Annotated in this window: 45 protein-coding genes (2 of these 45 only partly in view); 26 read left to right on the plus strand and 19 right to left on the minus strand. The window is 65.1% G+C overall.

The features are described from left to right. Positions 1-29 carry the 3' portion of an Hsp20 family protein gene (locus tag CCOS191_RS07920; protein WP_046854716.1) on the plus strand. It extends 415 nt beyond the left edge of the window, so 29 of the gene's 444 nt are visible here — the last part of the coding sequence; its start codon lies beyond the left edge, outside the window; the stop codon is at positions 27-29. Between the two features lie 240 nt (positions 30-269). On the opposite strand, the gene CCOS191_RS07925 is transcribed toward CCOS191_RS07920, so the two are convergent. Together CCOS191_RS07925 and CCOS191_RS07930 are read right to left on the minus strand one after the other, a co-directional pair. Further along, positions 270-3,566, minus strand: a complete 3,297-nt coding sequence (locus CCOS191_RS07925) for a PAS domain S-box protein (protein WP_046854717.1) — start codon at positions 3,564-3,566, stop codon at positions 270-272. A gap of 62 nt (positions 3,567-3,628) precedes the next feature. Beyond that, positions 3,629-4,507 carry a LysR family transcriptional regulator gene (locus tag CCOS191_RS07930; protein WP_046854718.1) on the minus strand — a complete coding sequence of 293 codons (879 nt, stop codon included), beginning with the start codon at positions 4,505-4,507 and terminating at the stop codon, positions 3,629-3,631. 132 nt (positions 4,508-4,639) lie between these two features. Here CCOS191_RS07930 and leuC point away from each other — a divergent pair, with 132 nt between their 5' ends. From leuC to CCOS191_RS07955, 5 genes are all read left to right on the plus strand, one after another. Next, on the plus strand, positions 4,640-6,073 hold the full coding sequence (leuC, locus tag CCOS191_RS07935) for a 3-isopropylmalate dehydratase large subunit (protein WP_046854719.1): 1,434 nt from the start codon (positions 4,640-4,642) through the stop codon (positions 6,071-6,073). Beyond that, positions 6,070-6,711: a 3-isopropylmalate dehydratase small subunit gene (gene leuD, locus CCOS191_RS07940; protein ID WP_046854720.1), complete on the plus strand. Its 642-nt coding sequence runs from the start codon at positions 6,070-6,072 to the stop codon at positions 6,709-6,711. The genes leuC and leuD overlap by 4 nt, the downstream gene beginning before the upstream one ends. A 114-nt stretch (positions 6,712-6,825) precedes the next feature. After that, entirely contained in the window at positions 6,826-7,908 is a 1,083-nt protein-coding gene (leuB, locus tag CCOS191_RS07945; protein WP_046854721.1) for a 3-isopropylmalate dehydrogenase, read from the plus strand. Positions 7,909-7,971: 63 nt separating this feature from the next. Further along, the gene (gene asd, locus CCOS191_RS07950; protein WP_023630514.1) at positions 7,972-9,084 is read left to right on the plus strand and encodes an aspartate-semialdehyde dehydrogenase; all 1,113 of its coding nucleotides are present in this window, start codon (positions 7,972-7,974) and stop codon (positions 9,082-9,084) included. 533 nt (positions 9,085-9,617) lie between these two features. Then, positions 9,618-10,511, plus strand: coding sequence for a 1-aminocyclopropane-1-carboxylate deaminase/D-cysteine desulfhydrase (locus CCOS191_RS07955; protein ID WP_046854722.1), 894 nt, complete (start codon positions 9,618-9,620; stop codon positions 10,509-10,511). Here CCOS191_RS07955 and CCOS191_RS07960 read toward each other — a convergent pair. Both CCOS191_RS07960 and CCOS191_RS07965 read right to left on the minus strand, forming a co-directional pair. Next, positions 10,502-11,047, minus strand: a complete 546-nt coding sequence (locus CCOS191_RS07960) for a cytochrome b (RefSeq protein WP_046854723.1) — start codon at positions 11,045-11,047, stop codon at positions 10,502-10,504. The genes CCOS191_RS07955 and CCOS191_RS07960 overlap by 10 nt on opposite strands. 128 nt (positions 11,048-11,175) lie before the next feature. Continuing rightward, entirely contained in the window at positions 11,176-12,168 is a 993-nt protein-coding gene (locus CCOS191_RS07965) for a DUF1853 family protein (protein ID WP_046854724.1), read from the minus strand. A 44-nt stretch (positions 12,169-12,212) separates the two neighbouring features. Between CCOS191_RS07965 and CCOS191_RS07970 the strand changes: the two genes are divergently transcribed. The 11 genes from CCOS191_RS07970 (at position 12,213) to CCOS191_RS28120 (ending at position 24,344) form a co-directional block, all read left to right on the plus strand. Beyond that, positions 12,213-13,103 carry an NAD(+) kinase gene (locus tag CCOS191_RS07970; protein WP_011532967.1) on the plus strand — a complete coding sequence of 297 codons (891 nt, stop codon included), beginning with the start codon at positions 12,213-12,215 and terminating at the stop codon, positions 13,101-13,103. Further along, the gene (locus CCOS191_RS07975; protein ID WP_046854725.1) at positions 13,103-14,074 is read left to right on the plus strand and encodes a metallophosphoesterase; all 972 of its coding nucleotides are present in this window, start codon (positions 13,103-13,105) and stop codon (positions 14,072-14,074) included. Before CCOS191_RS07970 ends, CCOS191_RS07975 begins: the two co-directional genes overlap by 1 nt. Continuing rightward, positions 14,071-14,955: a rhomboid family intramembrane serine protease gene (locus CCOS191_RS07980; protein WP_046854726.1), complete on the plus strand. Its 885-nt coding sequence runs from the start codon at positions 14,071-14,073 to the stop codon at positions 14,953-14,955. The genes CCOS191_RS07975 and CCOS191_RS07980 overlap by 4 nt, the downstream gene beginning before the upstream one ends. A 13-nt stretch (positions 14,956-14,968) precedes the next feature. After that, positions 14,969-15,229, plus strand: a complete 261-nt coding sequence (locus CCOS191_RS07985) for a YeaC family protein (protein WP_023630887.1) — start codon at positions 14,969-14,971, stop codon at positions 15,227-15,229. After that, positions 15,226-16,056, plus strand: coding sequence for a DUF2797 domain-containing protein (locus tag CCOS191_RS07990; protein ID WP_046854727.1), 831 nt, complete (start codon positions 15,226-15,228; stop codon positions 16,054-16,056). The genes CCOS191_RS07985 and CCOS191_RS07990 overlap by 4 nt, the downstream gene beginning before the upstream one ends. 13 nt (positions 16,057-16,069) lie before the next feature. Further along, positions 16,070-18,727, plus strand: coding sequence for an aminopeptidase N (pepN, locus tag CCOS191_RS07995; RefSeq protein ID WP_046854728.1), 2,658 nt, complete (start codon positions 16,070-16,072; stop codon positions 18,725-18,727). Positions 18,728-18,978: 251 nt separating this feature from the next. Beyond that, positions 18,979-19,995 (plus strand): WD40/YVTN/BNR-like repeat-containing protein, encoded by a 1,017-nt coding sequence (locus tag CCOS191_RS08000; RefSeq protein WP_046854729.1) that lies wholly within the window; start codon positions 18,979-18,981, stop codon positions 19,993-19,995. Then, a complete protein-coding gene (locus CCOS191_RS08005; protein ID WP_046854730.1) occupies positions 19,992-22,385 on the plus strand; it encodes an efflux RND transporter permease subunit in 2,394 nt (797 codons plus the stop codon). Before CCOS191_RS08000 ends, CCOS191_RS08005 begins: the two co-directional genes overlap by 4 nt. 166 nt (positions 22,386-22,551) lie before the next feature. Then, positions 22,552-22,839: a DUF5629 family protein gene (locus tag CCOS191_RS08010; protein WP_046854731.1), complete on the plus strand. Its 288-nt coding sequence runs from the start codon at positions 22,552-22,554 to the stop codon at positions 22,837-22,839. After that, the gene (locus CCOS191_RS08015; protein ID WP_172670878.1) at positions 22,805-23,935 is read left to right on the plus strand and encodes a lactonase family protein; all 1,131 of its coding nucleotides are present in this window, start codon (positions 22,805-22,807) and stop codon (positions 23,933-23,935) included. Before CCOS191_RS08010 ends, CCOS191_RS08015 begins: the two co-directional genes overlap by 35 nt. 232 nt (positions 23,936-24,167) lie before the next feature. Beyond that, positions 24,168-24,344: a hypothetical protein gene (locus CCOS191_RS28120; protein ID WP_172670879.1), complete on the plus strand. Its 177-nt coding sequence runs from the start codon at positions 24,168-24,170 to the stop codon at positions 24,342-24,344. A gap of 217 nt (positions 24,345-24,561) precedes the next feature. On the opposite strand, the gene CCOS191_RS08020 is transcribed toward CCOS191_RS28120, so the two are convergent. From CCOS191_RS08020 to CCOS191_RS08085, 13 genes are all read right to left on the minus strand, one after another. Continuing rightward, complete coding sequence (locus CCOS191_RS08020; protein WP_046854733.1) at positions 24,562-25,158, minus strand: glutathione S-transferase; 597 nt, start codon at positions 25,156-25,158, stop codon at positions 24,562-24,564. Then, entirely contained in the window at positions 25,155-28,799 is a 3,645-nt protein-coding gene (locus tag CCOS191_RS08025; RefSeq protein ID WP_046854734.1) for an AAA family ATPase, read from the minus strand. The genes CCOS191_RS08020 and CCOS191_RS08025 overlap by 4 nt, the downstream gene beginning before the upstream one ends. Continuing rightward, a complete protein-coding gene (locus tag CCOS191_RS08030; RefSeq protein ID WP_046854735.1) occupies positions 28,796-30,034 on the minus strand; it encodes an exonuclease SbcCD subunit D C-terminal domain-containing protein in 1,239 nt (412 codons plus the stop codon). Before CCOS191_RS08030 ends, CCOS191_RS08025 begins: the two co-directional genes overlap by 4 nt. A gap of 403 nt (positions 30,035-30,437) precedes the next feature. After that, the gene (locus tag CCOS191_RS08035; protein ID WP_046854736.1) at positions 30,438-32,063 is read right to left on the minus strand and encodes a BatD family protein; all 1,626 of its coding nucleotides are present in this window, start codon (positions 32,061-32,063) and stop codon (positions 30,438-30,440) included. After that, complete coding sequence (locus CCOS191_RS08040; RefSeq protein ID WP_046854737.1) at positions 32,060-33,778, minus strand: vWA domain-containing protein; 1,719 nt, start codon at positions 33,776-33,778, stop codon at positions 32,060-32,062. The genes CCOS191_RS08035 and CCOS191_RS08040 overlap by 4 nt, the downstream gene beginning before the upstream one ends. Continuing rightward, positions 33,775-34,851: a vWA domain-containing protein gene (locus CCOS191_RS08045; RefSeq protein WP_046854738.1), complete on the minus strand. Its 1,077-nt coding sequence runs from the start codon at positions 34,849-34,851 to the stop codon at positions 33,775-33,777. The genes CCOS191_RS08040 and CCOS191_RS08045 overlap by 4 nt, the downstream gene beginning before the upstream one ends. Then, entirely contained in the window at positions 34,844-35,338 is a 495-nt protein-coding gene (locus tag CCOS191_RS08050; protein ID WP_046854739.1) for a DUF4381 domain-containing protein, read from the minus strand. The genes CCOS191_RS08045 and CCOS191_RS08050 overlap by 8 nt, the downstream gene beginning before the upstream one ends. After that, positions 35,335-36,279 (minus strand): DUF58 domain-containing protein, encoded by a 945-nt coding sequence (locus tag CCOS191_RS08055; protein ID WP_046854740.1) that lies wholly within the window; start codon positions 36,277-36,279, stop codon positions 35,335-35,337. Before CCOS191_RS08055 ends, CCOS191_RS08050 begins: the two co-directional genes overlap by 4 nt. Positions 36,280-36,283: 4 nt before the next feature. After that, a complete protein-coding gene (locus CCOS191_RS08060) occupies positions 36,284-37,243 on the minus strand; it encodes an AAA family ATPase (RefSeq protein WP_011532987.1) in 960 nt (319 codons plus the stop codon). 1,017 nt (positions 37,244-38,260) lie between these two features. After that, on the minus strand, positions 38,261-39,589 hold the full coding sequence (locus CCOS191_RS08070) for an MFS transporter (RefSeq protein ID WP_046854741.1): 1,329 nt from the start codon (positions 39,587-39,589) through the stop codon (positions 38,261-38,263). 46 nt (positions 39,590-39,635) lie between these two features. Beyond that, the gene (gene lhgO, locus CCOS191_RS08075) at positions 39,636-40,829 is read right to left on the minus strand and encodes an L-2-hydroxyglutarate oxidase (RefSeq protein ID WP_046854742.1); all 1,194 of its coding nucleotides are present in this window, start codon (positions 40,827-40,829) and stop codon (positions 39,636-39,638) included. Positions 40,830-40,931: 102 nt separating this feature from the next. Beyond that, positions 40,932-41,642 carry a FadR/GntR family transcriptional regulator gene (locus CCOS191_RS08080; RefSeq protein ID WP_046854743.1) on the minus strand — a complete coding sequence of 237 codons (711 nt, stop codon included), beginning with the start codon at positions 41,640-41,642 and terminating at the stop codon, positions 40,932-40,934. Positions 41,643-41,765: 123 nt separating this feature from the next. After that, a complete protein-coding gene (locus CCOS191_RS08085; protein WP_046854744.1) occupies positions 41,766-42,119 on the minus strand; it encodes a hypothetical protein in 354 nt (117 codons plus the stop codon). Positions 42,120-42,409: 290 nt separating this feature from the next. On the opposite strand from CCOS191_RS08085, the gene CCOS191_RS08090 reads away from it, so the two are divergent. Continuing rightward, positions 42,410-47,275: an NAD-glutamate dehydrogenase gene (locus CCOS191_RS08090; protein ID WP_046854745.1), complete on the plus strand. Its 4,866-nt coding sequence runs from the start codon at positions 42,410-42,412 to the stop codon at positions 47,273-47,275. A gap of 371 nt (positions 47,276-47,646) precedes the next feature. Here CCOS191_RS08090 and ppsR read toward each other — a convergent pair whose 3' ends face one another. Then, a complete protein-coding gene (gene ppsR, locus CCOS191_RS08095) occupies positions 47,647-48,465 on the minus strand; it encodes a posphoenolpyruvate synthetase regulatory kinase/phosphorylase PpsR (protein ID WP_046854746.1) in 819 nt (272 codons plus the stop codon). A gap of 178 nt (positions 48,466-48,643) precedes the next feature. Between ppsR and ppsA the strand changes: the two genes are divergently transcribed. The 8 genes from ppsA to CCOS191_RS08135 all read left to right on the plus strand — a co-directional run bounded on the left by ppsA (position 48,644) and on the right by CCOS191_RS08135 (position 56,868). Then, a complete protein-coding gene (gene ppsA / locus CCOS191_RS08100; protein WP_046854747.1) occupies positions 48,644-51,019 on the plus strand; it encodes a phosphoenolpyruvate synthase in 2,376 nt (791 codons plus the stop codon). Between the two features lie 136 nt (positions 51,020-51,155). After that, positions 51,156-52,148 (plus strand): alpha/beta fold hydrolase, encoded by a 993-nt coding sequence (locus CCOS191_RS08105; RefSeq protein WP_046854748.1) that lies wholly within the window; start codon positions 51,156-51,158, stop codon positions 52,146-52,148. Between the two features lie 117 nt (positions 52,149-52,265). Then, the gene (gene rraA / locus CCOS191_RS08110; protein ID WP_023630330.1) at positions 52,266-52,757 is read left to right on the plus strand and encodes a ribonuclease E activity regulator RraA; all 492 of its coding nucleotides are present in this window, start codon (positions 52,266-52,268) and stop codon (positions 52,755-52,757) included. A 25-nt stretch (positions 52,758-52,782) separates the two neighbouring features. Further along, positions 52,783-53,778 carry a zinc transporter ZntB gene (locus tag CCOS191_RS08115; protein WP_046854749.1) on the plus strand — a complete coding sequence of 332 codons (996 nt, stop codon included), beginning with the start codon at positions 52,783-52,785 and terminating at the stop codon, positions 53,776-53,778. A 168-nt stretch (positions 53,779-53,946) separates the two neighbouring features. Further along, positions 53,947-54,210 carry a hypothetical protein gene (locus CCOS191_RS08120; RefSeq protein WP_038706516.1) on the plus strand — a complete coding sequence of 88 codons (264 nt, stop codon included), beginning with the start codon at positions 53,947-53,949 and terminating at the stop codon, positions 54,208-54,210. 2 nt (positions 54,211-54,212) lie between these two features. Further along, the gene (locus CCOS191_RS08125) at positions 54,213-55,037 is read left to right on the plus strand and encodes a mechanosensitive ion channel family protein (RefSeq protein WP_023632140.1); all 825 of its coding nucleotides are present in this window, start codon (positions 54,213-54,215) and stop codon (positions 55,035-55,037) included. Positions 55,038-55,150: 113 nt separating this feature from the next. After that, positions 55,151-55,717 (plus strand): RNA polymerase sigma factor SigX, encoded by a 567-nt coding sequence (sigX, locus tag CCOS191_RS08130; RefSeq protein WP_046854750.1) that lies wholly within the window; start codon positions 55,151-55,153, stop codon positions 55,715-55,717. 110 nt (positions 55,718-55,827) lie between these two features. Further along, a complete protein-coding gene (locus tag CCOS191_RS08135; RefSeq protein WP_046854751.1) occupies positions 55,828-56,868 on the plus strand; it encodes an OmpA family protein in 1,041 nt (346 codons plus the stop codon). Between the two features lie 92 nt (positions 56,869-56,960). On the opposite strand, the gene CCOS191_RS08140 is transcribed toward CCOS191_RS08135, so the two are convergent. After that, on the minus strand, positions 56,961-57,671 hold the 3' end of the coding sequence (locus CCOS191_RS08140) for a bifunctional protein-serine/threonine kinase/phosphatase (protein WP_046854752.1). The gene runs 960 nt beyond the window's last position; the window shows 711 of its 1,671 coding nt (coding positions 961-1,671); its start codon lies beyond the right edge, outside the window; its stop codon occupies positions 56,961-56,963.

Below are 57,671 nucleotides of genomic sequence, written 5' to 3' on the forward strand. Positions count from 1 at the left end.
TCAACGGCGACAAGCCGGCGCTGAACTGATTTCAGCGCAGTGAAGAAAGGGCACCTTCGGGTTAATGCCAGTCAGTTAAGCGATAGGGGCCGCTTTGCGGCCCATCGCCGGCAAGCCGGCTCCCACAAATACAGCGCAGGCCTCACTAATTGCGCGGTCCCTGTGGGAGCCGGCTTGCCGGCGATGGGCTGCGTAGCAGCCCCAGTGACGCCAACTGACTGGCATTAACCTTCGGGTGCCCTTTTTGCGTTCTGCGGCGCATCCAGCCCTCAGTAATCCGCCGGTGCCTCCAGCAGGATCTGACGAAACTCCGGCAGCGGCAGTGGTCGGCTGTGCAGGTAGCCCTGGTACAGATGGCAGCCCTGGCGCTCGAGGAATTCAAGCTGCTCGGTCAGTTCCACGCCCTCGGCAATCACCGCGAGCTCCAGGCTGCGAGCCATGGCGACGATTGCGCGGACGATCTCGGCGTCGTTGGGGTCGACCGGCGCGTCGCGTACGAAGGTCTGGTCGATCTTCAAGGCATCCACTGGCAGACGCTTGAGGTAGGTAAGCGACGAATAGCCCGTGCCAAAGTCGTCCATGGCGAAGCTCACGCCATGGTGCTTGAGTTCGCGCATCTTGCTGATGGTGTCCTCCAGGTTCTGGATGACGATGCCTTCGGTGATCTCCAGCGTGAGCATGCGCCGGGGCAGGCGGTAGTCGTCGAGGCTGCGCAGCACCCGCTCGACGAAATCGTTCTGGCGGAACTGCCGTGGGCTGATGTTGACGCACAGGCTGAAGTCGTCAGCGTCGATCAGGCCATCGGCGAGCATGCGTGCGCAGGCGTCGCAGGCTTCGTCAAGGATCCAGCTGCCAACCTCGAGGATCAAGCCGCTTTCTTCGAGAACCTGGATGAACTGCGCCGGAGGCTGCTGGCCCAGTTGCGGGTGGTGCCAGCGCAGCAGCACTTCGGCACCGACAATACGGTTGTCGCGGGCATCGACCTGGGGCTGGAAGTGCAGGGCCAGTTCACCCCGGGCCAGGGCCAGGCGCAGGTCGCTCTCCATGCGCAGGCGCTCGCTGGCGGCCTTCTGCATGGTGGTGTGGAACAACTGCGTGGTGTTGCGCCCGGAGTCCTTGGCGCGGTACAGGGCGATGTCGGCGCGCTTGAGCAGGTCGGCGGGGGTGGCGCCATGGTCGGGGATCAGCGCCACGCCGATGCTCGGCGTGACCTGCAGGCGCTGGCCGTCCAGCGACATCGGTTCGGCCAGCAGTTCGCGCAGGGTGTCGGCCAGTTCGCGCACCTTGTTTTCCACCTGCTCGCGGCTGCCTTCCAGGCCGCTGAGCAGCACCACGAATTCGTCGCCGCCCAGGCGCGCCACGGTGTCCTCCAGGCGTACGCTGGCCTCGAGGCGGGCGGTGATGATCTTCAGTACCGTGTCGCCCACCGGATGGCCGAGGGAGTCGTTGATGTGCTTGAAGTGGTCCAGGTCGAGGAACAGCAGGGCGCCACGCAGGTTGTGGCGCTTGAGCAGGGCGATCTGCTGGCTCAGGCGGTCCATCAGCAGGGCGCGGTTGGGCAGGTTGGTCAGCGGGTCGTGGTAGGCCAGGTGGCGGATCTGCGCCTGGGCGTTCTTCAGCAGGCTGACGTCGCGGGCGTTGATCAGCAGGCAATCGGTCTCGTTGAGGCTGATCGGCTCCACCGACACTTCCACGGTGAGGATGTCGCCGCGCTTGTTGCGCCCGAGCATCTCCCGGTGATGCACCCGGCCGCGCTCGCGCAGCTCGTTGAGCAGGGCGGCGCGCTGCTTTTCGTCGGCCCAGATGCCGATTTCGTAGACCGTGCGGCCCACCACCTCCTCGGGGCTGTAGCCGGTCAGCCGGCTGAAACCGTCGTTGACCTCCACATAGCGCCCGCTGTGGCGCTCGGTGATGGTGATGGCATCGGGGCTGGAGTGAAATGCCTTGGCGAACTTCTCCTCGCTGGCCTTGAGCGCCGCCTCGGCGCGCTGCTGCTGGGTGATGTCGCGCAGGGTGGTGACGCTGCACGGCTGGCTGTCGACGCTGATCAGGCGGCTGGAGATGACGCAGGTCAGCGGCGTGCCGTTGCGGTGATTGACCACCACCGCCACATTGCTCAGGGCCTGGTCGCGGATCACCCGTTCGATGCGCTGGGCGCGTTCGGCCGACTCGGCCCACAGGCCGATTTCCTCGGCGGTGTGGCCGAGGATCTGCTCCGGGGCCCAGCCGAAGGTCTGGCTGAAGGCCGGGTTGATCTCGATGAACTGGCCACTGTCCTGGCGGGTCACGCAGATCGGGTCGGGGCTGACCTGGAACAGGCTGGCGAATTTTTCCTCCGAGGCCGTCAGGCGCTGTTCACGTTCCACCTGGTCGGTGATGTCGAGCAGGGTGCCGGCCATGCGCAGCGGGTTGCCCTGGTCGTCGCGGTACAGGCGGGCACGGCTTTCGATATAGCGCGAGCTACCGTTGTCGAGCTGTACGCGGTAGGTGATCTGGTAATTGCCCGCCGGCCCTTCGCGCAGGCTGCGGTAGGCCTGGCGCATGACGCTGCGTTCGTGCTCGGGGACGCCTTCGAAGAAGGCCTCGAATGATTCGTGAAAGGGCACCGGGTCCAGCCCGTGCAGTTGTGCGGCGCGGGCCGAGCCGTAGAGCATGCCGCTGGGGATGTGCCAGTCCCAGGTACCCAGCTGGGCCGAGTCCAGGGCCAGGTCGAGCCGCTCCTGGCTGTCCTTGAGCGCCTGTTCGGCGCGTTTGCGCTCGGTGGTGTCGACGAAGGTGCTGATCAGGTAGGTGACACCTTCGAGTTCGATGCCCTGGGTGCAGAGAATGCCATCGTGAATCTTGCCGTTGGTGGCGCGGAACTGCACTTCGAGGGTCAACGGACCGCTGCCGGCGCGGGTGGCCTCCAACACCTGGTGGCGTTGCTCGGGGTTGACCCACAGGCCCAGTTCCACGCTGGTCTTGCCGACCACCTGGGCGCCCGGCCAGCCGAACATGTGCTCGAAATGCTGGTTGACCTCGATGATCAGGCCGTCGTGGCGGCGAGTCAGGAGAATGGCGTTGGGGCTGAGGTGGAACAGGGTGGCGAAGCGCTTCTCCGAATTGATCAGTGCGGTTTCGCGCTCGCGCTGGCGGCTGATCTCGCGGATCACCCCGATCATCTGCGGGCGACCATGGGGGTCGTGGGTTAGGCTGCCGTTGATCTCCAGCCAGTGCACGCTGCCATCGGGCCAGCGGATGCGATGGCGCATGGCCTGCTCGACCGGTTCGCCGTTGACCACGGCCTGGAACGCCTGGCGGGTACGGGCGCGGTCCTCCTCGGGCAGCAGGTCGAGGTAGTCGACGTCGTTGGGCAGCGGGCGTTGCGGGTCGAAGCCGAACAGCGCCTGGGTCCCCCGCGACCAGCTTACCCGGCCACTCTCGATGTCCCACAGCCAGGCGCCCAGGCGCGCGCCATTGAGCGCGGCCAGCAACTGGGGAGCGTTCTGCCAGGCCTGTTCCGACTCCTGGGGGTCGGCCGCGGGAATACGGGGCAGGCGCGGAAAGCGGTTTGCTGATTTGGGCATCGATACCAGACCTTTGGCGGAAAACGCGTCCTTGTGGAGAGAAATGCCTTGCCTGCGACCGGTCAGGCAACCCCGGCGTGGCTGTCGAGCAGTGCCATGAAGGCCCTGGCCGCATTCGATAGCGTGCGCTCCGTGTGCAATATGTAGCCTAGCTGGCGTGACAGCTGTATGCCGGGCAGGGCGATGGGCGCAACCTGCTCATCGAGCATAGTACGTGGCAGCACACTCCAGGCCAGGCCGATCGACACCATCATCTTGATGGTTTCCAGGTAGTTGGTGCTCATGGCGATGTTCGGCACCAGGCCCTGGCTTTCGAACAGGCGCTGGACGATGTGGTGGGTGAAGGTGTTGCCGCCGGGGAACACCGCCGGGTGGCGCGCCACGTCGGCCAGGCTGACCACGCCGTTGCTGGCCAGCGGGTGCTCGGGCGAGGCGACGAAGTCCAGGGCGTCGTTCCACACCGGCACCGCCCGCACCAGGTGGTGCGGTTCGGGCGCCAGGGTGATCACGGCGATTTCGGCACGACCATGCAGGACCTCGTCGTAGGCCGCCTCCGAGTCGAGGAACTGGATATCCAGGGCAACCGCGGGGTACTGGCGGGTGAAGGCGCGCAGCAGCGGCGGCAGGCGGTGCAGGCCGATGTGATGACTGGTGGCCAGGGTCAGGCGACCGCTCACCGCCCCGGTGAGGTTGGTCAGCGCGCGGCGGGTATCATCCAGTACATTGAGGATCTGGTAGGCACGAGGCAGCAGGGCGCGGCCGGCCTCGGTCAGGGTGACCTCGCGGCCCAGACGGTCGAACAGGCGCACGTCCAGTTGCTGCTCCAGGCCGGCGATGCGCTTGCTGATGGCCGGCTGGGTCAGGTGCAGGCGTTCGCCGGCCCCGGAAAAACTGCCGGTTTCGGCGATGGCGATGAAGGCGCTGAGATTGGCGAGGTCCATTCAGTTCGAATTCCTGATGGTTATGCAAAGCATGAAAATTATGAATTTGAGTTATTCAATCTATCGCCATAGCATCGTCCGTACAAGCCAAGGGGTCTTTGGCATAGAAAGACGCTGATGAGGAACAGTCTGATGGCTGGCAAAACGCTCTACGACAAACTCTGGGAAGCTCATGAGGTCAAGCGCCGCGATGACGGCTCGTCCTTGATCTACATCGATCGCCATATCATCCACGAAGTGACCTCGCCCCAGGCTTTCGAAGGCCTGCGCCTGGCCAGCCGCAAGCCGTGGCGCATCGATGCCAACATTGCCACCCCTGACCACAACGTACCGACCACGCCGGAGCGCAAGGGCGGTATCGAGGCCATTGCCGACCAGGTGTCGCGCCTTCAGGTGCAGACCCTCGATGAGAACTGTGACGAATATGGCATCGTCGAATTCAAGATGAATGACGAGCGTCAGGGTATCGTCCATGTCATCAGCCCGGAGCAGGGCGCGACCTTGCCGGGCATGACCGTGGTCTGCGGCGACTCGCACACCTCCACCCATGGCGCATTTGGCGCCCTGGCCCATGGCATCGGCACTTCCGAGGTCGAGCACGTGCTCGCCACCCAGTGCCTGGTGGCCAAGAAGATGAAGAACATGCTGGTACGCGTCGAAGGCCAATTGCCCGCCGGCGTCACTGCCAAGGACATCGTCCTCGCCGTGATCGGCAAGATCGGCACCGCCGGCGGTAACGGCCACGCCATGGAGTTCGCCGGCAGCGCCATCCGCGAGCTGTCGATGGAAGGCCGCATGACCATCTGCAACATGTCCATCGAAGCCGGTGCCCGTGTGGGGCTGGTGGCTGTCGACGGCACTACCGTCGCCTATGTCGAAGGCCGTCCGTACGCGCCGAAGGGCGAGCAGTGGACGCAGGCCGTCGAGGCCTGGAAAGGCCTGGTGTCGGACGCCGACGCCGTGTTCGACACCGTGGTCGAGCTCGATGCCGCGCAGATCAAACCGCAGGTCAGCTGGGGCACTTCGCCGGAGATGGTCCTGGCCGTCGACCAGCGCGTGCCGGACCCGGCCGCCGAGCCCGACCTGATCAAGCGCGGCTCGATCGAGCGCGCCCTCAAGTACATGGGCCTGGCCGCCAACCAGGCGATCACCGATATCCAGCTCGACCGCGTGTTCATCGGCTCGTGCACCAACTCGCGCATCGAAGACCTGCGCGCCGCCGCCGAGATCGCCAAGGGTCGCAAGGTCGCCGCCAACGTCAAGCAGGCGCTGGTGGTGCCGGGCTCGGGCCTGGTCAAGGCCCAGGCCGAGCGCGAAGGGCTGGACAAGATTTTCCTCGAGGCCGGCTTCGAGTGGCGTGAACCGGGCTGCTCGATGTGCCTGGCGATGAACCCGGACCGCCTGGAAAGTGGCGAGCACTGCGCGTCCACCTCCAACCGCAACTTCGAAGGTCGTCAGGGCGCCGGTGGCCGTACCCACCTGGTCAGCCCGGCCATGGCCGCCGCCGCCGCGGTGACCGGCCACTTCATCGATGTCCGCGAGTTGATCCAAGGGAGCGCAGCATGAAAGCCTTTACCCAACACACTGGCCTCGTCGCGCCATTGGATCGTGCCAACGTCGACACCGACCAGATCATCCCCAAGCAGTTCCTCAAGTCGATCAAGCGCACCGGCTTCGGCCCCAACCTGTTCGATGAATGGCGCTACCTGGACGTCGGCCAGCCTTACCAGGACAACAGCAAGCGCCCGTTGAACCAGGACTTCGTGCTCAACCACGCGCGCTACCAAGGTGCCAGCGTGCTGCTGGCGCGGGAGAACTTCGGTTGCGGCTCGAGCCGCGAGCATGCCCCGTGGGCACTCGACGAGTACGGTTTCCGCAGCGTGATCGCGCCGAGCTTCGCTGACATCTTCTTCAACAACAGCTTCAAGAATGGCCTGTTGCCGATCATTCTCGACGCCGTCGAGGTCGACGAGCTGTTCAAACAGGTCGAGGCCAACCCGGGCTACCAGTTGACCATCGACCTCGACGCCCAGGCCGTGACCCGTCCGGACGGCAAAGTGCTGAAGTTCGAGATCGACGCGTTCCGCAAGCACTGCCTGCTCAACGGCCTGGACGATATCGGCCTGACCCTGCAGGACAGCGATGCGATCAAGGTGTTCGAGGGCAAGCACCGCGCCAGCCAGCCGTGGTTGTTCCGCGATTGATCGAAGGCCTCATCACCACGCGTGGAAGCGGGCTTGCCCCGCGATGAGGCCCGTTGGACACTGAGTTTATCGGCGCGCCGACAGGGCGCGCCGCTTGATTGGATAGAGGAAAGCATGAGCAAGCAGATTCTGATTCTCCCAGGTGATGGCATCGGTCCGGAAATCATGGCCGAGGCGGTCAAGGTGCTGGAACTGGCCAACGACAAGTTCCAGCTCGGCTTCAGCCTCACCCACGACGTGATCGGTGGCGCGGCCATCGACAAGCACGGCGTGCCGCTGGCCGACGAGACCCTGGAGCGTGCCCGCCAGGCTGACGCCGTGCTGCTGGGCGCCGTGGGTGGCCCGAAGTGGGACAAGATCGAGCGTGACATCCGCCCGGAGCGCGGCTTGCTGAAGATCCGCTCGCAACTGGGCCTGTTCGCCAACCTGCGTCCGGCCATCCTCTATCCGCAACTGGCCGACGCTTCGTCGCTCAAGCCAGAGATCGTCGCTGGCCTGGACATCCTCATCGTCCGCGAGCTGACCGGCGGCATCTACTTCGGCGCGCCACGCGGCCAGCGCGAGCTGGAAGGCGGCGAGCGCCAGGCGTACGACACCCTGCCGTACAGCGAAAGCGAAGTGCGCCGCATCGCCCGCGTCGGCTTCGACATGGCCCGTGTACGCGGCAAGAAACTGTGCTCGGTGGACAAGGCCAATGTCCTGGCTTCCAGCCAGCTGTGGCGCGAAGTGGTCGAGGAAGTGGCCAAGGACTACCCGGACGTCGAGCTGAGCCACATGTACGTCGACAACGCCGCCATGCAGCTGGTGCGCGCGCCCAAGCAGTTCGATGTGGTGGTGACCGACAACATGTTCGGCGACATCCTGTCGGATGAAGCTTCCATGCTCACCGGTTCCATCGGCATGCTGCCGTCGGCGTCGCTGGATGCCGACAACAAGGGCATGTACGAGCCGTGCCACGGTTCGGCGCCGGACATCGCCGGGCAGGGCATCGCCAACCCGCTGGCGACCATTCTCTCGGTGTCGATGATGCTGCGCTACAGCTTCAACCAGACGGCCGCCGCCGAGGCGATCGAGCAGGCGGTGAGCCTGGTGCTGGACCAGGGCTTGCGCACCGGTGACATCTTCTCCGAAGGTTGCCGCAAGGTCGGTACGCAGGAAATGGGCGACGCAGTAGTCGCAGCGCTGCGGAATCTGTAATCTCTCTGGCCCGCCATCCAAAACTCCCGGTGGCGGCCCACTTTTAGCAAAGGTGTAGTTGCGATGAAACGTGTAGGTCTGATCGGTTGGCGTGGAATGGTCGGTTCCGTGCTCATGCAGCGGATGCTCGAAGAGCAGGACTTCGACCTGATCGAGCCGGTGTTCTTCACCACCTCCAATGTCGGTGGCCAAGGCCCGGCGGTGGGCAAGGACATTGCGCCGCTCAAGGATGCCTACAACATCGAAGAGCTCAAGACCCTCGACGTCATCCTGACCTGCCAGGGCGGCGACTACACCAACGAAGTGTTCCCCAAGCTGCGCGAAGCCGGCTGGCAGGGTTACTGGATCGACGCGGCCTCGTCCCTGCGCATGCAGGACGACGCGGTGATCATCCTTGATCCGGTCAACCGCAAGGTCATCGACCAGCAGCTGGATGCGGGCACCAAGAACTACATCGGCGGCAACTGCACCGTCAGCCTGATGCTGATGGGCCTGGGCGGCCTGTTCGAAGCCGGCCTGGTCGAGTGGATGAGTGCCATGACCTATCAGGCGGCTTCTGGTGCCGGCGCGCAGAACATGCGTGAGCTGATCAAGCAGATGGGCGGTATTCACGCGGCGGTCGCCGACGACCTGGCCAACCCGGCCAGCGCCATCCTCGACATCGACCGCAAGGTGGCCGAGGCCATGCGTGGCGAAGGCTTCCCGACCGACAACTTCGGCGTGCCGCTGGCCGGCAGCCTGATCCCGTGGATCGACAAGGAACTGCCGAACGGCCAGAGCCGTGAAGAGTGGAAGGCCCAGGCCGAGACCAACAAGATCCTCGGGCGCTTCAAGAGCCCGATTCCGGTCGACGGTATCTGCGTGCGGATTGGCGCCATGCGTTGCCACAGCCAGGCGCTGACCATCAAGCTGAACAAGGATGTGCCTTTGGCGGATATCGAAGGCATGATCAGCCAGCACAACCCTTGGGTGAAGCTGGTGCCGAATCAGCGTGAGATCAGCATGCAGGAGCTGAGCCCTACCCAGGTGACCGGGACCCTGAACGTGCCGGTCGGGCGTTTGCGCAAGCTGAACATGGGGTCGCAGTATCTCGGGGCATTTACCGTTGGTGACCAGTTGCTGTGGGGGGCTGCGGAGCCGCTGCGGCGGATGTTGCGGATTCTGCTGGAGCGGTGATCTGGGTGGTTTGAGTTTGGATTTTGAAGGACCCGTGTTGCGAGAGTGATGCGGGTTTTTTTATTGGTGCTAGATTGGTTGTTGGTTGTTGGTTGTTGGTTGTTGGTTGTTTTGATTTTTTTATGCGCATTCATTTGCGATGTCGACGCTTATTCACCTTTCCGCCCTTACGGCGGGTCCCTTTTTGAAGGATCAAAAAGGAACCAAAAAATCCTCGCTCCATTCATCCGGCCCTCCGCTTCGCTCCGGGTTCCCTCACTCCGGCCTTGCTCCCGGAAGGACCGCGCTGAACGCCCCATCCTGGGGCGCAGCGCTTGACGGGCATCCATGCCCGTCACCTCCCTCCGCAAGACCTGCGTTCGGCCTCCTGAAGTCGCGAAGTTACGGGCGGCGCCTGGGATGACGCAGCTGTCGCTAGTGGAACTTGGGATAAACTCTCGATCGGCAACGGCAACGGCAACGGCAACGGCAACGGCAACGGCAACGGCAACGAGCAGCACGTCTGCATCTGCGTGATCAGATAAACTGCCTCCATGTCTGATTTTTCTCTCCCCCAAGCCCCCCTGCAACGCCTTGACCTGCCTTGGTTACACGATGCGGGCGTAAATGCCGCGGTCCTGCGCCTGGACCTGATCGACCCGCTGATCAGCGGCAACAAATGGTTCAAGCTGCGTCATCACCTGCTCCAGGCCCGCAAGGCCGATGCACCGGGCCTGATCAGCCTGGGTGGCAACCATTCCAACCATCTCCACGCCCTGGCGGCCGCCGGCAAGCGCTTCGGCTTTGCCACCGCTGGGCTATTGCGTGGCCACCCCCAGGAAACACCGACGGTACAGGACCTGCGAGCCCTGGGCATGGAACTGCACTGGCTCGGTTTCGGCGGCTACCGCGCCCGCCATGAGCCCGGCTTCTGGGAGCCCTGGCAGGCCCGCTACCCGGGTTGGCACTGCATCCCTGAAGGCGGTGGCGGACAAGCTGGCGCGCAGGGCTGCGGTTTGATCGTCGCGCAATGCCGAGCGCAATTGGCAACGCTCGGCTGGACGGACTACGACGCCTGGTGGCTGGCGGCAGGCACCGGCACGACCTTGGCCGGAATGGTGCTGGAAGAGGCGGGCAGGCATGTGGTCCATGGCGCCCTGGCCGTGCCCCTCGACCACGGTGTACCGGAAACCGTCGCGGCGCTGGCGGGTGCGCACGGCTATCAGTTGCACGACGCCAGCCGTGGCGGCTTTGCCCGTATCGATGACGCGCTGCTGGCGTTTATCGCCGACACCGAACGGCAAGCCGGCATGCCGCTGGAGGCGCTCTATACCGGCAAGGCCCTGCTGGCCCTGCGCGACCGGGTCGAGGCCGGGCGTTTTGCCTCCGGCACCCGCCTGGTGTTCCTGCACACCGGAGGCCTGCAGGGACGACGCGGTTACTTGTAGGGCAGCATGCGCAACAGCGTGTTGTCGCGTCGCACATAGTGGTGATAGAGCCCGGCCAGCGCGTGCAGGCCGATCAGCCAGTACCCCCAGCTGCCGATGCGTTCATGCCAGCCCTTGATGAACTTGCTCAGGTCCGGATCCGCGCCGACGATGGCCGGCAGCTCCAGGCCATAGAACGGGATCGGCTTGTCGGCGGCACTGAGAATTGCCCAGCCGGCCAGCGGCAGGCCGATCATCATCAGGTACAGCAGCAGGTGTACCAGGTGCGACAGCCCCGTCTGCCAGGCCGGTGGCCTGGGCACGATCGGCGGAGTGGGGCGCGACAGGCGCATGGCCAGGCGCAGCCAGACCAGCACGAACACCGTCAGCCCGAGCATGAAGTGCAGGTCTTTCATCAGGTCACGCTCGGCGCTGCCCTTGGGGAACAGGCCGCGCAGTTCGATGCAGGCGTAGACGGCGGCCAGCAGCACCAGCATCAGCCAGTGCAGGGCAATCGACAGCCGCGCGTAATGGGTCGCGGGAGTGGATGAAACCATGGTGGGTCCTCGTCATCAGGTCGGAAAGGGCGCTCTTGTCGGCGCCTGGCTGTCATCGTACGGGGGCGGTGTAAAAATTGTGTTGATATGGGCAGGCAAGAATGTCTCGTGCAGGCTGGTCTGCTCCGTCACCCCTGCGGAAGATGTGGCCACCTGTCTGCCACCAGAAACACCCGCTCGGCTTCCTGCCAGGCGCCGTCTTCATCCTCTTCAAGCCTGACCAGCAACTGCGCCGGGGCCACCTCATCCAATGCTTGCAACCAGCGGTCGAACTGCTCGGCTGCCCAGCAACTGCCTGCTTCGACCCGCGCCGGCGCCAGCCACCCATGCCGGGGCAGCGGCTGCCAACGTCCGGGAGGGCAGTGCGCGAGGTAGTTCGCCCAGTCCCGACGATGCAGCCAGTGCCCGCGCAAATGCGCCGGATGGGCGCCAGCAGGCGCTTCGGCATGTCCGGGCCAGGGGTAGAACAGATAGCCGCCGAGCCATAGCTGGGCCTCGACCTCGGCGATTCCCAGGTCGGCCAGCGCGGTGCGACTATGAGGCTGGCCGGAGATGGTCAACTGATGCCCGGTCAGGTGCGCCAGCTTGGTCCCGAGGCGGTCATGGCAGCCGGGGCCTAGCCAGTTTGCCGGGTCCTGCCCGTCGTCGGCAGGCGGTCCCAGGTAGAGCTTGATGGCCAGCTCCAGATGATGATCGCCCTCGCGGTCGCGCAGCAGAATGTCCAGCTCGCCCAGAGTATGCCCGCCGTCACGGATCGCCAGGTTGGCCGCCAGCAGTTCGATGCCCGGTGCCTGGTGCAGGGCGAACTGCCACAGGCTTTCGTAGTACAGACCGAGCCGCCGGCTGTTCAGGCGTGCCAGCCAGGCCAGCAGCGGCCCGGGGGCCTGGTCGAGGCTGACCAGCCAGCTGCCCAGGGCCTGCGGATCGTCAGCCCAGGCGCTGCCCTTGAGCGGGTGACGCTGGGCGCAGGCGGCGTCCTCCAGCAGCGGCGGTGACAGCAGCGCCCAGGCCAGGTCGCGCACCGCGGGGTGACGCAGTTGGCGGGGCAGGGGTTCGAGGTCGGCGAAGGGCGTCATCCTGCGAGCATAGCCGGTTTGCCGCTGGCCGGTCCTTTCGCCCATAATCCCGGCATTGTCACCCCGCCGCAGAGCCTTGCAGGAGCACCATGGAGCAATTTCGCAATATCGGTATCATCGGACGCCTTGGCAGCTCCCAGGTGCTCGACACCATTCGCCGACTGAAAAAATTCCTCCTCGAGCGCCACCTGCACGTGATCCTCGAGGACACCATCGCCGAAGTCCTGCCGGGCCACGGCCTGCAGACCTCGACGCGCAAACTGCTGGGCGAGGTCTGCGACCTGGTCATCGTGGTTGGTGGCGACGGCAGCCTGCTTGGCGCCGCCCGCGCCCTGGCCCGCCACAACATCCCGGTGCTGGGGATCAACCGCGGCAACCTGGGTTTCCTCACCGATATCCGCCCTGACGAGCTGGAGGAGAAGGTCGCCGAGGTGCTCGACGGCCATTACCTGGTGGAGAACCGCTTCCTGCTGCAGGCCGAGGTGCGCCGTCACAACGAGGCCATCGGTCAGGGCGATGCGCTCAACGACGTGGTGCTGCACCCGGGCAAGTCGACGCGGATGATCGAGTTCGAGATCTACATCGACGGCCAGTTCGTCTGCAGCCAGAAGGCCGACGGCCTGATCGTCGCCACTCCGACCGGCTCCACCGCCTACGCGCTGTCCGCCGGCGGCCCGATCATGCACCCCAAGCTGGACGCCATCGTCATCGTGCCGATGTATCCACATACCTTGTCCGGCCGGCCGATCGTGGTAGACGGCAACAGCGAGCTGAAGATCGTCGTGTCCAAGGACCTGCAGATCTACCCGCAGGTCTCCTGCGACGGCCAGAACCACTTCACCTGTGCCCCCGGCGACACCATCACGGTGAGTAAGAAACCGCAGAAACTGCGCCTGATCCATCCGCTGGATCATAACTACTACGAGGTCTGCCGCACCAAGCTCGGCTGGGGCAGCCGCCTGGGCGGCAGGGACGACTGATGCTCGATCCGGCGCGCAGTTTCGACATCATCGGTGACGTGCACGGTTGCGCGCTCACCCTCGAACGCTTGCTCGACGCCCTCGGCTACAAGCGCATCGGTGGGGTGTGGCGGCATCCGCGGCGCCAGGCGTTGTTCCTGGGCGACATCGTCGACCGCGGTCCGCGCATCCGCGAGGCGCTGCACATCGTTCATGACATGGTCGAGGCCGGCCAGGCGTTCTGCATCATGGGCAACCATGAGTACAACGCCCTGGGCTGGGTCACCCCGGCGTTGCCGGGCAGTGGCAAGGCCCATGTGCGCGAGCACACCCCACGCCATGCCCGGCTGATCGACGAGACCCTCACCCAGTTCGCCCAGCACCCCGGCGACTGGCACGATTTCATCCAGTGGTTCTACCAGCTGCCGCTGTTCATCGACGCCGGGCGCTTCCGCCTGGTGCATGCCTGCTGGGACCCACGGCTGATCGAGCCGTTGCGCCTGCAGTACCCCACGGGGTGCATCGACGAGCACTTCGTGCAAGCCTCGGCAGTGTCCGGCAGCTTCGCCTCGACAGTGTGTAACCGCTTGCTGCGCGGCACCGACATGCGCCTGCCGGACGGCCTGACCCTGACCGGCGGCGACGGTCTGACCCGCGCCTTCTTCCGCACCAAGTTCTGGGAAGAGGACCCGCAGACCTACGGCGACATCGTCTTCCAGCCCGACGCGCTGCCCGACGAAGTGGCCCGCACGCCGCTCAGTCACAGCCAGAAGAACGCCCTGCTGCGCTATGCCGAGGACGAGCCGCTGCTGTTCGTCGGCCATTACTGGCGCAGTGGCCGGCCGGCGCCGATCCGCGACAACCTGGCCTGCCTGGACTACAGCGCCGTGCTCTACGGCAAGCTCGCAGCCTACCGCCTGGACGACGAGACCCGCATCGATCCGCACAAGTTCGTCTGGGTCGATGTCGACCGCCCGCAGGCCAGCCAATGAATGTGATCGAAGTGCTGCGCCTGCCGCTGGCGGTCGATCTCAGCGGTTTCGTCGCCCTGCTGCGCCGTCTGCAGGTGCCGCACCGGGTAGTGGAGGAGGGCGAGGAGCAGGTGCTGTGGGCGCCGCCGGCCATGGCCCACGACGTACTGGAACTCTATCGGCGCTTCCCTGAGGGCAATGCCGACCTTGAAGCCATGCCCGAACCTGTGGACGCTGGCATGCCGACCGCACCGGCCGCGCCTTCGTTGAAGGAGCAGGCCCTGGCCTGCAAGGTCACCACTGCGGTACTGATCCTGAGCCTGGTGGTCGCCGGGGTGACCGGCCTGGGTGACAACCTCTCGACCATCGGCTGGTTCACCTTCCTGTCGTTCAAGGTGCAGGGCGACTACCTGTACTTCACCCCCTTGCTCCAGGGCCTCGCCGAAGGCCAGTGGTGGCGCCTGGTGTCACCGATGCTGCTGCACTTCGGCGTGCTGCACCTGGCCATGAACGGCCTGTGGTATTGGGAGCTGGGCAAGCGCATTGAGCTGCGCCAGGGCCCGTGGATGTTGCTGGGGCTGACGCTGCTGTTCAGCCTGGTATCCAACCTGGCCCAGCATTTTACCAGCGGGCCGAGCCTGTTCGGCGGGTTGTCCGGCGTGCTCTACGGCTTGCTCGGGCATGTCTGGCTGTACCAGTGGCTGGCGCCGAACCCGCAGTTCAACCTGCCCAAGGGCGTGCTGGTGATGATGCTGATCTGGCTGGTGATCTGCCTGAGCGGCGTGGTCGGCCAGCTCGGCTTCGGCCAGATAGCCAACGCCGCCCATGTCGGTGGGTTGCTCATCGGATGCCTGACGGGGCTCTTGGGTGGCGCGCTGGCGAGGCGTAAACTGACGGCCTGACTGAGGAGACAGCATGTCCACATTCGCGCAAATGATCGAAAACATCACCCCCGAGATCTACGAGAGCCTGAAGACGGCCGTTGAAATCGGCAAATGGTCCGACGGCCGCAAGCTGACCGCCGAACAGAAGGAGCTGTCGCTGCAGGCGGTGATCGCCTGGGAGATCAAGAACCTCCCCGAAGAGCAGCGCACCGGCTACATGGGGCCGCAGGAATGCGCCTCGAAGTCGGCGCCGATCGCCAACATCCTGTTCAAGTCGGACTCGGTACATTGATCGAACTCGCTCGTGGCTCTCTGAGCAAGATGGCGGTGCGCCTGGACGCACCGGTCGTTCAATACAGTTTCCGCCTGGATGACACCGAGGTGCCGGTCAACCCGCTGATCGGCCAGTCGATCCGCCTGGAGTACCTCGGCGCGATTCACTGCAGCCATTGCGGCAAGCGCACCAAGACCAGCTTCAGCCAGGGCTATTGCTACCCGTGCATGACCAAGCTGGCCCAGTGCGACGTGTGCATCATGGCCCCCGAACGCTGCCACTACGACGCCGGCACCTGCCGCGAGCCGTCGTGGGGCGAGCAGTTCTGCATGACCGACCACGTGGTGTACCTGGCCAACTCGTCGGGCATCAAGGTCGGCATCACCCGCGCCACGCAGCTGCCCACCCGCTGGCTCGACCAGGGCGCCAGCCAGGCGCTGCCGATCATGCGCGTGGCCACCCGCCAGCAATCCGGGCTGGTCGAGGACGTGCTGCGCAGCCAGGTACCGGACCGCACCAACTGGCGCGCGCTGCTCAAGGGCGACGCCGAGGTACTCGACCTGCCGGCTATCCGCGAACAGATCTTCGACGCCTGCGCCGACGGCATCCGCGCTTTGCAGGAGCGCTTCGGCCTGCAGGCCATCCAGCCGCTGCCTGACGCCGAGGTGGTGCAGATGCGCTACCCGGTCGAGGCCTACCCGAAAAAGATCGTCAGCTTCAACCTCGACAAGGATCCCGTCGTGGAAGGCACGCTGCTGGGCATCAAGGGCCAGTACCTGATCTTCGACACAGGCGTGATCAACATTCGCAAGTACACGGCCTACCAGCTGGCCGTGCTCCAGTAAAAGGATCGTCACCATGCGTACCGAACAACCGCAAGTGATCTACCTCAAGGACTATCAGGCCCCCGAGTACCTGATCGACGAGACCCACCTGACCTTCGAACTGTTCGAGGACCACAGCCTGGTCCATGCGCAGCTGGTCATGCGCCGCAACCCCGAGCGCGGCGCCGGCCTGCCGCCGCTGGTGCTCGATGGCCAGCACCTGGAGCTGTTGAGCGTGCAACTGGACGACCAGGCGCTTGCTGCCGGCGACTACCAGCTCGATGACGACAGCCTCACCGTGCATCCCAAGGCCGAACGCTTCACCCTGGATACCAGCGTGAAGATCCACCCGGAAAGCAACACCGCACTGGAAGGCCTGTACAAGTCCGGCAAGATGTTCTGCACCCAGTGCGAGGCCGAGGGCTTCCGCAAGATCACCTACTACCTCGACCGCCCGGACGTGATGAGCACCTTCACCACCACGGTGATCGCCGAGCAGCACCGCTATCCGGTGCTGCTGTCCAACGGCAACCCCACGGGCAGTGGCCCGGCGGATGACGGCCGGCACTGGGCGACCTGGGAAGACCCGTTCAAGAAGCCGGCCTACCTGTTTGCCCTGGTAGCCGGTGACTTGTGGTGCATCGAGAGCGAGTTCACCCGCCAGTCCGGCCGCGACGTGACCCTGCGTATCTATGTCGAGGAAGAAAACCTCGACAAGTGCGACCACGCCATGGTCAGCCTGAAGAAGTCCATGCGCTGGGACGAGGAAGTCTACGGCCGTGAATATGACCTGGACATCTTCATGATCGTCGCGGTCAACGACTTCAACATGGGCGCCATGGAAAACAAGGGCCTGAACATCTTCAACTCGAGCTGCGTGCTGGCCCGCGCCGAGACCGCCACCGACGCCGCCCACCAGCGGGTCGAGGGCGTGGTGGCCCACGAGTACTTCCACAACTGGTCGGGTAACCGCGTGACCTGCCGCGACTGGTTCCAGCTGTCGCTCAAGGAGGGCTTCACGGTGTTCCGCGATGCCGAGTTCAGCGCCGACATGAACTCGCGCACGGTCAAGCGCATCGAGGATGTCGCCTACCTGCGTACCCATCAGTTCGCCGAAGACGCCGGCCCCATGGCCCACCCGATCCGCCCGGACAGCTTCATCGAGATCTCCAACTTCTACACCCTGACGGTGTACGAGAAGGGCGCCGAGGTGGTCGGCATGGTCCACACCCTGCTGGGGGCCGAGGGCTTCCGCAAGGGTAGCGACCTGTACTTCGAGCGCCATGATGGCCAGGCGGTTACCACCGACGACTTCATCAAGGCCATGGAAGACGCCAACGGCGTCGACCTGACCCAGTTCAAGCGCTGGTACACCCAGGCCGGCACCCCGCGCCTGGAGGTCAGCGAGGCCTATGACGCTGCCGCGCAGCGCTACAGCCTGACCTTCCGCCAGAGCTGCCCGCCGACACCGGGGCAGGTCGAGAAACTGCCATTCGTGATCCCGGTGGCGCTGGGCCTGCTGGATGCCCAAGGCAACGACCTGCCGTTGCGCCTGGCCGGCGAAAGCGCCGCCGCTGGCACCAGCCGCGTGCTGTCGGTGACCGAAGCCGAGCAGACCTTCACCTTCGAAGGTATTGCCAGCCAGCCGCTGCCGTCGCTGCTGCGCGGCTTCAGCGCACCGGTCAAGCTGAGCTTCCCCTACGACCGCGACCAGTTGATGTTCCTCATGCAACACGACAGCGACGGCTTCAACCGCTGGGAAGCGGGGCAGCAGTTGGCCGTGCAGGTGCTCCAGGAACTGATCGGCCAGTACCAGCGTGGCGAAGCGCTGTCCCTCGACCAGCGCCTGATCACCGCACTGGGCACTGTGGTTGGCAATGAGTCGCTGGACCCGGCCATGGTCGCCGAGATGCTCTCGCTGCCGGGCGAGGCCTACCTCACCGAGATCAGCCAGGTGGCCGATGTGGATGCCATCCACGCCGCCCGCGAGTTCGCCCGCCGGCAGATCGCCGAGCAGTTGTTCGATGCCCTGTGGGCGCGCTACCAGGCCAACCGCGAGGTCTCGCGCAAGACCGCCTATGTGGCCTCGGCCGAGCACTTCGCCCGCCGCAGCCTGCAGAACATCGCCCTGTCGTACCTGATGCTCAGCGGCAAGCCGCAGGTGCTTGAGGCGACCCTGGAGCAGTACGAGCACTGCGACAACATGACCGAGCGTCTCACCGCCTTGGCGGTGCTGGTCAACTCGCCGTTCGAGGCCGAGCGCGCCAAGGCCCTGGATGCCTTCGCCGAGCACTTCAAGGACAACCCGCTGGTCATGGACCAGTGGTTCAGCGTGCAGGCGGCCAGCACCCTGCCGGGCGGCCTGGCGCGGGTCAAGGCATTGATGCAGCACCCGGCCTTCACCCTGAAGAACCCGAACAAGGTGCGCGCGCTGATCGGTGGTTTCGCCGGGCAGAACCTGGTCAACTTCCACGCCGCTGACGGTTCGGGGTATCGCTTCCTGGCGGACCTGGTGATCGAGCTCAATGCGCTGAACCCGCAGATCGCTTCGCGCCAACTCGCCCCGCTGACCCGCTGGCGCAAGTATGACGACCAGCGTCAGGCGCTGATGAAAGGCGAGCTGGAGCGAATTCTCGCGTCCGGTGCGCTGTCCAGCGATGTGTACGAGGTGGTGAGCAAGAGCCTGGCGTAAGCCTGTTCGACACCAATCGCGGGGCAAGTCGGGTCGCCGCATCGCCGCTCCCACGCCAGTTGAGGATGGCGTGGGAGCGGGCTTGCCCCGCGATGCTTTTGGCGGTTAACAAAACATAACGTCCCGCTCGTTGTTTTCTGTCGGACAAGCCCGATACGATGGCCAGAAGCTATTCCAGGCCTCTGGACCAGGGGTTTCGGCAGTGCCTGGCAATAGATTGACCCACCACAAGAACACAACAGGGGGCAGTCATGAGAGAGCGGATTACGCCACGCCGCAGGCTGGCGGCAGGCGCGATGCTGGCACTGGTGCTGGGCATCGGCGCCGGCAATGCCGAGGCGGCGGTGGCCGCCGAGGAATACTCGGTGGAGTCGGCCAAGGCCAGCCAGAGCCTGTTGATCGGCGCCACCCACGCCGGCCAGCGCCTGGTGGTGGTCGGCGATCGCGGCCATATCCTCTTCTCCGACGACCAGGGCAAGACCTGGACCCAGGCCCGGGTGCCCACCCGGCAACTGCTCACCGCAGTGTTCTTCCTCGACGACAAGCGCGGCTGGGCGGTCGGCCATGACGCCCAGATCCTCGCCAGCAACGACGGCGGCGCGACCTGGAGCAAGCAGTTCGAAGACCTGTCCCGCGAAGCGCCCTTGCTCGACGTGCGTTTCGTCGATGCTCAACATGGCTTTGCCGTCGGCGCCTATGGCGCGCTGCTGGAGACCACCGATGGCGGCCAGCACTGGCAGGACGTCGCCGAGCGCCTGGACAACCCCGACCAGCTCCACCTCAACGCCATCACCCAGGTGAAGGACGCCGGTCTGTTCATCGTCGGCGAGCAGGGCAGCATGTTCCGCTCCAGCGATGCCGGTCAGAGCTGGACGACGGTGCAAGGCCCTTACGAGGGCTCACTGTTCGGTGTGATCGGCACCGCCCAGCCCAACACCCTGTTGGCCTACGGCCTGCGCGGCAACCTGTTCCGCTCCACCGATTTCGGCGATAGCTGGCAGCCGATCGAACTCAAGGCCGAACGCGGGCCGCTCGAATTCGGCCTGGCAAGCGCTACGCTTCTCGAGGACGGCAGCCTGGTGCTGGTCGGCAATGGCGGCAGCGTGCTGCGCAGCCATGACGACGGCCAGACCTTCAGCGTGCGCAACCGCGCCGACCGTATCGCCCTGTCGGGTGTCAGCGGCCTGGGCGGTGGCGGCCTGTTGCTGGTCGGGCAAGGGGGCGTGCACCTGGCCTCGGCCGACGGTACCCAGGAGGCGCGTCCATGACCAGCCGGGAGAGCTTCGACATGCAGCACAAGGACAAGGCCACCCTGCTGGAACGCCTGATCTTCAACAACCGCCCCGTGGTCATCGGCATCTGCCTGCTGGTGAGCGTGTTCCTGTTCTGGCAGGCAACGCAGATCCGCCCGTCCACCAGCTTCGAGAAGATGATCCCGCTGCAGCATCCGTTCATCGAGCAGATGATGGAGCACCGCAACGACCTGGCCAACCTCGGCAACACCGTGCGCGTCTCGGTGGAGGCGGTCAACGGCGACATCTTCGACAAGGACTACATGGAGACCCTGCGCCAGATCCATGACGAGGTGTTCTACATCCCCGGTGTCGACCGCGCCGGGCTGAAGTCGCTGTGGAGCCCGAGCGTGCGCTGGAGCGAGGTCACCGAAGAGGGCTTCTCCGGCGGCGAAGTGATCCCCAATACCTACAATGGCTCCCAGGACAGCCTCGACACCCTGCGCGACTACGTGCTCAAGTCGGGCCAGGTGGGGCGCCTGGTGGCCAACAACTTCAAGTCCAGCATCATCGATATCCCGCTGCTGGAGAACCATCCCGACCCGCAGGATCCGGGGCGCCAGGTCAAGCTCGACTACCAGCAGTTCTCCCACCAGCTGGAAGAGAAGATCCGCGACAAGTTCCAGGCGCAGAACCCGAACGTGAAGATTCACATCGTCGGTTTCGCCAAGAAGGTCGGTGACCTGATCGATGGCCTGGTGATGGTGGCGATGTTCTTCGGCGTGGCGCTGGTGATCACCTGGGCGCTGCTGTACTGGTTCACCTGGTGCATCCGCAGCACCATCGCCGTGCTCATCACCACCCTGGTGGCGGTGGTCTGGCAGTTGGGGCTGATGCATGCGGTGGGCTTCGGCCTGGACCCGTACTCGATGCTGGTGCCGTTCCTGATCTTCGCCATCGGCATTTCCCACGGGGTGCAGAAGATCAACGGCATCGCCCTGCAATCCAGTGACGCCGACAACGCCCTGACCGCGGCCCGGCGCACCTTCCGCCAGCTGTTCCTGCCGGGGATGATCGCCATCCTCGCCGATGCCGTGGGCTTCATCACCCTGCTGATCATCGACATCGGCGTAATCCGCGAGCTGGCCATCGGCGCCTCGATCGGCGTGGCGGTGATCGTGTTCACCAACCTGATCCTGCTGCCGGTGGCGATCAGCTACGTCGGCATCAGCCAGAAGGCCATTGCCCGCAGCAAGAAGGATGCGACCCGCGAGCATCCGTTCTGGCGCCTGCTGTCCAACTTCGCCAGCCCCAAGGTGGCGCCGGTATCGGTGGTGCTGGCGCTGCTGGCCTTCGGTGGAGGCCTCTGGTACAGCCAGAACCTGAAGATCGGGGACCTCGACCAGGGCGCGCCGGAGCTGCGCCCGGACTCGCGCTACAACCAGGACAACAGCTTCATCATCAGCAACTACTCGACCAGTTCCGATGTGCTGGTGATCATGGTCAAGACCCCGGCCGAGAGCTGCTCGATCCACTCGACCATGGCGCCGATCGACGAGCTGATGTGGACCATGGACAACACCCCCGGGGTGCAGTCGACCATCTCCCTGGTGACCGTGTCCAAGCAGGTCATCAAGGGCATGAACGAGGGCAGCCTGAAATGGGAAACCCTGTCGCGCAACCCGGACATCCTCAACAACTCCATCGCCCGTGCCGACGGCCTGTACAACGCCGACTGTTCGCTGGCGCCAGTGCTGGTGTTCCTCAACGATCACAAGGCCGAGACCCTGGAGCGGGTCACCGCCGCGGCCAAGGCCTTCGCCGACAGCCACAGCAAGGAAGGCCTGCAGTTCCTCCTGGCGGCGGGTAATGCCGGCATCGAGGCGGCCACCAACGAAGTGATCAAGTCGGCCGAGCTGACCATCCTGATCCTCGTGTACATCTGCGTGGCGGTGATGTGCATGATCACCTTCCGTTCGTTCGCCGCGACCCTGTGCATTGTCCTGCCGCTGGTGCTGACCTCGGTACTGGGCAACGCGCTGATGGCCTTCATGGGCATTGGCGTGAAGGTCGCCACGCTGCCAGTGGTGGCGCTGGGCGTGGGCATCGGCGTGGACTACGGCATCTACATCTACAGCCGCCTGGAGAGCTTCCTGCGCGCCGGCCTGCCGTTGCAGGAGGCCTACTACGAGACCCTGCGCTCCACCGGCAAGGCGGTGCTGTTCACCGGCCTGTGCCTGGCCATCGGCGTGTGCACCTGGATCTTCTCGGCGATCAAGTTCCAGGCCGACATGGGCCTGATGCTGACCTTCATGCTGCTGTGGAACATGTTCGGTGCCCTGTGGCTGCTGCCGGCGCTGGCGCGGTTCCTGATCAAGCCAGAGAAATTGGCGGGCAAGGAGGGCGGGTCGATCTTCGCCCATTGATCCTCAGCAAGGGGCCGCTGCGCGGCCCAATCGCCGGCAAGCCGGCTCCCACAGGTATGCGCTGGCCTTGAAGATGGCGCGATCTCTGTGGGAGCCGGCTTGCCGGCGATTGGGCTGCGAAGCAGCCCCATGGCTATAATGACTGCCCAATTTCCCGGATGTCCCCATGACCCTCGCCACCGCCCTCGCAGCCTGCGACATGCTCCTGATCGACGGCCTGCACGCCTTCGACTTCACCCTAGACGAATCCGGTCTCACCATCGAATGCATGGATGGCCGCCAACTGCGCCGCTGGACATTCACCCCCGAGCAGATCGCTGCCGCCAATGGTGCGGGCGACGACTGGAGCCTGGCCACTGATGAAGGCGAGCATCGTCTAGTCTGTATGAGTGCTTTTCGTGCCCCGGATGAAGAAGACGATGAACAGGAAATGGACACGCCTGCTGACCGCTAGCCTCATGGCTTTGTCAGTCAACGCCCAGGCCGCCACGTTGCTGGTGGGCAGCTACACCGACAACGGCAGCGAAGGGATCTACCGCTACGACTTCAACGCTCGCACTGGCCAGATCGACGCCAAGCCTCGGCAGGTGGTCAAGAGTGTCAGCCCCTCATGGCTGGTGCTGTCTGCCGACCAGCGCCAGCTGTTCGCGGTCAATGAAACGCCCAAGGGCAACGTCAGCAGCTTCTCGCTGGGCAGCAAGGGCGAGATCAAGCTGCTGAACCAGGTGCCCAGCCAGGGCGACGAGCCGACCCACGCCAGCCTGAGCCATGACCAGCGCTACCTGTTCGTCGCCAACTACGCCGTCGCTCCCGACCCCGGTGGTAGCCTGGTGGTGATTCCGGTGGCCCGGGACGGCAAGCTCAAGCCGGTGGTGCAGCAGGCCAGGCACACGCCAAGCAAGGTCAACCCCGAGCGCCAGGCCGGTGCCCATGTGCATTCGCTGGTGCTGTCGCCCGATGGTCGCCACCTGTATGCCAGCGACCTGGGCGCGGACAAGGTGTTCATCTACCGCTATGACGGTGCCAGCCCCGAGCATCCGCTGAGCCCGGCGATTCCGCCGTCAGTGGCGTTGCCACCGGGCAGTGGCCCGCGTCATCTGCTGTTCGACGCCAAGGGCCGGCACGTCTACCTGACGCTGGAGATGAGCGCCGAGGTGGTGGTATTCGATGTGCAGGACGGTGCTCTGACCGAGCGCCAGCGCGTGCCGCTGACCGACAGCAAGGATGCGGCGGCCAGGGCCGCGGGTGGGCTGCACCTGTCGGCCGATGGCCGCTTCCTCTATGTCAGCAATCGCGGCACCGCCAACGAGATCGTGGTGTATGCGGTAGGCAAGGATGATGGCCGACTGGGACTGCTGCAGCGCCGCTCGGTCGAGGGCGACCATCCCCGCGAGTTTGCCCTAGACCCCAGTGGCAACTACCTGCTGGTGGCGAACCAGAAGAGCAACCAGATCGTGGTCATGCGCCGCGATCCGCGCAGCGGCAAGCTGGAGGACACCGTGCAGAAGTTGACGCAGCAGGCGCCTTCGGACCTCAAGTTCCTCGAATAATGGCAGGGGCTGAAAACCTCTGGCTTGGGGGCGGGCTTGCCCCGCGATGAGGCCGGCCCTGCGATCGCGGGGCAAGCCCGCTCCCACGTGGTTGCCTCCACGCCTTAATTATCAATGGCCATGATAATGGCTACTGCCGCAATGAATTTTTACAGGCGGACCCATCGGCGTAAGTTTTGACCCAAGGCCCACGACGGGCCAACGTCAACCACCGAAGTCGAGGTCTGCCAGCATGAACTTCAATCTCTTCCCACTCATCGCCGCCTCCGCCATCTCTGCCTCCGTCGTTCTGCCAGCCCATGCCCAGGTGGAGCAGGGTGCCAAGGCCTCGGGTACCCACAGCTACACCCAGAAATACCTGCAACAGAGCGCGCATTTCCATGCCGCCTTGAGCAAGCACTCCAATTGAGTGTGTAAAGCCATTGGTAATAGCACAAAGCCATGTGATTTAATTTGACGCTAAATTTTTGACTCGCCAAAGGGGCAGAGCATGATGTGGCGTATCACGGCGGTAGTGCTGTTGCTGATGTCCGCGCCGATTCTGGCGTTGTGAGTAGCGGACCGCAGGAAAAAACGCAGGACGAACGACGCTTTTTCCTGCGGTCTGCAGTGTGTCGCGTGGGGCACTATGGCTTTGCCATGATGGCCTTGAACAGAGATGACCCCAGCCAGCCCTGAAGCCAGCTCCGCAGCCGCGGATAAGCAGCCTCGGCGAACCATTGCGGTTCGACCCCGGCAAACTGGCGCATCAAGGGCAGCAAGGCGGCGTCGACCAGGCTCGGGTGCTCGGCGAGTAGCCAGGGCCTGCCTTCGAGCAGGCTTTCCAGCTCGGCCAGCCAGGGCTCGGCCTGGGCGCGGTAGTGGGCCTGGGAATACTCCGGATAGCGCTCGGCATACTTGTACAGGTTCACCTGCGTCTTGAACGCGCTGTCGTTGCGGGCGATCAGCGCGTCGGCCTGGCGCGCCGCCGCGGGGTCGGCCAGCAGGCGCCAGTCTTCGGGGTCGTGCCGGTCGAGCGCCCAGCGCATGATGTCGAGGCTTTCCTCCAGCACGCCATTCCCGGTATCGAGCACCGGCACCGTGCCCTTGGGCGACAGTGCCAGCAGTTCGGCGGGCTTTTCTTTCATCTTTACCTCGACCACCTGCACGTCGCACCCGGCGTAGCGCAGCGCCAGGCGTGCGCGCATGGCCCAGGGGCAGCGGCGGAACGAGTAGAGAATCACCCGCACACCTCGACATCGCTCAGGCCATTGCCCTGACGACGCACCTGGATCTGCACCGGGATGCGTTCGTGCATCTCCTGCACGTGGGAGATCACCGCCACCTTGCGGCCCTGGGCCTGCAGGCCGTCGAGAGCGTCCATGGCCAGTTGCAGCGACTCGGGGTCGAGGCTGCCGAAGCCTTCGTCGATGAACAGCGATTCGATGCGCAGGGTGCTGGAGGCCATCGACGCCAGGCCCAGGGCCAGCGCCAGGGAGACCAGGAAGGTTTCGCCGCCCGACAGCGAGTGCACCGAGCGCAGCTCGTCGCCCATCTCGGTGTCCAGCACCAGCAGGCCCAGCGCGCTGCCGCCACGCTTGAGGCGGTAGCGTTTGGCCAACTGGCGCAGCTGGCTGTTGGCGTGGTGCAGCAGCAGGTCGAGGTTGTAGCCCTGGGCGATCTTGCGGAATACATCGCCCGAGGCCGAGCCGATCAGCGCATTCAGGCGTGCCCAGCGCTGCCATTGCTGATAGGCCTGCTCGATCTGCTCGGCCAGGGCCTGGCTGGCCTGCTGACGGCGCTGGTCGTCGGCCTGGCGCGCGCGTAGTTCGGCGCAGCCTTGTTCTTGAGCGGCCAGCTGCTGCTGGAGCTCGCTGAGTGCTTGTTCCAGTTCTTCCACCGGCAACTCGCCGTGGGCCTGGCTGGCATGTTGCTGCAGGCGTTGTTCACGTTCCTGAAGCAGCACGCGGCCCTGTTCGATGGCCTTCTCCGCGCTTTGCAGGCGCTGACGCAATTCACCGAGCTGGGCATCGTCGATGGCCAGCAGGCGGTCAAGGCCGGCATCGTCCAGCTCAGGGTGCGCGCTGCGCCAGTGGGCGATCTCGCCCTGCAACTGCTGATGCTCCTGTTCCAGGGCCTGTTGGCGCTGCTGGTTAGCCTTGAGGTCGCTGGCCAACTGCACGCTTTGGGTGTGCAGCGCTTGCAGTTTCTGGGCGCAGTCGGCCTCGGCGCTGCGCGCCTGTTCCAGCTGAGTGTCCATGTGCTGTTGCCAGGCTTCGGCGCTGTGCTGTTCACCGAGCAGCTCGCCCAGGGTGGCGCGGGCCTGCTGGTGTTGCTCGTCGAGCGCGGCGAGTTTCTGTTGCAGTTGCTGCTGCCCTTGCAGGCGTGTCTGTTGCTGGTCGCGCAGCTTGTCGAGCTGGACTTGACGGGCCTGTTGCTCTTCCTGCTCGTCCTTGCGCAGGTCGAGTTGTTGGCGGCGCTGGGCGATCTGCTGGTCGAGGCCGAGGAAGGCGTTGGCCGGGTCGTCGCGCAGGGCCTGGAGAATGTCCTGGGGCAGCACGCTGCCCAGGTCGTCGAGGCTTTGTTCCAGTTGCTGGGCGTCGGCGGCCAGGGCCTGGTGCTGCTGGTCGAGGTGACGCTGCGCCTGTTGCTGGGCTTCGCCTGCGGCCTGCAATTGCTGGGTAAGGCGAGCGGCATCCTTCTGCAGGGTGAGCAGGGTGCCTTGACGCTTCTCGTCGCGGTCGATCTCCTCGCCGAGGCGGCGTAACTGGCCGTCGAGCCACTTGCCGCGGGCCGCGTCGTCCTGCGGGGCAAGCGCCGGCCACAGGGCATGGGCCTGGAGCTGTTCGGTCACAGGCTGCAACTGCTCGCCGAGCTGCTGCTGTTGTTGCTGGTAATCCTTGAGCTGGGCATTGACCACGCCCAGTTCGGTGCGCAGCTCTACCAGCTTGCCATTGAGCTGCTCGACTTGCTTGTGCGCCGCCTCTTCCTCGGCCTGGTCGTGCCGACCAAGGCTGTGCAGCAGCGCTTCGGGCTGGTGGAACGGGTGTTCGGCGCTACCGCAGACCGGGCAAGGCTCGCCGTCGCGCAGTTGCGCGCGCAGCTCCTCGACGCTGGTGTTGCGCGCCAGGCGCTGGCGCTCGAGCAATTGACGGGTGAGGGTCAGCGCTTGCTCGGCGCTTTCCAGCTCGGCCTTGGCCGCGGTGCCTTCGCCGATCAGTTGCTGGCGCCGCTGCATGGCTTGCTGCTGGCGTTCACGCAGGGCGGCGAGGGCTTGGCGCAGTTCCTGCTCGCGACCATGCAGGCGGCTCAGCTCTTCGACGGCGCGCTGTTGCTTGCGGTTGTCCTGAAGCATGGCGCCGAGCAGATCGACCTGCTCGGCCAACGCATGGGGTTCGGCACCGGCTTCGCGGAACAGCAGGTCGAAATGCTCGCGTTGCGCTTGCAGTTGGGCGTTGGCCTGGCTGGCCTGGGCCTGCAGCCCGGGCAGCTCTTCGCGTCCCTTGGCCAGGCGGCCGCCGATCAGCATGACCTGCTTGAGTTGTGGCAGATAGGCCTGCCAGGCATCGGCGAGGCCGCCCAGGTGCTGGCTTTCGGCCAGGGCGGCATCGATCTGCGACAGCTGCTGCTGGCTGCGTTGTTGATGGTCTTCCAGCTGTTGCAGCTGCTGCTGGCCCGCGCTGGCCTCCTGCTCGGCCTGGTTACAGGCTTCGCGTTGTTCGGCCAGGTCCTTGTCCAGGCGTGCGATGTCGCCTTGAGCGGCGAAGGCCTGGCGCAGGCGTGGAGCGTTTTCGCCTTGCAGGGCTTGCTGCTGGACCAGGTGCTGGCGGGCCGCTTCAAGGGACTGCTGCAGTGCGTCGATATGTTGCTGCAGATCGCTTTGCTGGCGTTGTTGCTGGTCGATATCCGCCTGCACCGGGGCCAGTTGCGCGGCCAGGTGCTGTTGGCGATGGAACTGGTGGCGCTGGGGCGCCAGGCGCTCCAGGCGTTGCAGGTCGACGCGCTGCTCGGCCAGGTGCTGCCACGCCTGCTCGGCGGCTTGCAGGGCAGTGCCGGCCTCATGGTGCTGGGCCTGCAGGCGCTGCTGTTCTTCGAACCAGGTGCGCTGTTGCTCGAGCAGGCGCTGGCGCGACTGGTCGGCCTTGAACTGTTGCTGGGCCAGTTCCAGTTCCTGGTCAAGGGCAGCGCGGGCTTCGGCGTCCATTGGCAGCAGGTGCTCGGCCTGTTTCTTCAGGTCGTTGTGAACCTCGCCGGTTTCCCGAGCCTTGCTGAAGGCGCGCTGGCCGAGGCGGGTGTAGATCGCTGTGTTGGTGAGCTTTTCCAGCAACTCGCTGCGCTCACGGTCGTCGGCCTTGAGGAAGGCGCCGAACTCGCTCTGGGCCAGCATCACCGCGCGGGTGAACTGCTCGAAATTCAGGCCCAGTCGGGCCTCGACCAGCTGCTTGTATTCGTTCTTGCCGCTACCCAGCAACTGCTCGCTGTCCAGGTCGTAGAGGCTTTGGCGGCTGTTCTGCAGCTTGCCGGTGGCTTTCTCGCGGGCGCGATTGGCTTCCCAGCGGGCGCGGTAGCGGCAGCCGTCGATGCCGATGAAATCCACCTCGGCAAAGCCGCTGCCGGTGCCACGGCGCAGCAGGTTGCGTGGGTCGGAGGTGGGGATCTCGCCGTCGGCATCCGGCACCTTGGCTTCCCGGGCGATATCGTTCAGGCGTGGCACGCTGCCGAACAGGGCCAGGCACAGGGCGTCGAGCAGTGTGCTCTTGCCGGCCCCGGTCGGCCCGGTGATGGCGAACAGGCCGGCGCTGGCCAGGGGCTCGGCGGTGAAGTCGATGTCGATGGGGCCGGCAAGGGAGGCCAGGTTCTTCAGGCGGATGGCGAGAATCTTCATGGTCGTTCCTCTTCCTGCAGCACGTCCTGCAGCAGCTCGGCAAAGTCGGCCAGGGCCTGCTCGTCGGCGGGGTTGCCGTACTGTTGCTGCCAGGCACGGCCGAACAGGTCCTGCGGGGTCAGCTGCGCCAGTTCGACAAAGGCTTGTTCATCCTCCTCCTGGCGCCCGGCGCCGGCATACTCGGCGCTGATGCGCACCAGGCGCACAGCCTTGCCTTGCAGGGCGGTCTCGATCTGCTGGCGCAGGTCGGGCTGCGGCTCGTCCAGGCGTACCCGCACCTCCAGCCAGGGTTGGCGGTTGGGGTCTTCGAGCAGGTCGATCACTGGCAACTGGCCCAGTTGTTCGAGCAACTCGCCCAGCGGTGCCGGGCCGACCCGCTGCAGGGCCACGGCACGCGGCACCGGGCGCGGCTCGACGCTGACCAGTTCGGCGCCCTCCAGCTCCACTTCCAGCACCTGGTGCGGGTAGTTGATTTCAGCGAAGGACAGCGGAATCGGCGCGCCGCTGTAGCGGATGCGATCCTCGCGGTTGACCTTCTGCGGCTTGTGCAGATGGCCCAGGGCGACATAGCTGATGGCCTTGTCGAACAGCCGCGCCGGCAGCGCCTCGGCATTGCCGATGATCAGGCTGCGTTCGGAGTCTTCCGAGATGCTGCCACCGGCCATGTGCGCATGGCTGATGGCGACCAGTGCCTGGTCCTTCTTGCGTTTCTTCTGTGCCGCCGCGATCAACTGCTCGTGGACCTGGGTGATGCCCTGCAGGTAGTCGTCACCCAGCGCCGGCCCGGTGACTTCGGCGGGACGCAGGAAGGGCAGGGCCAGGCACCAGGCGCCGACCTTGCCACGGGCGTTGGTCAGCGGGATCAGCAGGCGCTCGGCGTCCAGCTGGCCCTCGTCGAGCCAGTGCACGCGGCCCAGGGCATGGGTGCGCAGGCGGCGCATCAATGGCGCCGGCAGCTCGATGCGCGAGCCGGAGTCGTGGTTGCCGGCGATCATCACGATGTCCAGCTTGGGCTGTTGCTCGTGGGCCTGGACGATGAAGTCGTAGAGGCGCTCCTGGGCTTTGACCGGCGGATTGACGGTGTCGAAGATGTCGCCGGCGATCAGCAGCGCATCGGGCTGGCGCAGGCGCAACTGGCCGAGCAGCCAGTCGAGGAAGCAGGCGTGTTCGAAGTCGCGTTCCTGGCCATGCAGGCTCTGGCCCAGGTGCCAGTCGGAGGTGTGAAACAGACGCATGGAAGATCCGTAGGGTGAGCGGCAGGGGGCGTTTGGATTCGGGCGGTATGGTAACTCATCGCGAGGTAAGCACCGAGTGTCGTCCCACCTGTGTCTGGCGAAAGAGTTGCAGCGCCTGTGAGATCGAGCGCCGCCCGCGCGGCGCATCGCGGATGAATCCGCTCCTACATTCGTTGCAACGTACCGAACCTGTCAGGCCTGGTTGCCAGCCTTGGCGCAGGGCGCAAGACAGGTGGGGCACCGGCAATGCCCATCGAAAAATCGCGTCGAGCGCACAAGGTTTACAACCATGGCCTATCAGGCTTGGCCACGTTGCAACAGATGTAGGAGCGGATTCATCCGCGATGCGCCGCGCGGGCGGCGCTCGATCTCGAAAACGCTTCAAGGCTCAAGGCATGCTTGACTACTTGGGATACAGCGGTGGCAGGCTACTGGCCTCGCCCGTCGGCGCCAGCACCTGCTCGGCCGGCGGTATGGCGCCGATCGCCCGCCACAGCTCGTCGCCATGCCAGTACTGGCCGCTCTCGCTGTACAACGCACCATTCAACCCATCCAGCGCATCGGACAACGGCACGAAGCGCGCCGCCATCTCGGCAAGGGTTTCCGGCTGCTGCCGCGCCCAGGCGTCCAGCGCCTGGCGGGTGGCCTGCGGATCGTTGGCCTGGCAGGCGCGCTTGAGGTCGTCGAGCAACGTGCGTGGGCTCGGGCCAGTCTGTGCCGCCCGCAGTACCGCCGGTTGCGAACGGGCCCGCCACCACAGGGTGAAACCGAGCAGGGTGGTCAGCGCCAGCACCAGCGTAGCCAGCTGCCAGGGCCAGAGCAGGCTGGGGGCCATGTTGCTGTCACCAACCGGGGTGTCGGCGCTGAGCGCCGGATTGTCCTGCACGTTCAGGGTGCGTGCAGGCAGGCTGCTGTGCTCCAGGTGGTCCTCGCGGGTGTTCCACCAGGTCAACTCCAGCGCCGGCAGGGCCAGCTCGCCGGCGTGGGTCGGCACCAGCGCCTCGCGCTCTTCACGGTTGGCGACCATGCCGCGCTCGCCGATCTCGTTGCGCAGCAACGGCTGGTCGGGGTAACGGCGCAAGCCGGCGGCCTCGGTGGCCGGCAGCGGCGGCAGCTGGGTGCTTGAAAGGCCCTCGGCGCGCACACTGATGTTGCGCGTCAGCGAGTCGCCGATCTGCGTCGGCTGGCTGTTCGGGTCGGGGTTCCAGTGTTCTTCCAGGGTCAGGCTGCGTGCCGGCAGCCAGGGGCGGTCGGCCGGGTAGCCGGCCGGGATCGGCTTGACGGTCAGGCGCAACGGCAGCGAACTGACCTGCACCTGGCGGCCGACCCTTGGCGTGCCGGCGGGTTGCTCGCCATTACCGGCGGCGGTGGCGGTGAAGCGCAGCGGCGGCACGTCAAGGTTGCCGCTTTGCTGCGGGTAGATGGCGTAGCGGGTCTCGATCACCCCATGGCGCACGCCGTTGATTTCTTTCTCGTAGGTGCGCGACTCGCCCAGCGGGTCGACCTTGGCGTTCTCCAGTTGCAGCGGGCTGAGGTTGCTGTCGTCGTACAGCGCCACCGAATGGTAGATGCGCAGGGTCAGCACCGCCTGGGCCTGGACATAGACTGCGCTGCTGTCCAGGGTGGCCTCGACGAACACTTGCGAGGCTGCGTCCGGGCGCTGGCTGTCGGCCTGCTGCACCTGCAGCTCGATGGCCTGGCTGTGCGACTGACCCAGTTGCAGCTCGGGGATGCGCAGGCTGCCGCTGCGTCGGGGCAGCAGGGTGATGATCCAGCGGGTGCTGGCGCGGGTTTCGCCGTCGAGGGTGTGCAGGCTGTTGAGCTGGCGCGTGCCGCGGACCTCGAAATCCGGCTCGAGGGTGCGCAGGTCGGGCTTGCCGAACTGAGTCACGTCCTGGCTCTCGAGGGTGAGTTCCAGGGTTTCGCCAGCCTCGAGGCGCGTGCGGTCGACACTGGCCTGCAGGGTCGGTTCGGCCTGGGCCGCGAGGCTCCACAACAGGCCTAGGAGAAAGACGCCGAGGCGACTCATCGTGGGGTTTCCTGATGCAATTGCTGTTCATACCAGAATTTGCGCCGCAGCAGTTCCGCCGGATTGTCGGGGATCTCCCGCAGCCACTGTTCCAGGGCCTGGCGCTGCTCGGCGTCGAGGGCGGTGGAGAGCGGCCGCTGGGGCGGCTGGGTGATGCTGTCGTCATCGCCGCCGGCAGTGCCGGACGGAGCCTGGGAATTGCCCTGGCTGTCACCGTTCTGCTGGCCTTGTGCCGGGTTGTCGCTATCCGGAGCGCCCTGGGCCTGGCTGCTGGTCGAGCTGCTGTTGCCTTCGGTCTCGTTGCCGGGCGTGTCCCGGGCATCGGCGTTGTTCGGCTGTTCCTCGGCCTTGGCCTGGCGCTGTTGCAACAGTTGCTGGACCAGCGCCTGGTTGTCCAGCGCGGCTTTCAGGTCGGGTTGGCGCTCCAGTGCCTGTTCGTAGGCGTCCAGCGCCGCTTCCAGTTCGCCGGCGCGGGCCAGGGCGTTACCTCGATTGTAGTGGGCGGCTGCCGTGCCGGCCTGGGCGAACGCGGCGGCGGCGCCTTCGAAGTCGCCGGCCTGGTACAGGGCCATGCCGCGCCACTGGCTGTCGGCGAAGTGCCGGGCGGCCTCGGCGGGGCGTTGCCGCTCCAGCAGGCGCTGGCCTTGCTGGTCGGGGCGCAGCCACAGGTCGTTGAACTCGAAGGCCTGGCTTGGTTGCGGCAGGGCCAGCAGCAACGGCAAGCAGAACAGCCAGCCACGCCGGCCGGCGCAGGCGGCGAGCAGCAGTAGGGGCAGTAGCAGCCAGTAACCCTGATCGGCCCAGCTGTCCAGTTGCAGGGTTTGGCCATCGTTGTGCAGCAGGCGCGGGTTGTCGAACAGGCCCAGGCCGCGCAGGTCGAGGTCGTCGATGCGGGCATGGCGATAGCGCCCGCCGGTCGAACCGATGAAGGTTTTCAGCGAGGCGCTGTCCAGGCGTGGCAAAAGGATGCCGCCTTGTTCGTCCTTGAGGTATTCGCCATTGGCCTGGCGCACTGGCGCGCCCTCGGCGCTGCCGACACCCAGCATCAGCAGGCTCGGGCCCTGGCGGCCAAGGGCCTGGCGTATGCCTTCGCGTTCGAGCTCGCTCAGCGACGAGCCGATCAGCAGCAGGCGGCCCTGGCCCAGGCCGCTCTGCGCCAGCAGCGCGAGGCCCTTGCGCACGGCCAGGTCGGCGCGCTGGCCGGGCTGCGGCATGATCGATGGATCGACGGCTTCGAGCAGGTTGCGCGTGGTGCCCAGGTCATCCGACAACGGCACCAGGGTGTGGGCGCTGCCGGCATAGACGATCAGTGCGGTCTGGCTGTCGCGACGATGCTCGAGCAGGTCGAGCACCTTGCGTCGGGCCTGCTCCAGGCGGTTCGGCGCGCTGTCCTCGGCGAGCATCTGCGGCGTCAGTTCGAGCAGGATCACCAGCGGGTCGGCCGGGCGCTGGCGGGTTTCCTCGAGGCGTTGCCAGCTGGGGCCGAGCAGGGCCAGGACGATCAGCAGCCAGGCCAGGCCCAGGGCGATCCACGGCAGCTTGCTGGTGCTGCCGCTGCCGCCGCCGAGCAGTACCGCGTGGAACGGCTGCGGCAGGATCAACTGCCAGCGTCCGGCGCGCTTGCGCCGGTGCCAGAGCTTGAACAGCAGCCAGCCAAGCAGTGGCAGTACCAACAGCCAGAGCGGGCGCAGCCATTGCGGCCAGAGTTCGATCATCGCCGCCTCCTCAGGCGCAGGCGCTTGAGGCGCTGGCGCCATTCCGGATGGGGCTGCAGGAAGCGCGGTTTGCGCAGCAGGCGTTGCAGCAGGTTGTCCGGCCACTGCACGGCCACCACCAGCAGCACGCTGAGCAGCAGCGCCAGTGCCAGTGGCCAGGCGTACAGCTCATGGGCGGTGCGGGCCTGGGTAGGCTGCTGGGCCACCGGTTCCAGTTGGTCGAGGGTGTCGCCGATGGCGTCCAGTTCGGCGCCATCGTGGGCGCGGAAGTAGCTGCCATGGGTGATTTCGGCGATCTCCTTGAGCGCGGCCTCGTCCAGATCCAGGCTCGGATTCAGGCCCAGCAGCCCCGGCGTGCCGCTGGCCTCGGGGTTGGCGCCGATGCCGATGGTGTAGATGCGCACGCCTTCCTGGGCGGCCAGGCGCGCGGCGGTCAGCGGGTGGATCTGCCCGCCGTTGTTGGCGCCGTCGGTGATCAGGATCAGCACCCGGCTCTGCGCCGGGCGCTGGCGCAGGCGTTTGACGGCCAGGCCAATGGCGTCGCCGATGGCGGTGTTCTTGCCGGCGATGCCAATCTGTGCTTCGTCGAGGAAGGTGCGCACGGTGCGCCGGTCGAAGGTCAGCGGGGCCTGCAGGTAGGCCTGGCTGCCGAACAGGATCAGGCCGACGCGGTCGCCCTGGCGGTCCTGCAGGAAGTCGCCCATCAGTGCCTTGACCAGGTCCAGGCGGCTGATCTCGTCGTCCTTCCACTGCATGTCGGGGAAATCCATGGAGCCCGACACGTCCACCGCCACCAGCAGGTCGCGGCCACTGGCCGAGACCGGCAGCGGATCGCCCAGCCACTGCGGGCGGGCGGCGGCCAGCAACAACAGCAGCCAGATCAGGATGAACGGTGCCTGCTGGCGCCAGGTCGGCAGGTTGAGGCGGGCACGGCGCCCGGCCAGGCCCTCGAGTTCGTCAAGGAAGCCGACCTTGAGCACCGGTTCGCCGCTGTCGGCGGCCGGCAGCAGCAGGCGCGCCAGCCAGGGCAGCGGCAACAGCAGGAAGATCCACGGCCAGGCCAGTTCAAACATGCTTGCGGATCCAGGTTTCGACCGCCTGGGCGAGCCCGGCGATGGCCTTGTCATCGAGCTTGCACTCGGGCTTGTAGGCGCCTTCGACCAGCACCATCCAGCGGGTCAGGCCGGCGGCCGGGCAGCGGTTGTCGAGAAACGCCAGCCATTGCCGGCCATTGAGAGTATGGCTGTTGGCCCCCGGGTAGTGATTACGGCACAGGCGCTTGAGCAGGGCGTTGATCTGCTGCAGCCAGGCCCCGGCGGGCGCGCCGTCATAGGGACGCGGCAGGCGTGCCAGTTCGGCCAGGGCCTCGACGCGGATCGGGTCCAGCGGCAGTTCGGCGCGTACCACCTTGCGCTTGCCCGGGCGCCAGTGGCGCAGGCGCCAGGCGCCCCAGCCGAGCAGGGGCAGCATGGCCAGCAGCAGCCACCAGCCGGGCGCGGGCGGCCACAGGCCGATGGCGGGTGGCGCGATCAGCGGTTGCAGCTGGTCCAGCGGGTTCATTTCGCGCCTCCAGGGCGCTGTGCATTCAGGTATTCACGCAACTGCTCGATCATCTCGCTCTGGGTGCTCAGCGGCATCAGCACCACGCGCAGTTTCTGCGCCAGCAACTCCCAGCGCTCGATGCGTGCCTCGGCTTGCTGGCGGTAGGCCTGGCGCAGGTTGGCGTCGAGGGTGTCGAGTTCCAGCTGCGCGCCGCGCTGGGCGAAGCGCAGCAGGCCGGCGGCGGGCAGGGCGTGGTCGAGCGGGTCGCTGACCGGCATCAGCAGTACGTCGCAGTGCCGTGACAGCATGGCCAGGTGCTGCTCGACGCTGGCGCTGAGGGCGCGTTCGTCGCAGATGACGATGGCCAGGCTGCCCGGGCGCAATACCTCCCGTGCCCGGCGCAGGGCAAGGCCCAGGCTGTCGGCCTGGGGCTGGGCCTCGGTGTGCAGGGCCTGGTTGATCTTGGCCAGGCGGTTGAGCAGTTGCAGCAGGCTCTGCTTGCTGCGTCTGGGCTTGACCTCATGGTGCTCGTTGTCGCCGAACACCAGCCCGCCGATACGGTCGTTGTGGCCCAGCGCGGCCCAGCCGAACAGGGCGGCGGCCTGGGCGGCCAGGACCGACTTGAACATCAGCCCGGAGCCGAAGAACAGCCGCTGGCTCTGCTCGACCATGATGAAGATCGGCCGTTCGCGCTCTTCATGGAACAGCTTGGTGTGCGGCTCCTGGGTGCGGGCGGTGACACGCCAGTCGATGTTGCGCACATCGTCGCCGGCCTGGTAGACCCGCACCTGGTCGAAGTCCACCCCGCGGCCACGCAGTTTCGAGTGGTGCAGGCCCACCAGCGGGCTGCGTTGGCCGGGCCGGGAAAACAACTGAATCTCGCGCACGCGGTGGCGCATGTCGATCAGGTCGGCCAGGCCGATGCGGATGCCGGGTTCGGCCAGCTGCGTGGTGGGCATGGGGTCAGGCGACGGCGACGACGTCGAGGATGCGCTGGACCACGCGGTCCTGGTCGACCCCCGCCGCCTCGGCCTCGAACGACAGGATGATGCGGTGGCGCAGCACGTCGAACAGCACCGCCTGGATATCCTCGGGGCTGACGAAGTCGCGCCCGGCCAGCCAGGCGTGGGCGCGGGCGCAGCGGTCGAGGGCGATCGAACCACGGGGGCTGGCGCCGTAGGCGATCCAGTCGGCCAGTTCGCTGTCGAACTTGGCTGGGGTGCGGGTGGCCATCACCAGTTGCACCAGGTATTCCTCTACCGCATCGGCCATGTACAGGCCGAGGATTTCCTTGCGCGCGGCGAAGATCGCCTGCTGGCTGACGCGCCGCTCGGGCTTCACCTCGCCGCCCAGGGCCTCGCCCCGCGCTTGCAGGAGGATGCGCCGCTCGACTGCGGCATCGGGAAAGCCGATCTTCACGTGCATCAGGAAACGGTCGAGCTGGGCTTCGGGCAGCGGGTAGGTGCCTTCCTGCTCGATCGGGTTCTGCGTGGCCATCACCAGGAACAGCGGCGACAGCTCGTAGGTGCTGCGCCCGACGCTGACCTGGCGTTCGGCCATGGCCTCGAGCAGGGCCGACTGCACCTTGGCGGGGGCGCGGTTGATTTCGTCGGCCAGTACCAGGTTGTGGAAGATCGGGCCTTGCTGGAACACGAAGCTGCCGGTTTCCGGGCGGTAGATCTCGGTGCCGGTGATGTCGGCCGGGAGCAGGTCGGGGGTGAACTGGATGCGATGGAACTGGGCCTCGATACCCTCGGCGAGCTCCTTGATGGCCTTGGTCTTGGCCAGGCCCGGGGCCCCCTCGACCAGCATGTGGCCGTCGGCCAGGAGCACGATCAGCAGGCGCTCGACCAGTTTTTCCTGGCCGAGGATCTGGGAAGAGAGAAAGGTGCGCAGCGCGATCAGCGCCTCACGGTGTTCCATCGTTGACGGTTCCTGGGGATGGGCCCTGGCGCGCTGGGAGCGGATGCCGGGCGAGGGGGGATACTTTAATCCATCCGGGGGGGCGGGGACCAATGGGGGTTTGCAAAAAACGTGTAAAGGATGGGTTGGGGGAGCAAGACTGTCCTGATCCTGATCCTGATCCTGATCCTGATCCTGATCCTGATCCTGATCCTGATCCTGCTCCTGCTCCTGCTCCTGCTCCTGCTCCTGCTCCTGCTTTGCCTTTGCCTTTGCCTTTGCTCTTGCTTCTAAGCGCGCAATAGTTCAGGCGACACAAATTGCGACTTCAGGAGGCCGAACGGAGGGCTTGCGGAGGGAGGTGACGGGCATGGATGCCCGTCAAGCGCCGATCAGGCCATGGATGGCCCGTCGGCGCGTCCTCCCGGAGCAAGCCCGGAGTGAGGGGACCCCGGAGCGAAGCGTAGGGGCCGGATGAACGGAGCCGAACGGTTTTGCCTCCTTTTCCCAAGAGAAAAGGAGGTCGCCGTAAAGGCGAAAAGGTGATTGGGCGTCGACATGGCTAATGAATGCGCCTATAACTTTCAAAACACACGCTGTGAAAGTCAAAGTCAAAGTCAAAGTCAAAGTCAATCGGCATCGGTTTTTATAGTTTTAAGTGCATTCATTTGCGATGTCGACGCACAGTCACCTTTCCGCCCTTACGGCGGCTTACTTTGGTCGTGGCCAAAGTAAGCAAAGCCGTGGCGCTCCATTCATCCGGCCCTCCGCTTCGCTCCGGGTCCCCTCACTCCGGCCTTGCTCCCGGGAGGACCGCGCTGAACGCCCCATCCTGGGGCGCAGCGCTTGACGGGCATCCATGCCCGTCACCTCCCTCCGCAAGACCTGCGTTCGGCCTCCTGAAGTCGCGAAGTTACGGGCGGCGCCTGAACTGACGCAGCTGTCGCTAGGGACTACGCAGTTAATCTTGCGATCAAGATCAAGATCAAGATCAAGATCAAGATCAAGATCAAGATCAAGATCGGATCGTGGCTTTGTTTAGTTCTTCGCCTTCGAATGCCGCCACCCTTGGTCAAAGAACGCAAACACCACCACCAGCACCCCGGCCACCGCCAGAATCATCGCCACGCCATCGGTGGAATGAGTCGCGGAACCTGCCACCAGCGCCAGCCCACCCAACGGCGCCAGGCCGCCTGCCACCGCGGTACCGACCTCTCGCCCGGTGCCGAACCCGGACGAGCGCGTCTGCGTGGGGAACTGCCGGCTGAGGAACGACCCCTGCGGGGCAAACATCATCGGCGCCAGGATCCCGGTGCCCACGGCGATGGCCAGGTAGATCATCATCGGCTCGCCAGTCGACAGCAGTTGCAGGAACGGGAAGGCGAACAGCGCCGACAGCACGCCGCCGAGCATCAGCACGGTCTTGCTGCTCCACTTGTCGCACAGCCAGCCGAAGAACGGCACGGCGAAGATCGCCACCAGGCTGGCCAGGGTCACCGACAGCGAGGTGACATGCGCCTCGACGCCCTTGAACTGGGTCAGGTAGGCCAGCGAGAAGGTCTTGAAGATGTAGCTCAGGGCGTTGTAGCCCACCGCCACGAAGAACACCACGGCCAGGCCCTTGAGGTCGTTCCTGAACAGCAGCTTCAGCGGCGACACCTGCGGTTTGTCATCGGCCTTGTCCAGCTCCTTGAAGTCCGGGGTCTCGGGGATGCTCTTGCGCACCCACAGGCCCACCGCCACCAGGGCGATACTGGCGATGAACGGGATGCGCCAGCCGCCGGCCAGCAGGAATTCGTTGCCGTTCATGGTCAGCAGGTACACAGTCAGCGACGACAGCAGCAGGCCCAAGTTCAGCCCCAGCGCCGGCCAGGCGCCCTGGCTGCCGCGCTTGCCTTCGCTGGCGTGTTCGTAGGAGGTCACTGCCGCGCCGGACAGCTCGGCACCGGCGCCCAGGCCCTGGATGATGCGGATGATCACCAGCAGGATCGGCGCCCAGATGCCAATGGTCGCGTAGCCGGGGATCAGGCCGATCAGCATGGTGCACAGGCCCATCATGCAAAAAGTGATCACCAGCACATGCTTGCGCCCGAAACGGTCGCCCAGGTAGCCGAACAGCACGCCGCCGAACGGGCGGGCGATGAAGCCGATGGCGAAGGTGGAAAACGCCAGCAGCGAGGCCACCGCCGGGTTGCTCGGGTCGAAGAAGATCTTCGAGAAGACGATCGCGGCCATGGTCGCGTAGAGGTAGAAGTCATACCACTCCAGCATCGAGCCGAAGATGGTCGCCGCCGCCACCTTGCGCAGGCGCTTGCGTTGCTGTTCGGGGGTTTCCGGCGCGGCCGGGGCCGTCTCGTATACCGACATCTGAGGTTTCCTTGTTGTCTTTGTAGTTGTGGATGCAGCAGGTACTTCAGCGGGCCTCGAGGATCTTTTCGGCGATCATCTGGCCGATGGGGATGGCCGAGGTGGCGGCCGGCGACGGTGCGTTGCACACGTGCACCATGCGCGGCGTCTCGGCGAACAGGAAGTCGTGCACCAGGGTGCCGTCGCGCATCACCGCCTGGGCGCGGATGCCGGCCTCATAGGGCAGCAGATCCTCGACTTGGAGCGACGGGCAGTACTTGCGGCACTGCTCCAGGTAGCCACGCTTGAACAGCGAGTTCTTCATCTCGGCGGTGCCGGAACCGAGGTTGTTCCAGATGGTTTTCCAGAAACCGGGGAAGCGTGCGTACTCGGCGACGTCGCGCCAGTTCACCGAGAACTTGCGGTAGTTCTCCCGGCCAAAGCCGAGCACCGCGTTGGGGCCGACGGTGACGCTGCCGTCGATCATCCGCGTCAGGTGCACGCCAAGGAACGGCAGCTCCGGATCGGGGATCGGGTAGATGAGGTGGTTGACGATCTGGTTCTTGCTCGCCGGCAGGCGGTAGTACTCGCCGCGGAAGGGGATGATCTGGTGGTCGATCTTCACCCCGGCCAGGCGCGCCAGGCGGTCGGACTGCAGGCCGGCGCAGGCCACCAGCTGGCGTGCGCGCCAGGTGTTGCCGTCGGTGCTGACCGCGACATGATCGGCATGCTCCTGGATGGTGCGCACGGCGGTGGACAGGCGCACTTCGCCCCCGGCCTGGCGAATCACATTGGCCATGGCGTCGCATACCTGCTGGTAGTCGACGATACCGGTGGCATCGAGGAACAGCGCGCCCTTGCCGACGATGTTCGGCTCGCGCTCACGCAGGGCGCCGGCGTCCAGGCGCTCGACCTTCAGGCCGTTCTGTTGCGAACGCTCGTACAGCGCCTGCATGCGCTGCACCTCCAGGTCGTTGGAGGCCACCAGCAGCTTGCCGCAGACCTCGAAGGCGATGCCGTGCTCGGCGCAGAAGTTCTTGGTGGCCTGGGCGCCGCGCTTGCACAGGTCGGCCTTGAGGCTGCCGGGGGCGTAGTAGATACCGGCATGGATCACGCCGCTGTTGTGGCCGGTCTGGTGGCGGCCGAGGCTGGCCTCCTTTTCCAGGATCAGCAGCGAGGCGCCGGGGCGACGGGTGAGCAGGGCCATCGCGGTGGCGAGGCCGACGATGCCGCCGCCGATGATGCAGTAGTCGTAGGTCATGCAGGGTACCTTGGAATTCTTGTCGGTGAATCTGCTTATCAGGTTGTCAGACTAAGTAGTGCGCGTAAAAGCCTCGCCAGGTCGCGATAAGGTTCTCCGGGGTCAGTCGAGGTCGGGGAGGTCGAGTTTCAGGCGCTTGGCCGAGGCGCGCAGGTGGGCTTCGGCGCAGGCGGCGGCCGCATGGCGGTCACCGTCGGCAATGGCCTGGTACAACGCCCGGTGCTCACGCAGGGCGTCAGCCGAGCCGCCTACCGCCGGTGTGGCGGAGTTTTCCCAGGCGGTGCGGCGCGCGGCGGCCAGCTGGCCGCCGAGGAAATCGTGGAAGGCGACGAAGTAGTCGTTCTTGCCAGCGTCGGCGATGGCACGGTGAAAGGCCACATCGGCGGCCGCGGCGGTGGCAAAGTCGCTGCGCGGGTCTTCCATGGTGCCCAGGGCCGCGGCCATGCGCTGCAGGTCGTCGGCATCGCGGCGGCGGGCGGCGATGGCGGCGGCCTGGGTCTCGATCCACAGGCGCATCTCGAACATCTGCACCAGGTCCGGCTTGCGTCCGTTGCTGCCGGGGAAGCGGAACACAGTGCCGTTGGGGGTCTGCGAGATGTACGAACCGAGCCCGCGGCGAGCGATCAGCACGCCGTCGGCCTTGAGCTGCGCCACCGCCTCGCGCACCACCGAGCGGCTGACATTGAGCTGTTCGGCCAGTTGCTGTTCGGTGGGAAGACGCGACTCGGCGGCCAGGCGGCCGGCATCGATCTCGGCGCGGATGGCGCTGACGACGCGTTCAACGAGGGTGTCGGGGCGCTGGAGCTCTAGCATGGACGTGCGGGTGCCTATTGGTCAGGTTGTCAGACAATGCCTGCTCGCGCCTTCGGCTGTCAATGGTGCTGTGCCTTCATCGCGTAAGACTCAAGCCCCCGCGAGGAGGCCCGAATGACCGGTCTAGACCTCGGACACGAAGGTCCCGGTGCCGTCGAGGATGTTGCGCAAGGTCAGCGCCACTTCCTCCAGGTCGCTGCCCGAGGTGGTGAGGATGATCTCCAGTTCTTCGTCGCCCTTCAGCGCATCGCGATCCCCGGCCGCCACCTCGATCAGCAGGCGGGTGGCGCTCAAGGTCACTTTCAGCCCGTCCAGCGTCGATGGCTCGTCGTCCAGGGTCAGGTCGACGGTGTCTTCGTCCGGGTAGCGGGTCAGCAGGAACATCTGGCCCTTGTCGCTGTGGCAGCACAGGGTCGCCATGTTGTCTTCCTCGTCGTCGCAGGGGGTGGCGAAGAGCAGGGCGGTTTTCAATTGCATGGCGCACTCGGATCAATGGAAATGAAAAGGAATTCTGACAGCCTTGCGCACACTGATAAACGTAAAGTTACCGCGCATTGACCGAAATTGTCGCAGCGCTGCAAGCCCAAGTGACCGTTCAGTCGTTAAGCTGCCCTGTCGATGGGTTCCCGTAAAGGCACAGCCACCTGGCAGTCGCTTTTGCAGGCACCCAACGCTTCTGTCTTGCCACGGGTTGGCTATGGTTGATCCGTACAAGGCGCATGTACGCGACGCTTCACCTATAACAAAGCCCAAGCGGAGTACCACAGATGGCGTTCTTCACCGCAGCCAGCAAAGCCGACTTCCAGCATCAACTGCAAGCGGCCCTGGCGCAGCACATCAACGAACAGTCCCTGCCACAAGTGGCACTGTTCGCTGAACAGTTCTTCGGCATCATCTCTCTGGACGAACTCACTCAGCGCAGGCTGTCGGACCTGGCCGGCTGCACGCTGTCCGCCTGGCGCATCATCGAGCGCTTCGACGCCACGCACCCGCAGGTGCGGGTCTATAACCCCGATTACGAACGCCACGGCTGGCAGTCCACGCACACCGTGGTCGAGGTGCTGCACCACGACCTGCCATTCCTGGTCGACTCGGTGCGCACCGAGCTCAACCGCCGCGGCTACAGCATCCACACCCTGCAAACCACCGTGCTCAGCGTGCGCCGTGGCGCCAAGGGCGAGCTGGTCGAGCTGCTGCCCAAGGGCACCCTGGGCGAGGGCGTCAACCATGAATCGCTGATGTACCTGGAGATCGACCGCTGCTCCAATACCGCCGAGCTCAACACCCTGGCCATGGAGCTGGAGCAGGTGCTGGCCGAGGTGCGCGGCGTGGTCGCCGATTTCGAGCCAATGAAAGCCAAGATCCGCGAGCTGCTGGAACTGGTGGAGCAGAACGCCTTCGGCCCCGCGCAGAACGACAAGGCCGAGGTGAAGAGCTTCCTGTCGTGGCTGCTGGACAACCATTTCACCTTCCTCGGCTACGAGGAGTTCACCGTCGAGTCCGACGCCGACGGCGGTCACCTGGTCTATGACGACGCCTCGTTCCTGGGCCTGGCCCGCCTGCTGCGTGCAGGCCTGGGCGCCGATGACCTGCGCATCGAGGACTACGCCGTCGCCTACCTGCGCGAGCCGCGCCTGCTCTCGTTCGCCAAGGCCTCGCAGCCAAGCCGCGTGCACCGCCCGGCCTACCCGGACTACGTGTCGATCCGCCAGATCGACCAGGACGGCAAGGTGGTCAAGGAATGCCGCTTCATGGGCCTGTACACCTCGTCGGTGTACGGCGAGAGCGTGCACACCATCCCCTACATCCGCGGCAAGGTCGCCGAAGTCGAGCGCCGCTCGCACTTCGACCCGAAGGCGCACCTGGGCAAGGAACTGGCCCAGGTCCTGGAAGTGCTGCCCCGCGACGACCTGTTCCAGACCCCGGTGGACGAGCTGTTCAGTACCGCCATGTCGATCGTGCAGATCCAGGAACGCAACAAGATCCGCGTGTTCCTGCGCAAGGACCCGTACGGCCGCTTCTGCTACTGCCTGGCCTACGTGCCGCGCGAGATCTACTCCACCGAGGTGCGGCAGAAGATCCAGCAGGTGCTGATGGAGCGCCTGAAAGCCACCGACTGCGAGTTCTGGACCTTCTTCTCCGAGTCGGTGCTGGCCCGCGTGCAACTGATCCTGCGGGTCGACCCGAAGAACCGCATCGAGATCGACCCGCAGCAGCTGGAGAACGAAGTGATCCAGGCCTGCCGTTCGTGGCAGGACGACTTCTCGGCGCTGGTGGTGGAAAACTTCGGCGAAGCCCACGGCACCAACATCCTCGCCGACTTCCCGAAAGGCTTCCCGGCCGGCTACCGCGAGCGCTTCGCCGCGCATTCGGCGGTGGTCGACATGCAACATGTGCTCAACCTGTCCGAGGCCAAGCCGCTGGCCATGAGCTTCTACCAGCCGCTGACGCAGCTCGGTGAGCGCACGCTGCACTGCAAGCTCTACCACGCCGATACGCCGCTGGCACTGTCGGACGTGCTGCCGATCCTGGAAAACCTCGGCCTGCGCGTGCTCGGCGAGTTCCCCTACCGCCTGCGCCACGCCAGCGGCCGCGAGTTCTGGATCCACGACTTCGCCTTCACCTATAGCGAAGGCCTCAACCTCGACATCCAGCAGCTCAACGACACCTTCCAGGACGCCTTCGTCCATATCGTCAAGGGCGACGCCGAGAACGACGCGTTCAACCGCCTGGTGCTGACCGCTGGCCTGCCATGGCGCGACGTCGCGCTGCTGCGTGCCTACGCCCGTTACCTCAAGCAGATCCGCCTGGGCTTCGACCTGGGCTACATCGCCAGCACCCTGAACAACCACACCGATATCGCCCGCGAGCTGACCCGGTTGTTCAAGACCCGCTTCTACCTGGCGCGCAAGCTCACCAACGAAGACCTCGACGACAAGCAGCAACGCCTGGAGCAGGCGATCCTCACCGCCCTGGACGATGTCCAGGTGCTCAACGAGGACCGCATCCTGCGGCGCTACCTGGACCTGATCAAGGCCACCCTGCGCACCAACTTCTACCAACCGGACGCCAACGGCCAGAACAAGTCGTACTTCAGCTTCAAGTTCAACCCCAAGCTGATCCCCGAGCTGCCCAAGCCGGTGCCGAAGTTCGAGATCTTCGTCTATTCGCCTCGGGTCGAGGGCGTGCACCTACGCTTTGGCAACGTCGCCCGCGGCGGCCTGCGCTGGTCGGACCGCGAGGAAGACTTCCGCACCGAGGTGCTCGGCCTGGTCAAGGCCCAGCAGGTGAAGAACTCGGTGATCGTGCCGGTCGGCGCCAAGGGCGGCTTCCTGCCGCGTCGCCTGCCGCTGGGCGGCAGCCGTGACGAGATCGCCGCCGAGGGCGTGGCGTGCTACCGCATCTTCATCTCTGGCCTGCTCGACATCACCGACAACCTCAAGGACGGTGGCGTGGTGCCGCCGGCCAACGTGGTGCGCCACGATGATGATGATCCGTACCTGGTGGTGGCGGCCGACAAAGGCACCGCGACCTTCTCCGACATCGCCAACGGCATCGCCATCGACTACGGCTTCTGGCTGGGCGATGCGTTCGCCTCGGGCGGCTCGGCCGGCTATGACCACAAGAAGATGGGCATCACCGCCCGTGGCGCGTGGGTGGGCGTACAGCGCCACTTCCGCGAGCGCGGCATCAACGTGCAGGAAGACCCGATCACCGTGGTCGGTGTCGGCGACATGGCCGGCGACGTGTTCGGCAACGGCCTGCTGATGTCCGACAAGCTGCAACTGGTGGCGGCGTTCAACCACCTGCACATCTTCATCGACCCGAATCCGGATCCGGCTACCAGCTTCGCCGAGCGCAAGCGCCTGTTCGACCTGCCGCGCTCGGCCTGGAGCGACTACGACACCGGCATCATGTCCGAAGGCGGCGGGATCTTCCCGCGTAGCGCCAAGAGCATCGCCATCAGCCCGCAGATGAAGGAACGCTTCGCCATCGAGGCCGACCGCCTGACCCCGACCGAACTGCTGCATGCACTGCTGCAGGCGCCGGTGGACCTGCTGTGGAACGGTGGTATCGGCACCTACGTCAAGGCCAGCAGCGAAAGCCACGCCGATGTCGGCGACAAGGCCAACGACGCCCTGCGTGTCAACGGCAACGAGCTGCGCTGCAAGGTGGTGGGCGAGGGCGGCAACCTGGGCATGACCCAGCTCGGCCGTGTCGAGTTCGGCCTGAACGGCGGCGCCACCAACACCGACTTCATCGACAACGCCGGTGGCGTCGACTGCTCCGACCACGAGGTCAACATCAAGATCCTGCTCAACGAAGTAGTGCAGGGTGGCGACATGACCGAGAAGCAGCGCAACCAGCTGCTGGGCAGCATGACCGACGAAGTCGCCGGGCTGGTGCTGGGCAACAACTACAAGCAGACGCAAGCGCTGTCGCTGGCAGCCCGCCGTGCCCGCGAGCGCATCGCCGAGTACAAGCGCCTGATGGCCGACCTGGAGGCACGTGGCAAGCTGGACCGCGCCATCGAGTTCCTGCCCAGCGAGGAGCAGCTGGCCGAACGCCTGGCGGCGGGGCAGGGCCTGACCCGCGCCGAGCTGTCGGTACTGATCTCGTACAGCAAGATCGACCTCAAGGAGCAGCTGCTCAAGTCGCTGGTGCCGGACGACGACTACCTGACCCGCGACATGGAGACCGCGTTTCCGCCGTCGCTGGTCAGCAAGTTCGCCGACTCCATGCGCCGCCACCGCCTGAAGCGCGAGATCGTCAGCACCCAGATCGCCAACGACCTGGTCAACAACATGGGCATCACCTTCGTGCAGCGCCTGAAGGAGTCCACCGGCATGAGCCCGGCCAACGTGGCGGGCGCTTATGTGATCGTGCGCGACATCTTCCACCTGCCGCACTGGTTCCGCCAGATCGAGGCCCTGGACTATCAGGTCCCGGCCGAGATCCAGCTGACCCTGATGGACGAGCTGATGCGCCTGGGCCGTCGGGCCACCCGCTGGTTCCTGCGCAGCCGTCGCAACGAGCAGGACGCTGGTCGCGATGTTGCTCACTTCGGGCCGGTGCTCGCGCAGTTGGGGCTCAAGCTCGACGAACTGCTGGAAGGCCCGACCCGCGAGCGCTGGATGAACCGCTACCAGGGCTTTGTCGACGCCGGTGTGCCGGAGTTGCTGGCGCGCATGGTCGCCGGTACCACCCACCTGTACACCCTGTTGCCGATCATCGAGGCTTCGGACGTCACCGGGCACGATCCGGCGCAGGTGGCCAAGGCGTTCTTCGCCGTGGGCAGCTCGCTGGACCTGACCTGGTACCTGCAGGAGATCAGCAACCTGCCGGTGGAGAACAACTGGCAGGCCCTGGCCCGCGAGGCGTTCCGCGACGACATCGACCTGCAGCAGCGGGCGATCACCATCTCCGTGCTGCAGATGGCCGACGCGCCGGAAGACATGGACGCCCGCGTGGCCCTGTGGTGCGAGCAGCACCGGGTGATGGTCGAGCGCTGGCGCGCCATGCTTGACGACCTGCGCAACGCCACCGGCACCGACTATGCGATGTACGCGGTGGCCAACCGCGAGCTGGTCGACCTGGCGATGAGCGGTCAGGCGGCGGTGATTCCGTCCTGAGCCTTGCGCTGAAGTGAAAAAAAGCCCCGGCAGTGATGCCGGGGCTTTTTCATGGGGCGTGCGCGGAGTTTGTGGTGGTGCGCGAATCGAGCGCCGCCCGCGCGGCGCATCGCGGATAAATCCGCTCCTACATTCGTTGCAACGTACCGAACCTGCCAGGCCATGGTTGCCAGCCTTGGCGCAGGGCTTGAGACAGGCGAGGCGGCGGCAATGCCCACCGAAAAATCGCGTCGAGCGCACAAAGCTTGCAATCATGGCCTATCAGGCATGGCCACGTTGCAACAAATGTAGGAGCGGATTTATCCGCGATGCGCCGCGCGGGCGGCGCTCGGTCTCACTGGCGATAAAAATTTTGTGGCGAGCCCCTCGCGTTACTTGAACCGCCGCTCCACGCCTTTCTCCACCAGGATCTTCGCCGAAATCTCCTCCACCGAGAAATGCGTGGAATTGATGTTGGGAATGTTCTCCCGACGGAACAGGTTCTCCACTTCGCGCACCTCGAACTCGCACTGGGCGAAGCTTGCGTAGCGGCTGTTGGGTTTGCGTTCGTGGCGGATCGCGGTCAGGCGGTCGGGGTCGATGGTCAGGCCGAACAGCTTGTTGTGGTGCTTCTTGAGCACTGCCGGGAGCTGCAGGCGCTCCATGTCGTCCTCGGTCAGCGGGTAGTTGGCCGCGCGGATGCCGAACTGCATGGCCATGTACAGGCAGGTCGGGGTCTTGCCGCAACGCGACACGCCCACCAGGATCAGGTCGGCCTTGTCGTAGTAGTGGGTACGCGCGCCGTCGTCGTTGTCCAGGGCGAAGTTGACCGCCTCGATACGCTCCATGTAGTTGGAATTGCCACCGATCGAGTGGGATTTGCCCACGGAATACGACGAATGGGCGGTCAATTCCTGCTCGAGCGGGGATAAAAACGTCGAGAAGATGTCGATCATGAAGCCATTGGACGTGGCCATGACCTCACGGATGTCCTGATTGACGATGGTGTCGAAAATGATCGGACGCACCCCGTCGCGCTCGGCCGCGGCGTTGATTTGCTGGACCATGGCCCGGGCCTTTTCCAGCGTGTCGATGTAGGGGCGCGTGAATTTATTGAACGGAATGCTCTCGAATTGTGCGAGCAGGCTCTGGCCCAGCGTTTCTGCAGTGATGCCGGTACCGTCGGAGATGAAGAACGCGGTTCGTTTCATTTGCACCTGGGGGCCTTAAGCTGCCGAAGATTTCTGGATATGATAGGTTCGGTTTGCCGAACGCGGTTGCTCGGCATTCTCACTTATTTTCCAGGTCCAGGCCACAAGCGTCCGGCCCAGTCATTCAGGCAGGCGGGCGCCCTTGAGCTTTTCCAATACAGTTAGTGGAGAGATCACCTTGGTAGAGTACGTAGTTTCCCTCGATAAGCTCGGCGTCCATGATGTGGAGCATGTGGGGGGCAAGAACGCATCCCTGGGCGAGATGATCAGTAACCTCGCAGGTGCCGGTGTCTCGGTGCCGGGCGGCTTTGCCACTACGGCTCAGGCGTACCGCGATTTTCTCGAGCAAAGTGGCCTCAACGACCGCATCCATGCGGCGCTCGACGCGCTGGATGTCGACGATGTCAACGCCCTGGCCAAGACCGGCGCGCAGATCCGCCAATGGGTGATGGAAGCCGATTTCCCGGCGCGTCTCGATTCGGAAATCCGAACCGCCTTCGCCGAAATGTCCAAGGGCAACGACAACATGGCCGTGGCCGTGCGCTCCTCGGCCACCGCCGAAGACCTGCCGGACGCCTCCTTCGCCGGCCAGCAGGAGACCTTCCTCAACATCCGTGGCGTCGACAACGTGATCCGCGCGGCCAAGGAAGTGTTCGCCTCGCTGTTCAACGACCGCGCCATTTCCTACCGCGTGCACCAGGGCTTCGACCACAAGCTGGTCGCCCTGTCCGCTGGCGTGCAGCGCATGGTCCGCTCCGAGACCGGTACCGCGGGCGTGATGTTCACCCTGGACACCGAGTCGGGCTTCCGCGACGTGGTGTTCATCACCGGTGCCTATGGCCTGGGTGAAACCGTGGTCCAGGGTGCGGTCAACCCGGACGAGTTCTACGTGCACAAAAACACCTTGCAGGCCGGTCGCCCGGCGATCCTGCGCCGCAACCTGGGCAGCAAGGCGATCAAGATGGTCTATGGCGACGAAGCCAAGGCCGGTCGTTCGGTCAAGACCGTCGAGGTCGACCGCGCCGAGCGTGCGCGCTTCTGCCTGAGCGACGACGAAGTCAATGAACTGGCCAAGCAGGCTATGATCATCGAACAGCACTACCAGCGCCCGATGGACATCGAGTGGGCCAAGGACGGTGACGACGGCAAGCTGTACATCGTCCAGGCCCGTCCCGAGACCGTGAAGAGCCGCGCCAGCGCCAATGTCATGGAGCGCTACCTGCTGAAAGAGAAGGGCACCGTACTGGTCGAAGGCCGTGCCATCGGCCAGCGCATCGGCGCCGGCAAGGTCCGCGTGATCAACGACGTGTCCGAGATGGACAAGGTCCAGCCAGGCGATGTACTGGTCTCGGACATGACCGACCCGGACTGGGAGCCGGTGATGAAGCGCGCCAGCGCCATCGTCACCAACCGTGGCGGGCGTACCTGCCACGCGGCGATCATCGCCCGTGAACTGGGCATCCCGGCCGTCGTCGGCTGCGGCAACGCCACCCAGGTCCTGAAAGATGGCCAGGGCGTCACCGTTTCCTGCGCCGAAGGCGACACCGGTTTCATCTTCGAAGGTGAGTTGGGCTTCGACATCAAGCAGAACTCGGTCGATGCCATGCCGGAGCTGCCGTTCAAGATCATGATGAACGTCGGCAACCCGGACCGTGCCTTCGACTTCGCCCAGTTGCCCAATGCCGGTGTCGGCCTGGCGCGCCTGGAGTTCATCATCAACCGCATGATCGGCGTGCACCCCAAGGCGCTGCTCAACTACGCCGGCCTGCCGCCGGAGCTGAAAGAGAGCGTCGACAAGCGCATCGCCGGCTACAACGACCCGGTTGGTTTCTATGTCGAGAAGCTGGTCGAGGGCATCAGCACCCTGGCAGCGGCGTTCTACCCGAAAAAGGTCATCGTGCGCCTGTCGGACTTCAAGTCCAACGAATACGCCAACCTGATCGGCGGCAAGCTCTACGAGCCGGAAGAAGAAAACCCGATGCTGGGCTTCCGTGGCGCTTCGCGCTACATCAGCGAGTCGTTCCGTGACTGCTTCGAGCTCGAGTGCCGTGCGCTGAAGCGCGTGCGCAACGAGATGGGCCTGACCAACGTCGAGATCATGGTGCCGTTCGTGCGCACCCTGGGCGAGGCCAGCCAGGTTGTCGACCTGCTCGCCGAAAACGGCCTGGCCCGCGGCGACAACGGCCTGCGCGTGATCATGATGTGCGAGCTGCCGTCCAACGCCATCCTGGCCGAAGAGTTCCTCGAGTACTTCGACGGCTTCTCCATCGGCTCCAACGACCTGACCCAGCTCACCCTGGGCCTGGACCGCGATTCCGGCATCATCGCCCACCTGTTCGATGAGCGAAATCCTGCGGTGAAGAAGCTGCTGGCCAACGCCATCGCCGCGTGCAACAAGGCCGGCAAGTACATCGGCATCTGCGGCCAGGGCCCGTCGGACCACCCGGACCTGGCCAAGTGGCTGATGGAGCAGGGCATCGAAAGCGTGTCGCTGAACCCGGACTCGGTGCTCGAGACCTGGTTCTTCCTGGCTGAAGGCCAGGGCGCGGCCTGATGCGCTGAAGGCAACACACTGTGGGAGCGGGCTTGCCCCGCGATAGCGCCAGATGGGACAGCAGTGTCTGTAGGTCTGGTTCAATCGCGGGGCAAGCCCGCTCCCACGTTCATATCCTCTGTTTGTTTGTGAACCCATGCAAAGCAGCTCCACCCAATTCCCCGTCGCGTTGCTCAGTGCCGAGCGCCGCGGCGACCTCAGCGAAGACGTCTACCGGATCAAGGCCGGCAACAGCCCGGATGCGAGCGTGGAGCTGGCCGTCACCCGCCTGGGCCTGGCCGATCAGGACCGCGTCCAGGGCATGCCGGTCATTCTCCTGCACGGCAGCTTCTCCAACCGACGCTTCTGGTATTCGCCCAAGGGCATCGGCCTGGGCGCCTACCTGGCACGTGCCGGTTTCGATGTGTGGATCCCGGAGATGCGCGGCCACGGCCTGTCGCCGCGCAACCGCGACTGGCGGCAGAACCGCGTGGCCGACTATGCGCGCTACGACCTGCCGGTGATCGGCGCCTTCGTACATGAAAAGGCCGGGCAGGTTCCGCGCTGGATCGGCCACTCGCTGGGCGGCACCACGTTGGCGGCGGCGCTGGGCAGCGGCTATCTCGACACCGGCCTGGTGGCCAGTGCGGCGTTGTTTGGCACCCAGGTCAGCCGGGTTTATTGGCCGTTAAAAGTGCCACCGGTGGAGTGGGGCGCGCGCATGCTGCTCAAGCGCTTCGCGCAGATTTCCGGTTCGCGCCTCAAGCGGGGCCCGGAAGACGAACCCATCGGCCTGGCCCTGGAGAGCCTGCGCTGGAATGGCCTGTTCGGTCGCTTCGGCGACAAGGAGAAGGACTGGTGGGCGGGGCTGGCCGAAGTCGAGGTGCCGCTGCTGGCGGCGGCCGGAGCCGGTGACTTCCAGGATCCGGTGTGGGCCTGCCGCAAGCTGTTCGAGCAGTTTGGCGGTGATGCCAGACAGTTCCTGCGCCTGGGCCGCGAGGAGGGTTTCGAGGCCTTCGGGCATGTCGACATGCTGGTCAGCAAGGCGGCGCAGACCCAGGTGTGGCCGTTGGTGGAGCGCTGGCTGCGCGACCCCCTGGTAGCGGTGCATGCCTCGACGGTGGTGATGGAGCCTGTGGCTGCCAGTTGAAACATCGGCCGGTGCAGCGACGGTTCAACTGACTGCTCGGTCCCGGATGACTGCCGGCCCTTCCAAGGTGTAGCCTTGGCCGACACCCGCTTTCGTTGTGACTGACAGGAGTTTCCCATGCAGCATTACGTAACGCCCGACCTGTGCGACGCCTATCCGGACCTGGTCCAGGTGCTCGAACCCATGTTCAGCAACTTTGGCGGCCACGACTCGTTCGGCGGCCAGATCGTCACCATCAAGTGCTTCGAAGACAATTCCCTGGTCAAGGAGCAGGTCGAGCTCGACGGCAAGGGCAAGGTCCTGGTGGTCGATGGCGGCGGCTCGCTGCGCCGGGCGCTGCTGGGCGACATGCTCGCCGAGAAGGCCGCGAAGAATGGCTGGGAAGGCCTGCTGATCTACGGCTGCGTGCGTGACGTGGACGTGCTGGCGCAGACCGATGTCGGTATCCAGGCCCTGGCCAGCCACCCGATGAAGACCGACAAGCGCGGCATTGGCGACCTCAATGTCGCGGTGACGTTTGCCGGCGTGACCTTCCGTCCGGGCGAGTACGTGTATGCCGATAACAACGGCGTGCTGGTCTCGCCAAGCCCGCTGAAGATGCCCGAGTGATCCGCCGCACACCCATGGAGCTTTGATGTTCGAGGAAGACAACGCGCAATGGGGCCTGGTGCATGCCCTGGTGCTCGATGGCAAGGGTGGCGCGCGTTCGATCGCCCGCACCGAGTTGGACGATCTGCAGTTGCAGCCCCAGGAGAGCCTGTGGCTGCACTGGGACCGCAGCCATCCGCAGACCCGCACCTGGCTGTTGCACGACAGCGGTCTGAGCGAGTTCGCCTGCGACCTGTTGCTTGAGGAGAACACCCGCCCGCGCCTGTTGCAGATGGCCGGCGAGCAGATGCTGCTGTTCTTGCGCGGGGTCAACCTCAACCCGGGTGCCGAACCCGAGGACATGGTTTCGGTACGTATCTTCGCCGAAGCGCGGCGGGTCATCTCGCTGCGTTTGCGGCCGCTGCGCGCCAGCGACGAGGTGCTCCAGCAACTGGACGAGGGCAGGGGGCCAAAGACGGCCTCCGAACTGTTGTTGCTGATGGGTGAACTGCTGACCGAAAAGGTCCAGGCGCTGGTCAGCGACCTGTCCGAAGCGGTCGATCTGGAAGAGGAAAAGGCAGAATCCGACGAACGGTATTCCCCAGCTCAGGGCAGCCTGCAGCAGATCCGCCGTCGTGCCGCCGGCCTGCGCCGTTTCCTCGCCCCCCAGCGCGATATCTATGCCCAGCTTTCGCGCAATAAATGCAGCTGGTTCGCCGACGCCGACGGGGATTACTGGAACGAGCTGAACAACAGCCTGATCCGCTACCTCGAGGAGCTGGAACTGGCCCGCGAGCGAGCCGCCCTGGTGCTGGAAAGTGAGGATCGGCGTCGCAGCGAGCGGATGAACCGGACCATGTACCGGTTTGGCATCATCACCTGCATCTTCTTGCCCATGAGCTTTATCACAGGATTGCTGGGCATCAACGTCGGCGGTATTCCGGGCTCCGACAGCCCCTATGGATTCCTGTTCGCCAGCCTGATCGTGCTGGGGTTGGCGGTTGGGCAGTGGCTGCTGTTCCGGCGGTTGCGGTGGGTGTGATGTGTCCTGTCGCGGGGCAAGCCTGCTCCCACGGTCTCGGCGTGGTTTCGTGGGAGCGGGCTTGCCCCGCGATGGGGTCGCGCACTCATTTTGAAACATTCGTCCCACATCCCTGTGTGACCCATCGCTTGGCACCCACGTCTTTGACTGACATTGCGCGAGGTGCCCATGCACGATCCGTTTGAAGAATCCCTGCGCGACCTGCTCAAGGCGTCGCCGTCCGGTCAGGACCGTGACGACGCCGCGTGCCTGGGTCGCGTGCTCAAGACCGCCAACCGCCAGGTCGGCGCGGGTGATCTGTTCAGCCTGCTTGGCCGCTGGAGCCAGGCGCTGCTGATCGCCGTGAACAATGGCTCGGCGCATGTCGCGCCGGTGCGCCGCAACTCTACCCGCAACCCTGCCGCAGGCAGCCCTGCAGATAAGGCCGATTGAATATGGAACTCGATCTCTGGACCCAGAGCCTGGTCACCGCCATGACTGCCCTTTGGACCAAGGTGGCGAACTTCATCCCCAACCTGTTCGGCGCGCTGGTCGTGGTGCTGCTCGGTTTCGTCGTGGCCAAGCTGCTCGACACCTTGCTGTCGAAGGTACTGGCCAAGTTCGGCCTGGATCGCCTGATGAGCGGTACCGGTCTGACCAAGATGCTCGCCCGGATTGGTATCCAGGTACCGATTTCGACGCTGATCGGCAAGATCGTCTATTGGTTCGTGCTGTTGATCTTCCTGGTTTCGGCGGCTGAATCGCTGGGCCTGGAGCGGGTTTCGGCGACCCTGGACATGCTGGCGCTGTACCTGCCCAAGGTATTCGGCGCGGCGCTGGTGATGCTGGCCGGCGTGCTGTTGGCGCAACTGGCCAACGGCCTTGTGCGCGGCGCCGCCGAGGGCATCGGCCTGGAATACGCCGCTGGCGTCGGGCGTATCGTCCAGGGCCTGGTGATCATCATCAGTATTTCGGTGGCCATCAGCCAGCTGGAGGTCAAGACCGACCTGCTCAACCACGTGATCGTCATCGGGCTGATTACCGTTGGTCTGGCAATTGCCCTGGCGATGGGCCTGGGCAGCCGTGAAATTGCCGGGCAGATCCTGGCCGGCATCTATGTGCGTGAGCTCTATCAGGTCGGCCAGCACGTGCGCATTGGCGAGGTCGAAGGGCACATCGAGGAGATTGGCACGGTCAAGACGACCCTGCTGACCGATGATGGCGAACTGGTGTCGTTGTCTAATCGCGAGCTGCTCGAGCAGCGCGTGAATAGCCGCTAACCGAACAAAAGCTGTTAATGTATGCCGCCGCAAAAATCGGCCCACGGGGCCGAGCGGCGACATTGACCTGACTGTCGGCCAGATCCGTTTTGAATAAAGTTCATTCGCCGCCCATGCGCTATGACCCCCGCGAGCTCACCGACGAGGAGTTGGTGGCGCGTTCGCATGAGGAGCTGTTTCATGTCACCCGCGCCTATGAGGAACTCATGCGGCGCTACCAGCGCACGCTGTTCAACGTCTGTGCGCGCTACCTGGGGAACGATCGGGATGCCGACGATGTCTGTCAGGAGGTGATGCTCAAGGTGCTCTACGGGTTGAAGAACTTCGAGGGCAAGTCCAAGTTCAAGACCTGGCTCTACAGCATCACCTACAACGAATGCATCACCCAGTACCGCAAGGAGCGTCGCAAGCGCCGGCTGATGGATGCGCTGAGCCTGGACCCTGTCGAAGAGGCGTCCGAGGACAAGGCACCGAAGCCGGAAGAAAAAGGCGGGCTGGATAAATGGCTGGTACATGTGAACCCGATCGACCGGGAAATCCTGGTGCTGCGCTTTGTCGCGGAGCTGGAATTCCAGGAGATCGCCGACATCATGCACATGGGCCTGAGCGCCACGAAAATGCGCTACAAGCGTGCGCTCGACAAGCTTAGAGAGAAATTTGCAGGCGTGGCTGAAACTTAGTGGCCTGCAAATACCTCTAACCAACCGGCAAGTTCTGCTAGACTTGCCGTCGAGTTGTCCCCCGGATGTTGGTGGGACTGCTTAACTATCACCAGATGGGGATTTAACGGATGAAATTGAAAAACACCTTGGGCTTGGCCATTGGCTCGCTCGTAGCCGTGACTTCGCTCGGCGCTCTGGCTCAAGGCCAAGGCGCAGTCGAAATCGAAGGTAACGTTACCAAGCAGTTCTACGACAGCGAACGTAACTTCAAGAACACCGGCACCAATCCAGGTGTTCGCCTCGGTTACTTCCTGACCGACGACGTCTCCCTGGACCTGGGCTACAACGAGACCCACAACGCTCGTGGTGAAGTCTTCAACAAAGACATCAAAGGCTCCAAGACCAAGCTCGACGCTACCTACCACTTCGGTACCGTAGGCGATGCACTGCGTCCGTACGTTTCCGCCGGTTTCGCTCACGAGAGCCTGGGCCAGGCCACTCGTAGCGGCCGTGACCACTCCACCTTCGCCAACGTTGGCGCTGGCGCCAAGTGGTACATCACCGACATGTTCTTCGCCCGTGCCGGCGTCGAAGCCATGTACAACATCGACAACGGCAACACCGAGTGGGGTCCGACCGTTGGTCTGGGTCTGAACTTCGGTGGCAGCGGTGGCCAGAAAGCCGCTCCTGCGCCTGCTCCAGTTGCCGAAGTCTGCTCCGACAGCGACAACGATGGCGTCTGCGACAACGTCGACAAGTGCCCAGACACCCCAGCCAACGTTACCGTTGACGCTGATGGCTGCCCGGCTGTTGCCGAAGTCGTTCGCGTTGAGCTGGACGTCAAGTTCGACTTCGACAAGTCGGTCGTCAAGCCAAACAGCTACGGCGACATCAAGAACCTGGCTGACTTCATGAAGCAGTACCCACAGACCACCACCACCGTGGAAGGTCACACTGACTCCGTCGGCCCAGACGCTTACAACCAGAAGCTGTCCGAGCGTCGTGCCAGCGCTGTCAAGCAGGTCCTGACCCAGCAGTACGGTGTTGAATCGAGCCGTGTTGACTCGGTTGGCTACGGTGAGACCCGTCCGGTCGCCGACAACGCCACCGAAGCTGGCCGCGCCGTCAACCGTCGCGTAGAAGCTCAGGTAGAAGCCCAGGCCAAGTAATTGGTTTGACGCTTCACGAAAAACCCGGCCTCGGCCGGGTTTTTCTTTGTCTGCGATTTCTTGGGGGCGATGGGGCGTGGATGGCCGCGTGCTCAGTGCTTGAGCAGAACCAGCAACAGCACCATGTTCAACAGCAGCGACAGCAAGCCAATCGTGCGCCATACCTTCAGTGGCTCACGCTCCAGCAGTGGCCGTGGTCGCTCGTCCAGTTCCTGGCGATCCCCTCGCTCCAGCAACAGCAACCACTGTTCGGCGGTCTCGAAGCGTTGCGCCGGATCTGCGGCCACCGCCTGCAACAGGTTGTGCTGCAGCCACTCCGGCACATCCGGGCGGTAGCGCGCCGGGTTTACTGGCGTACCGAAGCGTGGCCGTTGGAACGCCTCGACTTCGCCGTAGGGGTAGTGGCCGGTAAGCAGCTGGTAAAGCGTTACGCCCGCGGCATAGAGGTCCTGATGCGGCGCAGGGGGTAGGCCGTCGTAGGCTTCCGGGGCAATGAACGAAGGCGTGCCCGGCAAGGCGTGGGGCGGGTCCTCGGAAAGCCCCGGGCAGTATGCCAGCCCGAAGTCGAGCAGGCGCAACTGGCCATCTTCGCCCAAGTGAAGGTTTTCCGGCTTGATATCACGGTGCAGCAGGTTGCGCCTGTGCAGCGCGCCGACAGCCTGCAGCAGCTGGCGCGCCATTTCCAGCCATTGCGCCAGGGGCAGCGGGCCGCTCGCCACGAGCAGGCTGGCGAGGGTCGTGCCCGGGTATTCGCGCATCAGGTAGTACAGGTGCTGGCGCTGGCTGGCCGGATGCACTTCAGG

Origin of the sequence: Pseudomonas sp. CCOS 191 (assembly GCF_001007005.1) — a bacterium.
Classification (GTDB): domain Bacteria; phylum Pseudomonadota; class Gammaproteobacteria; order Pseudomonadales; family Pseudomonadaceae; genus Aquipseudomonas; species Aquipseudomonas soli.

Excerpts from the sequence above, each read along its gene's own strand:
- CCOS191_RS07925 (WP_046854717.1), bottom strand. The coding sequence starts at position 3,566 with ATGCCCAAATCAGCAAACCGCTTTCCGCGCCTGCCCCGTATTCCCGCG.
- CCOS191_RS07930 (WP_046854718.1), bottom strand. The coding sequence starts at position 4,507 with ATGGACCTCGCCAATCTCAGCGCCTTCATCGCCATCGCCGAAACCGGC.
- leuC (WP_046854719.1), top strand. The coding sequence starts at position 4,640 with ATGGCTGGCAAAACGCTCTACGACAAACTCTGGGAAGCTCATGAGGTC.
- leuD (WP_046854720.1), top strand. The coding sequence starts at position 6,070 with ATGAAAGCCTTTACCCAACACACTGGCCTCGTCGCGCCATTGGATCGT.
- leuB (WP_046854721.1), top strand. The coding sequence starts at position 6,826 with ATGAGCAAGCAGATTCTGATTCTCCCAGGTGATGGCATCGGTCCGGAA.
- asd (WP_023630514.1), top strand. The coding sequence starts at position 7,972 with ATGAAACGTGTAGGTCTGATCGGTTGGCGTGGAATGGTCGGTTCCGTG.
- CCOS191_RS07955 (WP_046854722.1), top strand. The coding sequence starts at position 9,618 with ATGTCTGATTTTTCTCTCCCCCAAGCCCCCCTGCAACGCCTTGACCTG.
- CCOS191_RS07960 (WP_046854723.1), bottom strand. The coding sequence starts at position 11,047 with ATGGTTTCATCCACTCCCGCGACCCATTACGCGCGGCTGTCGATTGCC.
- CCOS191_RS07965 (WP_046854724.1), bottom strand. The coding sequence starts at position 12,168 with ATGGGCGAAAGGACCGGCCAGCGGCAAACCGGCTATGCTCGCAGGATG.
- CCOS191_RS07970 (WP_011532967.1), top strand. The coding sequence starts at position 12,213 with ATGGAGCAATTTCGCAATATCGGTATCATCGGACGCCTTGGCAGCTCC.
- CCOS191_RS07975 (WP_046854725.1), top strand. The coding sequence starts at position 13,103 with ATGCTCGATCCGGCGCGCAGTTTCGACATCATCGGTGACGTGCACGGT.
- CCOS191_RS07980 (WP_046854726.1), top strand. The coding sequence starts at position 14,071 with ATGAATGTGATCGAAGTGCTGCGCCTGCCGCTGGCGGTCGATCTCAGC.
- CCOS191_RS07985 (WP_023630887.1), top strand. The coding sequence starts at position 14,969 with ATGTCCACATTCGCGCAAATGATCGAAAACATCACCCCCGAGATCTAC.
- pepN (WP_046854728.1), top strand. The coding sequence starts at position 16,070 with ATGCGTACCGAACAACCGCAAGTGATCTACCTCAAGGACTATCAGGCC.
- CCOS191_RS08000 (WP_046854729.1), top strand. The coding sequence starts at position 18,979 with ATGAGAGAGCGGATTACGCCACGCCGCAGGCTGGCGGCAGGCGCGATG.
- CCOS191_RS08005 (WP_046854730.1), top strand. The coding sequence starts at position 19,992 with ATGACCAGCCGGGAGAGCTTCGACATGCAGCACAAGGACAAGGCCACC.
- CCOS191_RS08010 (WP_046854731.1), top strand. The coding sequence starts at position 22,552 with ATGACCCTCGCCACCGCCCTCGCAGCCTGCGACATGCTCCTGATCGAC.
- CCOS191_RS08015 (WP_172670878.1), top strand. The coding sequence starts at position 22,805 with ATGAACAGGAAATGGACACGCCTGCTGACCGCTAGCCTCATGGCTTTG.
- CCOS191_RS28120 (WP_172670879.1), top strand. The coding sequence starts at position 24,168 with ATGAACTTCAATCTCTTCCCACTCATCGCCGCCTCCGCCATCTCTGCC.
- CCOS191_RS08025 (WP_046854734.1), bottom strand. The coding sequence starts at position 28,799 with ATGAAGATTCTCGCCATCCGCCTGAAGAACCTGGCCTCCCTTGCCGGC.
- CCOS191_RS08030 (WP_046854735.1), bottom strand. The coding sequence starts at position 30,034 with ATGCGTCTGTTTCACACCTCCGACTGGCACCTGGGCCAGAGCCTGCAT.
- CCOS191_RS08035 (WP_046854736.1), bottom strand. The coding sequence starts at position 32,063 with ATGAGTCGCCTCGGCGTCTTTCTCCTAGGCCTGTTGTGGAGCCTCGCG.
- CCOS191_RS08040 (WP_046854737.1), bottom strand. The coding sequence starts at position 33,778 with ATGATCGAACTCTGGCCGCAATGGCTGCGCCCGCTCTGGCTGTTGGTA.
- CCOS191_RS08045 (WP_046854738.1), bottom strand. The coding sequence starts at position 34,851 with ATGTTTGAACTGGCCTGGCCGTGGATCTTCCTGCTGTTGCCGCTGCCC.
- CCOS191_RS08050 (WP_046854739.1), bottom strand. The coding sequence starts at position 35,338 with ATGAACCCGCTGGACCAGCTGCAACCGCTGATCGCGCCACCCGCCATC.
- CCOS191_RS08055 (WP_046854740.1), bottom strand. The coding sequence starts at position 36,279 with ATGCCCACCACGCAGCTGGCCGAACCCGGCATCCGCATCGGCCTGGCC.
- CCOS191_RS08060 (WP_011532987.1), bottom strand. The coding sequence starts at position 37,243 with ATGGAACACCGTGAGGCGCTGATCGCGCTGCGCACCTTTCTCTCTTCC.
- CCOS191_RS08070 (WP_046854741.1), bottom strand. The coding sequence starts at position 39,589 with ATGTCGGTATACGAGACGGCCCCGGCCGCGCCGGAAACCCCCGAACAG.
- lhgO (WP_046854742.1), bottom strand. The coding sequence starts at position 40,829 with ATGACCTACGACTACTGCATCATCGGCGGCGGCATCGTCGGCCTCGCC.
- CCOS191_RS08080 (WP_046854743.1), bottom strand. The coding sequence starts at position 41,642 with ATGCTAGAGCTCCAGCGCCCCGACACCCTCGTTGAACGCGTCGTCAGC.
- CCOS191_RS08085 (WP_046854744.1), bottom strand. The coding sequence starts at position 42,119 with ATGCAATTGAAAACCGCCCTGCTCTTCGCCACCCCCTGCGACGACGAG.
- CCOS191_RS08090 (WP_046854745.1), top strand. The coding sequence starts at position 42,410 with ATGGCGTTCTTCACCGCAGCCAGCAAAGCCGACTTCCAGCATCAACTG.
- ppsR (WP_046854746.1), bottom strand. The coding sequence starts at position 48,465 with ATGAAACGAACCGCGTTCTTCATCTCCGACGGTACCGGCATCACTGCA.
- CCOS191_RS08105 (WP_046854748.1), top strand. The coding sequence starts at position 51,156 with ATGCAAAGCAGCTCCACCCAATTCCCCGTCGCGTTGCTCAGTGCCGAG.
- rraA (WP_023630330.1), top strand. The coding sequence starts at position 52,266 with ATGCAGCATTACGTAACGCCCGACCTGTGCGACGCCTATCCGGACCTG.
- CCOS191_RS08115 (WP_046854749.1), top strand. The coding sequence starts at position 52,783 with ATGTTCGAGGAAGACAACGCGCAATGGGGCCTGGTGCATGCCCTGGTG.
- CCOS191_RS08120 (WP_038706516.1), top strand. The coding sequence starts at position 53,947 with ATGCACGATCCGTTTGAAGAATCCCTGCGCGACCTGCTCAAGGCGTCG.
- CCOS191_RS08125 (WP_023632140.1), top strand. The coding sequence starts at position 54,213 with ATGGAACTCGATCTCTGGACCCAGAGCCTGGTCACCGCCATGACTGCC.
- sigX (WP_046854750.1), top strand. The coding sequence starts at position 55,151 with ATGCGCTATGACCCCCGCGAGCTCACCGACGAGGAGTTGGTGGCGCGT.
- CCOS191_RS08135 (WP_046854751.1), top strand. The coding sequence starts at position 55,828 with ATGAAATTGAAAAACACCTTGGGCTTGGCCATTGGCTCGCTCGTAGCC.